Here is a 57,671-nt window from a genome sequence, read left to right as displayed (position 1 = left end):
TTGCGAGAGTAACTCGCAAGGTTTTGAGTAACTCAAAACATACCTTGCTGCTGCCACTTTTCGGCAGTAACCGAAAAGCCTTCGGGTAACTCGAAGGACACCTTGCTGATTTCTCGTGAAATCAATAATCCGTCAGCAAACGGATTTGAACAAGTGTTGTTATTTCGGCTCTCAATGCACGTTTCCCGATGCCCAAGCTGCCCAAAAGAAGAAAGGGAATAGGGCGGTGTGCAAGCCTGCACCTTATTGAGATTACAGGGAACAAAGCCGAATTTTCATCCTTTTGAGAAACAGACAATAGTGCCAATTCGGATGTCAATATGTGCCAATCACAGCCAAAACAGACATTAGACCAATAAGGAAATGCTATTTTGAGCAAATACATCCTCGCTTGTTCACAAGCTCAGCAAACCAATGATTTACAAAATCGACGATGAACAGAACAGGACAACCAAGAAAGTAATCCAATGCAGATAGGAAGCAACATAGTTTCAATGATATGCTGGTTTGCTGTCGTGCTGTTGTGCAGGTTTACAACAGCGAAACTTCAAATAAAAGTTTCATCAATGGGGCGCGGATTTAGAGGAGTAGAGTTCAGAGGAAGTAAATCGGTGGTACAATGAGTTCGCCTTTCAATGTGGCGATATCAAAGGAATAATTGAAATGAAAACATCCTGAAATTCTTTCTAATCCAAGAAAATGTGTATATTTGCAGACATAATAATCTCGAATACGTGAAATATTAATCAGACAATAAAGGTGAATAGGTGAATTATGAGAAGAAAGATATACGATAAACTGTTGGAATGGAAGAAGAACCATAAAGGTGATACCGCCCTTCTGATAGAAGGAGCCAGACGTATAGGAAAAAGCTATATCGTGGAAGAATTCGCACGTAAGGAATATGCGTCTTACATTTTGGTGGATTTCAGTAAGGTAAATCCGCAAGTGATGGAGTTTTTCAACCTTTATTTGGATGACCTCGACATGCTTTTCATGAATTTGGAGCTTTACTTCAGGCGGAAGCTTACTCCACGTCAAACGAAAGACGAAGAAGCCCGTTCTTTAGTCATATTCGATGAAGTACAGTTTTGTCCTCGTGCCCGTGCAGCCATCAAGCATTTGGTGGCGGACCGACGTTATGATTACATTGAGACGGGTTCACTGATTTCGATTAAGAAGAATGTCAAGGACATTATGCTGCCTTCCGAAGAACACGCCATCGAAATGTTTCCGATGGACTTTGAGGAATTTTTGTGGGCTATGGGAGACGAGATGCTGATGCCTTACATACAGATGCGGTTTGACAAACGTCTTCCTATGGAGGCTTTCCACCGCCGGGCAATGGATTATTTCCGGCAATACTTGATTGTCGGGGGTATGCCGCAGGCTGTCGCCAAATATGTGGAAACGCGGGATTTTGAAAAGGTAGATGAGGTGAAGCGTGACATATTGGCTCTTTATCGCAATGACATTCACAAATATGCAGACAATCAGGAAACCAAAGTTGCCGCTATTTTTGAGGAAATACCGGGACAGTTGCAGAAACATGAAAAGAAGTTTGTTTTGTCCGCCTTGCAGAGCGAAGCCCGTATGCGTGACTATTCGCAGGCTTTCTTTTGGTTAAGTGACGCCAAAATCATTAACTGCTGTTATAACTCAACGGAGCCTAGTATCGGGCTGAAACTGAATGAAGAACGCACCACGCTGAAATGCTACATGGGCGATACCGGACTGCTCATCAGCCATGCTTTCGACGAGCGGGGAATAGTAAGTGCAGACCTTTATCGGAAGCTGATGTTTGACAAGCTGGAAGTGAACGAAGGTATGCTGGTGGAGAACATCGTAGCGCAGATGCTTCGTGCGGCAGGACACAAACTTTATTTCTTCAGCAACAGTTCACGGACATCGGCAGATGACCGCATGGAGATTGATTTCCTGATAGCCAAACCTGTAACGACCAGCAGGCATAATATTTCCCCCATAGAGGTGAAGTCCGGGCAACGTTACACACTGAATTCATTGAGAAAGTGCATAGCCAAGTATGGCTCCCAGTTATCCACACCCTACGTGCTTCACGACAAGGATGTGAAAACAGAAGATGGCATTGTGTACCTACCTTTATATATGACACCGTTGCTTTGAATGATATGGGAAAACAGCTTACATACCAAGAACTGTTGGCGGCATACAACAAACTTCTTATGGAAAATGAGCTTCTTCATAAGGAGGTAGACAGACTACAGTCTTTGCTCTGCAGCAAAGGTACTCACTTGACACAACCCATTATAAAGCGACATTTGTCTTTGGAAGAAAAAGTGGATGTGTTCCGCAATCTCTTCAAAGGACGTGAGGATGTATTCGCGCGGAGATGGTACAGCCGGACAAGCGGAAAATCCGGCTACCAGCCTGTATGTCGGAACGAATGGGATAGGCAATTGTGTGACAAGAAAAGATATAAATGTACGGAATGCCCCAACAGGGCTTTCAAGCCCTTGGAGTATGAGGATATCTATCGACATCTTGAAGGGAAGAGTTCGGACGGGCAGGATGTAATCGGTGCCTATGCCATTCTTGCCGACAATACGTGTAACTTCCTGTGCGCGGATTTTGATGACAAGTCATGCGAACATGGATACAAGAAAGATGTGTTGGCGTATGTCGGGGTCTGCAAGGATTGGAATGTTCCTTGCTCCATTGAACGCTCCCGTTCCGGGAACGGCGCACATGTTTGGATGTTCTTTGAACAGCCGTTGCCTGCATCCAAGGCACGAAGGCTTGGAAATACGATATTGACGGAAGCGACAGAAAGATACGGAAGGATGGACTTCAAATCATACGACCGTTTCTTTCCTAATCAGGACAGGTTGCCTGATGGAGGATTCGGCAATTTGGTGGCGTTGCCACTGCAAGGCAAAGCCCGCAAGGAAGGGAACAGCGTGTTTGTGGACGAAAACTTCATGGCATACGAAGACCAATGGAATTATTTGCTTGAAATAAAACGGATATCCGAAGTGGCGGTTGACGCAATATTGGCAAAACATGAAACGGCTTCGGAATTGGGCGAGTTGTCTACTACCAGCGAGTCGAAACCTTGGGAGACACCTGTGCCTCAAAAGATTACTCAAAATGATTTCCCTGCCAATCCCGTCCTCATACGCTCCAATATGCTGTATATCCCCTTACAGGGATTTTCTGCAAAGGTCGTGAACCACCTAAAACGAACCGCGTCATTCAAAAATCCGGAGTTTTATGCCAGACAAGGTATGCGATTGTCCACTTACAATATTCCTCGCATCATCTCTTGTGCCGATATGGAAGACGATTACATTGCAATGCCTCGTGGATGTGAAGATGCGGTCGTTACACTTTTGGAAGATAACCAAGTAACTTATCGTATAGAAGACAAGACCTACCAAGGGAAGAATATAACTGTAGAGTTTAAAGGCAAGCTTCGTGAAGAACAGAAAGCGGCCATAACCAACTTGACTGCCCATAACAACGGAGTATTGAATGCCACCACCGCATTTGGCAAGACGGTTACGGCGATCGGTTTGATTGCTGAGCGGCAAGTAAACACGTTGATACTTGTACACACAAAAGCCTTGCTGGCCCAATGGAAATCCCGCTTGGAAGAATTCCTGCAAATAGACTTTACGGAAGATGCCCTTCTTAAGAAACGTGGTCGTAGGAAAGTCTTTTCGCCATTCGGAACATTGGATTCCAATGGAAATTCACTGCATGGAAAAGTAGACATAGCCTTGATGCAATCCTGCTTGGAAGACAGTGGGGTAAAACCTTTTGTCCGGGATTACGGAATGTTGATTGTGGACGAATGCCATCATGTGTCAGCGGTAAATTTTGAACGGATACTGAAGTATGCCAACGCTCGCTATGTCTATGGATTGACAGCCACCTCAATCCGCAAGGACGGACATCAGCCTATCATCTTCATGCAATGCGGCCCAATCCGTTATTCGGCAGACGCAAAAGCTCAAATGGCATCCCAGACATTCACACGTCTGCTTGTTCATCGCTTTACTTCTTATAGGGAGTTGACGGATGATAAGTCCACTTATGCCCGGATGGTTCAGAAAATGGCTGAAGATGAAAATAGGAACGGACTTATAATAGAGGATGTATGCGTGGCTCTGAAAGAAGGACGTTCACCAATTGTACTGACCAACCTTACCGCCCATGTCAAAACATTGGCAAACGCGTTAATACCACACTGTAAACATGTGGTTACTCTTGTCGGTTCCGAATCGGCAAAGGAGAAGCGTCAGAAAATGGAATACTTGCAAAACATGCCACTATCGGAACCGCTTGTTATAGTAGCAACCGGGAAATATGTGGGTGAGGGTTTCGACTATCCCCGGTTGGACACCTTGTTCTTGGCATTGCCTGTCTCATGGAAAGGTATCATCGCGCAATATTCCGGACGGCTGCATCGGGAATATCCGGGTAAGAAAGAAGTTCAGATTTACGATTACATCGACATTCGCGTGCCGATGTGTGATGTGATGTACAAGCGTAGATTGAGAGGATATGCATCTGTCGGTTATCAGATTAAGTCAAACGCGCCAATAGACTTGTTCAACGAAAGTCAAAGCGTTATTTTTAATGGACATACATACCAAAGTGAATTTTTCAAGGATTTACACCAGGCAAAGCGTTCGGTTGTCATTTCCGCTACAAAACTTTGGTTTGCCAAGCACTCTTCCGTACTTGAGATGCTAAAAGAACTATCGGCGCGGGGTGTGGAAGTTGTCGCTTTTATCAAAAGTAATTTGGAAAAAGAGGAAAAGCTAAAAGGCATAGGAGCAAGTATTAGGATTAATGACACATTGGCTATTGACGTTGCAATCATTGACAAATCCCTGATATGGTATGGCAATATTAACTATCTTGGTTACAACACAGATGAAAACAATGCCATACGTATTTATGATTCAGCTTTGGCAGAGAATGTTTTGGAAGTGCTTTATACGTAACGCTAAATTTTCTCTATTTTTCAGAGGAATAACTTTGGTAATAAGGGATAAAAACACTACTTTTGCAAATGAGAGAAGCGTTCTTTTGATTAGTGCAGAACATTGTAGAATATAGAAGCCCGCTGGTTTCCAAATCGTTACCTGTTAAGCTGACAATCTTTGTAAGTTCTTTGTTTTCAATGAGTAAGAAGGAATGATATGTCTTAAGCAATGAAATGTGATTCGTTTCTTGATGTTACACAAAATGGCTATATCCTTTAGGTATTTGTTTATATCTGCTGGGTCTTGAATTGGCAGTAATTTCTCTCCACCTTTGTATTTATCCAATATCAGTTTGGCGATGGGGAGTAGGGGAATGCGTGAAAGAACTCCAGTTTTTACTCTGCGTTTCTTAATCCAGATTCTACCTGTGCTGTCCTTTTCAAAATGTTCTGGAGCTAAGGTTTTGATGTCGATGTAGCTCAATCCAGTGAAACACCCAAAGAGAAACATATCTTTTGCTCTCTCCAGTCTGGGTAGGGGAGTGTCAAAGTTGATAATTTTCCGTAGTTCTTCTTCATCCAAAAAGTCTATTTCCACGGGTTCACGTTCTATCTTATAAGTGATGAACGGATTGGTAGTCATGTATGAATTAGCTACTGCAAGGTTGACAATCTTTTTAAGTAGCTTTAGGTGTTTAGTGGATGAATTTTGAGCCATTCCTTTATCTATTCTTAGGAATGAATGAAAAGACTGGATAAAGTTCAGGTTCAATTCGCGTAGGTATAAATCCTCTCTTTTGTATTTCTGCTGAACAAACTCTTTAAGTAGTCTTACTGTATAGACAGAAATCCAATAAGTAGCTTTGGAAACTCCATTGCCTACCAGCTTTTCCTGTTCTTGGTTATGCTCTTCAAAGACTTCAAACAGCGTTTTCTCTTTAAGTGATTCTACCTTATCGAAGTATGCGTCACGTAATAGTTCTGCTGTGATGATAAAACCTCTGTCTAACAATTCTGCTTCTTTCTGATAAAGTTTGGCTTTGATTGCTTTTAGATAATTGTTTAGGCTTTGAGCTTCTTCGTCTTTACCTTTTACTTGTTGCTTGGTTTTGTCCCATTTGTCGATAGGAACTTGTTTACCAGTTGATAGAGTGCATCTTTCCCCATTTACTGTAATTGTAATTTCGATAGGAGCTTTACCACTCTTTCTTGCTTTACTTTCTCTTATGGCAAAGAGAATAGAAAAAGAACTTCTTACCATAGTTTAATCATTTAAAATTACACATTAGGAAGTCCTTTTAAATATGATATATCTTTCTGTGTATTAGATAAATGAATCGAATTTTGCGACCACTTTTGAAAAAATGGAAAAATGGTCGCAAATTGGTCGCAAAATATCCTCTTTTCAGCCCATTTTCAAGGATAATCAGCCACTTATTACCCTTAAAAACAAGCCTGATTCAAGCGATATTCCGCTTCAATTTCAGCATCCATTCACAACGATTTATAAGAAGCACAACAGACGAAAAGTGATGGGATTTTATCATTTTCCCCATGCAGTACAGATAAAATAAAAATCCCCATAACTCAGAGAGTTACAGGGATTTATATGATTGAATCAAGTATAAATTACTTATTCAAAGCCAAAGCTACGTTTACAGCGCAAGCTACTGTACATCCTACCATCGGGTTGTTACCGATACCCAGGAATCCCATCATTTCTACGTGAGCAGGAACTGATGAAGAACCAGCGAACTGTGCGTCTGAGTGCATACGGCCCATAGTATCTGTCATACCGTAAGAAGCAGGACCTGCAGCCATGTTATCCGGGTGAAGTGTACGGCCTGTACCACCACCTGATGCTACTGAGAAGTAAGGCTTACCAGCAAGAACACGTTCTTTCTTGTAAGTACCTGCAACCGGATGCTGGAAACGAGTCGGGTTAGTAGAGTTACCTGTAATAGATACATCTACATTTTCGTGCCACATGATAGCTACACCTTCACGTACATCGTCTGCACCGTAGCATTTTACTTTTGCACGAGGACCGTCTGAATACGGAGTTTCTTTTACAATGTGCAATTCACCTGTGAAGTAGTCGAACTTAGTCTGAACGTAAGTAAATCCGTTGATACGAGAGATAATCATCGCAGCGTCTTTACCCAGACCGTTCAAGATGCAACGCAACGGGTTCTTACGAACTTTGTTGGCCATTTCTGCAATCTTGATAGCACCTTCTGCAGCAGCGAATGATTCGTGACCTGCCAAGAAAGCGAAGCACTGAGTTTCTTCACGGAGCAGACGAGCTGCCAGGTTACCATGACCCAAACCTACTTTACGGTCATCAGCTACTGAACCCGGAATACAGAAAGACTGCAAACCGATACCGATTGCTTCTGCAGCGTCAGCAGCATTCTTGCAACCTTTTTTCAGTGCGATGGCACAGCCTACTACGTATGCCCATTTAGCATTCTCGAAGCAGATACCCTGAGTTTCCTGACAAGTCAGATACGGATCAAGGCCGGCTGCGTCACAGATTGCGTTAGCTTCTTCAATGTCTTTGATACCGTTTTCATTCAAAGCAGCCAAAATCTGCTTGATACGACGGTCCTGACTTTCAAACTGTACTGGTCTAATCATAATCTGTATCCTCCTTATTATTCTTTACGTGGGTCAATATATTTAACTGCGCCTTGTTCGGGTTTGAAGCGTCCGTAAGTTCCGGTAACAGCTTTCAATGCTTCGTTAGCATCTACACCCTTCTTGATCTGTTCCATGAATTTACCCATGTGAACAAATTCGTAACCGATTACCTGGTTGTCTTTGTCCAAAGCCATACGAGTGATGTAACCTTCAGTCAATTCCAAGTAACGAGTACCTTTTGCTTTTGTACCATACAGAGTACCAGTCTGGCTGCGGAGTCCTTTACCCAAGTCTTCCAAGCCTGCACCGATCATCAAACCGCCTTCAGAGAAAGCTGACTGAGTACGACCGTAAACAATCTGCAGGAACAATTCACGCATTGCGGTGTTGATGGCATCGCAAACCAAGTCTGTATTCAGTGCTTCCAGAATTGTCTTACCCGGCAGGATCTCAGATGCCATAGCAGCTGAGTGAGTCATACCTGAGCAACCGATGGTTTCTACCAGACATTCTTCGATTACACCTTCTTTGACGTTCAAAGTCAGTTTACAAGCACCCTGCTGCGGAGCACACCATCCCACACCATGAGTTAAGCCTGAAATGTCTTTGATTTCTTTTGCTTGAATCCATTTTCCTTCTTCAGGAATTGGGGCCGGACCGTGGTTAGGTCCTTTAGCAACACAACACATGTGTTCAACTTCATGTGAATAAATCATATTCTTTACGTTTTATTGGTAATAAAAAATAAGTATTTCGTAAACCACGAATTATGGAATTTCTTCCTTAATCCGAACGCAAAGTTAGTCGTTTTATTTCTTTCTGCAACGTACGAAACCAAACTTTTTCCAACATTTTAATGATATTTTTTTCAGTTTGGCCTGTTTTGTAAACTCTGCTTGCCAAAATGTTTTTCCTCTTCTGAAAGAATCTTGTATCTTTGCCGCAGATACGATATGCAAGCCCTATCGTAAGTCTACATATAGATAGGTAACAATTATTAGGTATAGCATGGAAATGAATCAGATTACGGTCTCCGATGCGGATTTGCGGAAGGGGGCAGAAGAAGGAATGGATGCATTCTTGAAAGTGTTTATCGACAAATACCTGGAAGTGACGGGGGGGATGATTAACGAAAAGACCATGCCGTTGCTCAACGGCTACCAGCATACGTTGCTGGGATATCACTTTTTCCGGGAGGAAGTGATGGAAGGCGGCTTTGTACAGCTCATCCAGAATGGATACGGACCGTATATCTTTGACAATCCGTTTGCCAAGGCGATGCGTCTGTTTGGGGCAAAGGATTTCTCAAAGCTGATTTACGAAGCCAAGAAGATTTACGATGCACACCGGGCCGATCTGGAGAAAGATTGTACGGAAGACGAATTTATGGCCATGTATGAACAGTATGAGGCATTCGATGATTTGGAAGAAAAATTCATGGAAGAGGAAGAGTTGATTACGGCGCAGATTGCGGCTTACGTGGATGAGCATTTGGATTCTTTTGCAACCATTGCGTAATAAATGGTTTATTTATGTTAAATTTTCAGAGTCCGTATGCAGTGTTTTCCTCTTTTTGCATTTATCGGATAAATTGGAAAATATTTATAAACTAAAGATAAGAAGAAAAAAAGAAAGTATGAAAAAACAGAGATGGGCAGTATTTTTTGCTGCATTGTTAGCCGTGGTAGGATTTAGTTCTTGCTTGAACTCAGAAGATGATGGAGTAAGAACAATTACAGATTATGTGGAAGTGAGCACAAGTGGTTTTGGGGGAGTGTCTTTCAATTCAATGTATGGTTGGGTATGTGTGCCTAGTAAGACATTGACATCTACTCCTGAATCGAATCTGGCGTATGTGGTTTACCAATACAATAATGCAGATTTGCAAGCTATTTCAGGTACCACCTCTAGCTCAACAGATTTGCCTGTAACCTTATTGCAGGATCCGGTGTATTTGAAGAATCTGGGAAATCCGTCTTCAACTTTGCCGGAGGCAACAGAGACTGTGTCACTGTATTCTTTAGGAAGCGGAGATGGTATGGTGTGGAGAAACAACAAATATCTGATTTTGGCCCCTGCTTATATGTTGAAGGAAGGAACTAATCAGGACAATGTGAAAACCGAATTGGCCAATCATCATTTGAGTGTTTATTACGTGTCTGATGATGATAACGTATCTTCTAATACGCTGACTTTGAAATTGCGTTATCAGATTGATGGAATAGGAAGTTCTGATTCTGAATCAACAGAAACGAGTGAAAGTTGGGCAAATGATTATACTGTGAAATATACAGACTTGGTTTATGTAAGACTGGATTATCTGATTTCTCAGTATAAAGCTGCACATGGTTCTAATCCGAAAAGTGTAGCTGTGGAATATGAGTATAATAATAACAGTGCCAATCTTCCTACCATTGCTAATAAAAAGCCTCGGACTGTTACATTCAGTTTGTACGAGACAACTTCAAATCAATAAATTTATATGAGAACTGCATTGCGAAGAGCTCGAAAGGGCCTTGCAATGCAGTTTTTTTTATATCCAGAAAAAACGCCCTTGTGTTCTTCTTGAAACGTCCTTGCGTTTGATCTCAAACGCCAAAGAGTTTTGATTAAAACGCAAGGGCGTTTTGTGTGAAACGTACTTGTGTTTTCTCTCGAACGCAAAGGCATTTTGGGAGTGCCTTTAAAAGACTTGTTTTTTAAGGCACCGGACGTTTAAATTGCTTGAAAAGATAGCTTCCTCTCTCCTTAATCTCGTACTTTTTTGTAAATTTGCAATTCGTTTCATCACATCATGAAAAGAATTGGGAATGAATTATAAAGAATTGTTCAATAAAATGACATTTTTGCTTTCCTCGCCCACTCGTTTTTGGGAAAAAGAAGCAACAGAAGGGCAGGGAAACCGGATGATGTCGGAATATGTTTATCCGCTGATTGGATTGTGCGGTCTGACCGAGTTCATCGGAACATTCATCGGACGCGATATCAGTTCTGAATTCTTCCAATGGGCATTGACGCGTTGCTGTGCGGTAGCTGTGGCTTTGTTCGGCGGATTTTTTCTGGCTGCTTATCTGCTGGATAAAATCACCTGGAGATGGTTCGACAAGTATGTTTCAAAGGAAAAAATGCAGGTGTTCGTGGGCTATTCCATGACGGTCTTGTTTGTGCTCGATATCGTTAATGGATTGATATCCATTGAAATTCTGCATTGGATTCTGCAACTATATACCATAGTGGTAGTGTTTGAAGGAGCACGGAAGTTTTTAGGAATTCCGGAGCGTCGGCTGACTTCTTATACGCTGGTAGCCACTGTGCTGATATTGCTGTCTCCGGGAGTAATTGAATTTATATTTAATAGATTGTCTGTAATTTTAAATTGATGAGACCAGTTTCTAATAATATTAACATCAAGAACAAGCGGGCATCGTTCGATTATGAGTTTATCGATACGTATACCGCCGGAATTGTGCTGACCGGTACGGAAATCAAGTCCATCCGGCAAGGAAAGGCGAGCTTGGTAGATACGTTCTGCTTTTTCTCCCGCGGGGAACTGTGGGTGAAGAACATGCACATTGCCGAGTATTTTTATGGTTCTTACAACAACCATACGGCGCGTCGTGACCGTAAGTTGCTGCTGACCAAGAAGGAGTTGCGCAAGTTGCAGCGTACTTCTGAAGAACCGGGCTTTACCATTGTGCCTACCCGTATGTATATCAATGAACGCGGACTGGCCAAGGTGGTCATTGCGCTGGCCAAGGGTAAGAAACAATATGACAAACGTCAGACATTGAAAGAGAAAGAAGACCGGCGGATGATGGACCGCATGTTCAAACGCTAAACTAAACTACTAAAAGGTGTACCATGCCTATGCAGACAAAGACAATACAACAACTGGTACGGGAACGTATCCTGGTGCTCGACGGGGCGATGGGTACGATGATACAGCAATACAATTTGTCGGAAGCGGATTTCCGCGGGACTCGTTTCAAAGATGCGAAAGGACAGCTGAAAGGGAACAACGACTTGCTGTGCCTTACGCGACCGGAGGTGATAGAAGAAATTCACCGGAAATATTTGGAAGCGGGAGCCGACATTATCGAAACGAATACATTTAATGCCACTTCGGTGTCAATGGCCGACTATCATGTGGAGGCTTATTGCCGGGAAATCAACTTGGCAGCCGCCCGTCTGGCTCGTCGGATAGCCGATGAGTTTACGGCGATGAATCCGGAGAAGCCTCGTTTTGTGGCAGGTTCCGTAGGGCCGACCAACAAGACGTGCTCCATGAGTCCGGATGTGAACAATCCGGCTTTCCGGGCATTGACCTTCGACGAATTGCAGGCGGCTTATTGTGAGCAGATGGAGGCTTTGTTGGAAGGCGGGGTAGATACCTTGCTGATTGAAACTATTTTCGATACGCTGAATGCCAAGGCAGCCATTCGGGCAGCTGAACTTTCGATGGAGAAAACAGGCCGGAAGGTGCCGTTGATGCTGTCGGTTACGGTGTCGGATGTGGGTGGACGTACGTTGTCGGGACAGACACTGGATGCGTTTTTAGCTTCAGTGGAACATGCGGATATTTTCTCTGTCGGACTGAACTGTTCGTTCGGGGCCCGTCAGTTGAAGCCTTTTCTGGAAAGACTGGCTTCTCGTGCACCTTATTATATTAGTGCCTATCCGAATGCCGGACTGCCGAACACGTTGGGACAGTATGACCAGACCCCGGAAGATATGGCAGCCGAAGTGAAGGAATACATCGACGAAGGACTGGTTAACATCATCGGGGGATGTTGTGGTACCACAGAAAAATATATCGCCAAATACCAGGATTTGATTCGGGGGGTACAGCCTCGCGTACCGGTACAGCCACACAAGTATATGTGGTTGTCGGGACTGGAACTGCTGGAGGTGTCTCCTGAAATTAATTTCGTGAATGTAGGTGAACGCTGCAACGTGGCGGGTTCGCGGAAGTTCCTCCGGCTCATCAATGAAAAGAAATACGAGGAGGCCTTGTCCATTGCCCGCAAGCAGGTGGAAGACGGGGCGTTGATTCTCGATATCAATATGGACGAAGGACTGCTGGATGCGGCAGAAGAGATGACCACCTTCCTAAATTTGGTGGCTTCGGAACCGGAAATCGCTCGTGTACCTCTCATGATTGATTCGTCCAAATGGGAAGTGATTCGTGCCGGACTGAAGTGTGTGCAGGGAAAATGCGTGGTAAACTCCATTTCCTTGAAGGAAGGGGAGGATGTGTTTGTGGCCCATGCACGTGAGGTAAAACAACTCGGGGCAGCCGTCATTGTCATGGCTTTCGATGAGAAGGGACAGGCCGATACGTTCAGCCGTAAGATCGAGGTGTGCGAACGGGCTTATCATATTTTGGTTGACAAAGTCGGATTTAATCCACACGATATTATCTTTGATCCCAATGTGCTGGCCGTGGCCACGGGTATCGAAGAACATAACAATTACGCGGTCGATTTCATTCAGGCTACCGGATGGATTCGCAAGCACTTGCCGGGGGCTCATGTAAGCGGTGGGGTGAGCAACTTGTCGTTCTCTTTCCGCGGCAACAATTATATCCGTGAGGCCATGCATGCGGTGTTCCTCTATCATGCCATTCAGCAGGGTATGGACATGGGGATCGTCAATCCGGCTACTTCCGTGCTTTATACGGATATTCCGCAGGATATCCTGGAGCGGATAGAGGATGTGGTATTGAACCGTCGGCCGGATGCGGCAGAACGGCTGATTGAGACGGCGGAACGGTTGAAACGGGAAAAGGAAGGAACAGATTCGCAGGAAGGCCATGAGGCACAGTTGTTGTGGCGTAAAGATACCACGGTAGAAGAACGGTTGCAGTATGCGCTGGTGAAAGGACTTTCGGACTACCTGGAAGAGGATTTGCAGGAAGCGCTTTCCCGTTATCCGAATGCAGTGAGCATCATTGAAGGTCCGTTGATGGCGGGTATGAACCATGTGGGCGATTTGTTCGGCTCGGGTAAGATGTTCTTGCCACAGGTAGTCAAAACGGCGCGTACCATGAAGAAAGCGGTAGCCATTCTCCAGCCTTACATTGAGGCGGAAAAGCAGGAAGGGGCTCGCAGTGCCGGAAAGGTGCTGGTGGCTACGGTGAAGGGTGACGTACACGACATCGGAAAGAACATCGTATCGGTAGTTATGGCGTGCAACAATTACGAGATTATTGACTTGGGCGTGATGGTGCCGGCGGAAAAGATTGTGGAAACGGCTATCCGGGAAAAAGTGGATATTGTAGGGTTGAGCGGACTGATTACGCCTTCCCTGGAGGAAATGGTGCATGTGGTGACGGAGTTACAGCGTGCCGGATTGGACATTCCGGTAATGATTGGAGGAGCGACCACTTCGAAGTTGCATACGGCCTTGAAGATTGCCCCCGTATATCATGCGCCGGTAGTCTACATGAAAGATGCTTCGCAGAATGCGCTGGTGGCTGCTAAATTGTTGAATGCGGAACAGCGCCCGGCTTTTGTGGAGGCGTTGAATGAGGAATATCAGGCTTTGCGTGACAAGAACAAGCAGAAGGTGGTGAAGACGGTGTCACTGGAAGAAGCGAAGAAAAACAAGTTGAATCTTTGGGATTAATCATTTAATTAGGATATTATGAACGTACAGATAGAAGAAGGATGGAAAAAGGCGTTGGCCCCGGAGTTTGAAAAGGATTATTTTGTCCGGCTGACGGATTTTGTTCGACAGGAATACAAGCAGACTACGGTATATCCTCCCGGGCGACTGATTTTCAATGCGTTCAATCTTTGCCCCTTTGATAAGGTGAAGGTGGTGATTATCGGACAGGACCCGTATCACGGACCGGGACAGGCACATGGACTGTGCTTTTCAGTCAACGATGGCGTACCGTTCCCGCCTTCTTTGCAAAATATCTTCAAGGAGATTCATGACGATTTGGGTACTCCCATGCCTGCGAGCGGGAATCTGACCCGGTGGGCGGAACAGGGAGTACTGCTGTTGAACGCGACGTTGACGGTACGGGCGCATCAGGCAGGTTCCCATCAGCGGAAAGGATGGGAAGAGTTTACGGATGCGGCTATTCGGGTACTGGCGGAACAGAAAGAACATCTGGTGTTTATCTTGTGGGGGTCTTATGCCCAGAAGAAAGGAGCTTTTATTGACCGTAACAAGCATCTGGTGCTGACTTCCGTACATCCTTCGCCTTTGTCGGCTTACAACGGATTTTTTGGCAACAAGCATTTCAGCCGTACCAATGAGTATCTGGTGGCGCATGGCGAGACGCCTATCAATTGGTAGAAACTATTTGAACCGCGCTTTTCCTGAAAAAATTAATCCCCTTGCTTCTGCTCAGTGGAGTGGAAACAAGGGGATTGTGTATAAAGTGTGTGTTTGTCTCAGATGAGTTGCATGCCCAGTTTGGCGCATTCTTGGCGCATTTCTTCCGGCCAAATGCTGGCTTGGATTTCACCAATATGGCCTTTTTTCAGGTAGAGCATGCACAAGCGTGACTGTCCGATACCTCCTCCGATAGTGAGCGGCAATGTATCGTTCAGCAGACGCTGGTGGAAATAAAGTTTGGTACGCTCTTCTTTTCCGGCCAGTTCCAGCTGTTTAAGCATGGCGGCTTTGTCCACACGGATACCCATGGAAGAAATTTCGAAAGCACGCTGCAGCACGTCGTTCCATACCAGCAAGTCTCCGTTCAGTCCCGGCAGGCCGGTTTTCGGGTCGATGGTGGTGTAGTCGTCGTAGTCGGGGGCACGCAGGTCGTGCGGCTGTCCGTTGCTCAGCTTGTTGCCGATGCCGATAATGAATACGGCGCCAAATCGTTCGGTAATCAGGTTTTCCCGTTCCTTGGCGGTCTTATCGGGATACATTTGCAACAAATCTTCCGAATGGATGAAATGCACATCGTGTGGCAGGAAAGATTTGATTTGCGGATACATTTCACAAATCATATACTCCGTGCGTCGCATGGTTGCATAGATGCGGGTGACGATGTTTTTCAGGAAATCTACGGTCCGCTGTTCCGGCGTGATGACCCGTTCCCAGTCCCATTGGTCTACATACAAGGAGTGGATGTTGCCCAACTCTTCATCGGCACGAATCGCGTTCATGTCGGTATAGATACCGTAACCCGGTTCTATTTTATAATCAGCCAGGGTCAGTCGTTTCCATTTGGCCAGAGAATGAACTACCTCTGCCTGCTGGTCGCCCAAATCCTTTATCGGAAAAGTCACGGGACGTTCCGTGCCACTCAAGTCGTCGTTGATACCCATGCCCTTCAGTACGAACAACGGGGCAGTGACACGCCGTAGCCGGAGTTCAGAAGAAAGGTTCTGCTGGAAAAATTCTTTAATCTGCTTGATACCCAGTTCGGTTTGTTTCATATCAAGCAACGGCTTGTAGCCTACAGGTTTTATAAGGTAACTCATCTTTTATTTCTTTAATTGTTTGTTTTGCTTGCAAAGATAGGTGTATTTCGTAAATATGCAAGCGAAATCTAAAATAACTTATCAAAATGATTCTATTTTATTTGTATAGATAGATAAAATGAAAACGAATAAGAGGAAAATAAAAAGTGTCATTCTGGAAACTTTCTTCCGGAATGACACTTTTTAAGGTTATCAGAAACGCCTTTTTTAGCGATTCTTGTACATATGTTCGTAATAGTTCTGGTATTCTCCGCTGGTGACGTTCTTCACCCATGCCTGATGGTCCAGATACCATTTGATGGTTTTTACAATACCGTCTTCGAACTTGGTTTCAGGCGTCCAGCCCAGTTCACGGGTAATCTTTGTCGGGTCGATGGCGTAGCGCTGATCGTGCCCTAACCGGTCTTTGACGTAGGTAATCAGTGAATCGTTGATCCAGTCAATGCTGATTTGTCCGTCGGAGGTCATTTCTTTCTTTTTGAGTATGTTCCGGTATTCCGGCTGTTCGGTCATGATTTGACGGATGGTGGCGATGGTCAGTTTGACAATTTCTATGTTCTGTTTCTCGTTGTGTCCGCCTACATTATAAATTTCACCGTCCTTCCCCTTATTGATAATCATGTCGATGGCTTTACAGTGGTCTTCCACGTAGAGCCAGTCGCGTACGTTGGTACCATTTCCATATACAGGAAGTTTCTTTCCTTCCAGGATGTTCTTGATGATAAGCGGAATCAACTTTTCTGGGAAGTGGTAAGGACCGTAGTTGTTGGAGCAGCGGCTGATGGTTACCGGCATCTTGTAAGTATCCCGATAGGACATGACAATCAGGTCGGCACTGGTTTTGGAGGCACTGTACGGGCTGTGCGGGCAAAGCGGGGTTTCTTCCGTGAAATAACCTTCCGGGCCCAGTGAGCCATAGACTTCGTCGGTAGAAACTTGATGGAAACGAACTCCTTTTCGCCAGGTAGGATAGCCGTTTTCGTCTTTTCCGGTCACCCAGGCACGTCGTGCGGCATCCAACAGGTTTTGTGTGCCCAGTATGTTGGTCTGTAAGAATAATTGTGGATTTTCAATACTGCGGTCCACGTGGCTTTCGGCAGCAAAGTTGACGATATAATCAAATTTGTAATCTGCAAACAACCGGTCGGCCAGGTCATGGTCGCAGATATTTCCTTTGATGAAGAAACAGCGTTCGTTGTCGATGTCCGACGAAATGGTTTCCAGATTTCCAGCGTATGTCAAAGCGTCCAGAATGACAACCTTTATGTCATCATGCTTGGCCAAGATATATTTGATATAATTGGCACCGATGAATCCGGCAGCTCCAGTAACTAGATAAGTTTTCATATAGTTTTTTGATTTTTGCGCAAATTTCGGAAAGATTTTTGAATGCAACAAGACTTTTCAGGCTTAATCATTCAGTTCAATGACTTCCAGGTCGGAGAAGTTTCCGTCGGCTATGGAAAAACGTACCAAGGTGCGCACCTTATGAAAACCATATTTCCCGGTTGCTCCCGGATTGATATGCAGCAAGTGCAGTTTGGGGTCGTATTTGACCTTGAGAATATGAGAATGACCGCTGATAAACAGTTGCGGAGGCTGTGTGTGGAGAATCTGCCGGACGGAAGGGTCGTATTTGCCGGGGTATCCTCCGATGTGTTTCATCAGTACGTCGGCTCCTTCCAGTTGGAACCGGTTGATTTCCGGAAAACGCAGTCGCAAGTCTTGTCCGTCGATATTGCCGTATACCGCCCGGAGGGGACGGAAGGCAGCCAGGCGGTCGGCCACTTCCTGTGAACCGATGTCTCCTGCATGCCATATCTCGTCGCAGGGGTCAAAATATTTCAGGTAACGTTCGTCCCAATAACCATGGGTGTCGGACAGGAGTCCTATTCTTTTCATTTTTCTGTTGTTTTTGTCCGGCAAAGATACTACATTTGAGAAAACCTTGAAGGATTCTATGTATGGAAAGCCATTATAAATATTTCAACCGCGACATCAGCTGGCTGTCGTTCAATTACCGAGTCTTGCTCGAAGCAGACGACGACAGTCTTCCTTTATATGAAAGAATTAACTTTATTTCCATTTATTCGTCAAACCTGGAAGAGTTTTATCAGGTCCGTGTGGCAGAACACAAGGCAGTAGCTTCCGGAGGAAAGAGCGAGGACATGACGGTAGAGGAGGCGCATGACTTGATTCGACGCACTACGGAGGTGGTAAACCGTCAGCTGGAAGACCGTGTACGCATTTATGAGCAGAAGATACTTCCCGAACTGCGACGGAATCATGTCATCTTTTATCAGAGCAAGAGCGAGGTAGAGGACTTTCACAAGGAGTTTGTGCATCGTTTTTTCATGGAAGAAGTCTTTCCTTACCTCCAGCCGATGAAGATGGAACCGGAGAACGTACGTTTCTTTTTGCGTGATAAGCGGTTGTATCTGGCGGTGAAAGTCCAGAAGCCCGGAGCGGACAAGTCGGAATATTATCTCATCAAGATGCCGTATAGCAAAGTGCCCCGTTTTGTGGAACTGCCTTTCCATGACGGAAATTATTATCTGATGTTTCTGGAAGATATCATCAAAGCGAATTTGCAGGAAATGTTTGTGGGGTATGAGGTGGAATGTAGTTATTGTTGTAAGATTTCGCGCGATGCCGACGTGTTTGTGGATGATGTGCCGGCAGAGAGCATGGTGGAGAAGCTGAAGGAAAAAGTGAAAAAACGGAAGATCGGGGCTATCTGCCGTTTTGTGTACGACCGGAAAATGCCGGCGGAGTTTCTGGATGCGTTGGTGGAAGCACTGGGCATCAACCGGGAAGAACTGGTGCCGGGCGACAAGCATCTGAACTTGGAGAATCTGTCGTTCCTGCCGAACCCGAATCCGAATATTCCTCAGATAGTCAAGCCACAGCCGATGTTCCTGCCGGGTATCAATGAAAAGCATTTCATGTATCGCCGGATCGCCAAGCGCGACATGTTGCTTTATTATCCTTACCACAGTTTTGAGCATTTCATTCGTTTCTTGTACGAGGCGGTGCACGATCCGCTCTGTCGGGAAATCATGATTACACAATATCGGGTGGCGGAACATTCGGAAGTAATCAATGCGTTGATTGCGGCTGCCCGGAATGGAAAGCATGTCACGGTGTTCGTGGAACTGAAGGCCCGTTTTGATGAAGAGAATAATCTGGCGACCGCGGAGCTGATGCGGAAGGCAGGCATTGACATCATCTTCAGCATTCCGAAGCTGAAGGTACACGCCAAGGTGGCGTTGGTACTTCGGAAGAATGACAAAGGAGAGCGGTTACGAAGTTACGCGTATGTCAGTACCGGGAATTTCAATGAGAAAACGGCGAAGATTTATGCGGATATTGCCTTGTACACGTGCAACAAGCAGATTGTGGAGGATATGTGTACCCTGTTCCAAGTGTTGAGGCGGGAAGTGAAGGAGCCTCATTTCAAGCGGTTGCTGATTGCCCGGTTTAACTTGTTACCAGAACTCAAGCAATTGATACAAAAAGAAATCGATTTGGCGCGTCAAGGAAAGTCCGGACGAATCATCTTGAAGATGAACGCCCTGCAGGATACGGCCATGATTGATGAACTGTATCGGGCCAGTGAAGCCGGTGTACAGATTGACCTGATTGTACGGGGCATCTGTTGCCTGGTACCGGGAGAATCTTTCAGCCGGAACATTCGGGTAACTCGTATTGTGGATACGTTTCTGGAGCATGCTCGGGTGTGGTATTTTGGCAACGGGGGTGACCCGAAGGTGTTCATCGGTTCTCCCGACTGGATGCGCCGTAACCTGTATCGCCGCATAGAGGCGGTGACGCCTATCCTGGACGGAAGGCTTCGACAGGAACTGACCGACATGCTGCACCTGCAGTTGTCGGCCAACCGGAAAGCCTGCTGGGTGGACAATCATTTGCAGAATGTCTTTAAGCGGAAACCGGGGAATGACGATGTGCGGGCACAGTATGACTTTTATGAATACCTGAAACGCAAGCTGGCTGACGATTAATCAGCCGGCTTGTGCTTGTTTTCGGAGATGAGCAGCAGCTTGTCTCCCGGTTTCAGTTCCATTTGCCCGTTGGGGATGAGGAACTCACTGCCGCGTTTTACCAGCATGACCAGTGTGCCTTTCGGAATCTGCATGTCGGCCAGTTTGTTTTGGGTGGCCAGCATTTCCGCTGTCAGGGTGAGGTCCGTCAGGCGGGTGTCGATTTCTTCCGGCAGTTCCACGCCGAATTCATTGCCTTCCTTGGGAGCCGGCAAGTCTAAGTGCAGCAGTTTGGCCGCTTTGGTGATGGTCATTCCTTGAACTACCAGTGAGACGAGGGTGATGAAAAAGACAATGTTGAACAGCTGCTGGGAGCCTTCAATCTGGGCCAGTACGGGGTAGGTGGCAAAGATGATGGGGGTAGCTCCTCTCAGTCCGACCCATGACACAAACAGCTTGCCTTTGGCGGTAATATTCCGGAACGGGAGCAGGCAGAGGAACACGCTGAGCGGGCGTGCCACGATAATCATGAAGGCACCAATCAGCAAGGCCACCGCAGCTAAGTCGAGCATTTCGTGTGGGTTGACCAACAGTCCCAAGGTGAGGAACATGATAATCTGGAAGAGCCAGGTCAGTCCGCTCATGAACGTGTTGATTTCTTTCCGGAAAGCCAGTTTGGTGTTTCCCAAAATTACACCCATGATGTATACAGCTAAGTAGGCGTTTCCATGCAGCTGGTCGGTAATGGTAAAGGTGATGAATACCAGGCTGAGCAGCAAGATGGAGTAGAGGGAGCTGTTCGACAGATTGATACGGTTGATGAGCCATACGCTGAAACGTCCCATGGCATAACCGATAACCCCTCCGAAAAAGAACTGTACCAGCAGATCTTTCGTGATAAGCAGAAAGTCGGGATGGCTTCCGCTGGAGATGACTTGTATCAGTACGATGGTCAGCATATAGGCCATCGGGTCGTTACTGCCGCTTTCCAATTCCAGCATCGGGCGGAGATGCTGCTTCAGGTTCATGCGCTGAGAACGGAGCAGGTTGAATACCGAGGCCGAGTCGGTAGACGACATGGTAGCTGCTAATAGCAGAGAAGTCATCAGGGTAAGTTCGATATTGGTCCGGTTCCAGTCGGAAATATAAAAGATGAAGACACCCGTCAGCAGGGTGGTGAGCAGGACGCCGGCGGTCGACAAGACAATACCGGGAGTGAGTACCGGTTTGATATCGGTGTATTTGGTGTCCATACCACCGGAGAACAGAATGATACTCAATGCTATCATGCCGATGAACTGTGCATCCGAAGCGCTGTTGAACTGCAATCCCAGTCCGTCGCTTCCAAAGAGCATACCCACTACAAGAAAGAGCAAGAGGGTAGGAATTCCGAACCGGTAACCGGTTTTGCTGATGAGGATACTGGAAAAAATAAGAATCGATCCGATCATCAAAATGTTTTCTGCCGTAAAAATCATAATGCCTTAGTGATTAATAAACGAATAAAAGTGAATGTTTGTGTAAATATTAAATGCTCAAAGGTAAGAAAATGTTTTGTGGACAAGGGCTTTTCATGGAAAAATTTGTGGATTTTTTGATGAAGTTTCCTTCGGGGGATTTTTTGAGACGGCCTTGTATAAAGTGGAAATCTTCCTTACCTATTCTCTGTCCCACACTGCGGGATATAAAAACCACAGTGTGGAATATGTATTTCACAGTGTGGAATACAAAAACCAAACTGTGAAACAGAGAATCTGTAAGGGGATTTCAAGGAATAGGCCGGGCGGTTTAAAGGAATGCATGAGGGGGAGATTTTAATGGGTGAAGGCGGGCATCTTCTGTGTGGGGAATGACAGGGGTATCCAGGGTACTTGTTTATAGGCTTGTGTGATAATTTTGTAGAAATTTACCTTTGTTTTTCAAGAAAACCGTATATTTGCAATGTTTTGTTCCGTTTTGATTTCCGTTCGGCGAAATCACGGATGAAAAGGGAATCGGGTGAAAGTCCCGAACAGTCCCGCTGCTGTGAGCTCCGTATAGTGACGTTTGTCTACCCACTACTCAGCCACTGTCTTTCAATGAAAGATGGGAAGGCAAGACAAACGGGAGTAAGTCAGAAGACCTGCAAAACAAAGTCATGCTTGCATTCTCGAGGAAAGGATGGCAAGAACGTGCGTAATGTAGAATTACAATTAAAAACTTGCATGAAAAGATGGAATGAACCGGCTGTTATAGTCGGGTATCGCTTTTTTATAGCCGTGTGTTTGTGTGTCCTTACAGGCGTAGGGAGTGTTTTTGCACAGCAGGCCGATTCGGACAGCATTACGGGAAAGGTGCATCAGATTCCGGATGTGACGGTGAGCGTGCGGAAGACTCCTCCGGCGGTGAAAGCGACTTCTCCCTTGCAGGTGATGGGAAAAATGGAAATGGAGCGTCTGGGGGTACATGAGGTGGCCGATGCCGTGCGCCATTTTTCGGGAGTGACGGTGAAAGATTATGGTGGTATCGGAGGATTGAAAACGATTTCGGTCCGTAGTCTAGGAAGCCAGCATACAGGCGTAGTTTATGATGGGGTAGCTGTCAGTGACTGTCAGTCTGGTCAGGTCGACATCTCTCGCTTTTCGTTGGATAACGTGTCCCAACTGACCATGACGATAGGGCAGAGTGATGATATTTATCAGACTGCCCGTGCTTTTGCTTCTGCAGGTGTGTTGAGCATTCAGACGGCCCGGCCTGATTTTCAGGAAACATCGTATCATGTCAATGCCAATCTGAAAGCAGGGTCTTTCGGTTTGGTCAATCCTTCCATCTTATACAATCAGCGGGTGGCTGATCACACCTCGTTGTCTGTATATGGTGACTTTTTGCGGGCAGACGGCAATTATCCCTTTAAGATGTGGAATGGGAACAATCTGATTGACAGTAAGCGAAACAACAGTGACATACGGACTTACCGTGCGGAAGCTACCTTGTACACAAGTTTTACCTCCAAACAGGATTTGCAGGTAAAAGCTTATCTTTTTGATTCGGAACGTGGGTTGCCGGGCGGAGTGATTTATGATAATCTCTATGCGGCAGAACGGCTCTTTGATAAAAATTATTTCGGGCAGTTCCGATATGAGAACCGTTTTTCCGACCGTCTTAAACTTCAGGCCTTAGGTAAGTTCAATTACAGCTGGAACCGGGATTATAATGAGGAGGCTTCAGGTATCAGCGATGACCGTTACCGACAGACGGAGACTTATTTGTCTGCCACTTTGTGGGGAGACTTGGGAAAAGGATTCTCTTTGTCGTTGGCACAAGATTTTGTGTATAATTATTTGCATACGAACCTGGAAAAGTGTCAGTTCCCGCAGCGTTATACGTTGTTGACGGCCGTGGCTGCTCAATATCAACGTACTTCTCTTACGGCTACAGCTTCTTTATTGAATACCTATATTACGGAAGATGTACGTATTGGAACGGCGGCTGCAGACCGGAAACGTCTTTCTCCTGCATTCAGTGTGTCATGGAAACCGTTTGAAGAGATTGGCTTGCGTTTTCGGGCTTCCTATAAAGACATTTTCCGTACGCCGACCTTCAACGATTTGTATTATCTGATAATTGGAAACAGTCAATTGCGCCCGGAAACGACGAAACAGGGAAATGTCGGAGTGACTTGGAGCGGCTCCAGATTGGGTTTTCTGGATTTTCTCAGTGTGTCGGCCGATACTTATTACAATAAGGTGAAAGATAAGATTGTGGCAGTTCCTACTATGTTTGTGTGGAAAATGACGAATGTAGGGAAAGTGGAAACGATAGGGTTGGATGTGAATTTGTCGGCTGAGGCTCGTGTGACAGATTGGCTGAAGTGTTATTTGACCACCAACTACAGTTTTATGCAGGCGGAAGATGTGACTGACCCAAATTCCAAGACCTGGAGGAATCAGATTGTGTATACACCCCGACACTCCGGTGGGGGGAATTTCACCCTTGAAACGCCTTGGATAAATTTGTCGTACAATCTGACTTATGCATCAGAACGATATACGTTAGCGCAGAACTTGCCCAGTTATCGTATCAAACCTTATTCTGACCATGGAATCTCTTTGTCCCATAAATTCTCCTGGAAACGGCATCAGTTACGTGTGCAACTGGATGCGTTGAACCTTTCCAACAAGAATTATGAGGTGATACGCTTTTATCCTATGCCTGGCAGGAATTATAAGATTTCTATCAACTATTATTTATAAATTAAAAAACGAGAACGAATGAAAAAGAATTGGCTTTATCTGGCCTTCATGGCAATTCCTTTGGTGGGCGGTCTGACCGCATGTGATAATGAGGATATTCCTACTCCAACCACTGATCCGGAACCTACAACTACTTATGGGGCTTATATTGTAAATACAGGAAACTGGGGTGCTAATGACGGTTCAATCCAATGGTTTGATATGGCAAGCCAGACGGTAAGTAGTGATTTGTATCAGGCACAGAATGGAAAGGGCTTTGGCGATGTGCAGGATTTGTGTGTGTATGGGTCGAAAATGTATGCCATAGGAAGCACTTCTTCTAAAATTGAGATTTTAGACTTACAAGGGAAATTGATCAAAAGTATTCCGTTGAATAATGGGGAAAATCAGCCTATTCAACCACGTTATGCAACCGCTGCGGAAGGTTGTGTGTTCTTTTCTGCCTATGACGGGACGGTCTCTAAATTAGATACCTTATCACAGGAGATTACTGGAAGTGTGGAAGTGGGAGCATATCCGGAAGCTTTGACCTGTGTGGATGGGAAACTGTATGTGAATATTTCAGGATATGGTTCAGGAGATAAGGTAGCTGTGGTCGATGTAAAATCATGGACGAAGACTTCGGATATAACCGTGAAATTAAATCCTTATACTGTTTGTTTTGACGGGAAAGACGGATATGTATATGTGGTGTCTAATGGTAATTATGCAGGAGGTCCGAATTTGCCTGAAGATAAATGGATTTACCAGACTCTTCAAAGAATCAATGTACAGACCAATGAGGTAGAGGATGTATGCAATGCCACGTATGCCGCAAAGAAGGGAGATAACATTTACGTGTTGTATGCAGAATATTACCTGCCTGAAAGAAACTCTTGTTTTGTATATAATGTGAAGACGAAGGAACAAAAAGAGTTTATTGATATCAATGATGTTCCCTCTCCGGGAGGAATTGCGGTAGATCCGGTTTCGGAAGATGTATATATCATCAGCCAGCCTTATGGTTCTTTGAATGATGTATATGTGTATTCTAAAGACGGACAATTCAAGAAAAAGTTTGAGACAGGAAATGCGACTACCAATATCCGTTTCTTAGCTGAATAAATGTTATGAAACAAATTTTACTATCTGCCCATATAGTAATCATGGTCTTGCTTCTCTCTGCCTGTGGCGGAAGAAGCAAGACTTCTTCCGTTCAAGAGGGAGGGGATACGCTGAAAATGAAGTATGCCACCAACTTGTCGGTGGTGAAGTTTCCGGATTATACGCTGGTGGTTGTACGTAACCCGTGGGATACGTTGAAAATCCTGCACACTTATCTGTTGACCGATAAGACCCGGCCGGTGCCGGAGAATCTGCCGGAAGGCACTGTGGTGCGTGTGCCTTTGGAACGTGCTGTGGTCTATTCAGTAGTGCATGGAAGTGTGCTGAAAGAGCTGGGCTGTGCAGAGAGCATCAAGGGTGTCTGCAACTTAGAGTATTTTAAAATGCCGGAGGTACAGGAAGGCTATCAGAAAGGTACGGTGGTGGACTGTGGAAACGGTATGAGCCCGGACATCGAGAAAATCATCGACTTGCATCCGGATGCCATTATGCTTTCTCCGTTTGAAAACAGTGGCGGTTACGGAAGGGTAGGTAAGTTAGGCGTGCCTGTGATAGAATGTGCGGACTATATGGAAACCTCTCCGTTGGGACGGGCCGAATGGTTGCGTTTCTACGGTTTGCTGGTGGGACAGGAACAGAAAGGTGAAGTACTCTTTGCCCAGATTGAGAAAGAATATCTGTCGGTGAAGGCGTTGGCTGCCAAGGCGGTTTCTCATCCTACGGTCCTGAGCGACCTGAAATATGGTTCCGCCTGGTACATTGCCGGAGGGAAGAGTACGACGGGACGGCTGTATGCCGATGCCGGGGCAAATTATGTCTTTGCCGAATTGCCGAACAGCGGTTCGGTGCCGATGGCGTTTGAAACGGTGTTCGACAAAGGAGAGAATGCCGATTTCTGGCTGATAAAGTACAACCAGCCGAATGACAAGACTTACCGCGAGTTACAGAAAGACTATGCGTTGTATGCCCGTTTCAAGGCTTTTCGTACGCGTCAGATTTATGGATGCAACACGAATCGGATACCTTTCTATGAGGAATCGCCGTTCCATCCGGAGATTTTGCTGAAAGATATGGTAAAAATCTTCCATCCGGAATTGCTGGAGGGATATGAACCGAAATATTTTAGTAAATTAGCAGAATGATTTTCACAGGCAAAAAGAATGAGGTGGTGTTTGTCGGCCTGGGCTTCCTGATTTTACTTCTGGTGGCGGCCAATCTGTTTCTCGGTTCGGTGGATATACCGGCACGGGAAGTGGTGCGCATTTTGGGAGGCGAAGAGGCGGCAAAAGCCAGCTGGACCTACATTGTCTGGGAGTCGCGTTTTCCGCAGTGTGTGACTGCCTTGCTCTGCGGGGCGGCCCTTTCGGCTTCCGGACTGATGTTGCAGACGGTGTTCAGCAATCCGTTGGCCGATTCTTCCATTTTGGGAATCAGTTCAGGTGCCAGTCTGGGAGTGGCTCTGGTGATGCTGGCCGGAGGAGGTACCATTGCAACGGGTGTGTTTACATTGTCCGGTTTCTTCTCAGTCATTCTGGGGGCTTTCTTAGGGGCTGTGGCTGTGTTGGCCCTGATTCTTTTTCTGTCGTCTTTAATCAAAAGTAATGTCATGTTGCTCATTGCCGGTATCATGATTGGGTATATCGCTTCCTCATTGATTTCGCTGTTGAATTTCTTTGCGACGGCAGAGGGCGTGCAATCGTACATGGTGTGGGGAATGGGAAATTTCGGGGGCGTTTCCTTGGAACAGCTTCCGGCTTTTTCCTTGCTGACTTTGGCGGGGCTGGTAGTGGCTGTTCTGTTAATCAAACCGTTGAACGCTTTGCTCCTGGGGCCGCGTTATGCGGAGAATTTGGGCATCAATATCCGTCGGGTACGCAATTACTTGCTGCTGGCTACGGGACTGCTGACGGCCGTGACCACTTCTTTCTGTGGCCCGGTCGCTTTTATCGGTCTGGCTGTTCCTCACTTGGCCCGTCTGATGCTGGGTACTTCCAATCATAACTCCTTGATGCCGGTCACCTTGCTTTCCGGAGGGGCTTTGGCCTTGCTGTGCAATTTGATTTGTGTGCTTCCGGGGGAGTCGGGAGTGATACCTCTGAATGCGGTGACACCGATTCTCGGAGCTCCGGTCATTATTTATGTCATCATTAACCAACGTCGAATTCAATATTTTAACTGATGAGGCAATCGGAAATAGTGGTAGAAGGGAAGAACTTGACCCTTGGGTATCGGGTAGGAAAGAAACGGACGGAAGTGCATACCGGATTGAACTTTCAACTTTTCCGAGGGGAACTGACGTGCCTGTTAGGGGCCAATGGAGCCGGAAAATCTACCTTGCTCCGTACATTGGCAGCCGCACAGCCTCCTTTATCAGGGAATTTGTATTTGTTGAGACGTGACTTGTCGACTTATTCCGAACGGGAATTATCGAGAACCATCGGAGTGGTGCTGACCGACCGTACGCAGGCAGGAGGATTGACGGTGTATGAGCTGGTGGCATTGGGGCGTCAACCCTATACAGGCTTTTTCGGACGTTTGAATAAAGAGGACAAGCAACTGGTGGAACATGCGTTGCAGGCAGTGGAGATTGCACATAAGGCGCGTTGTTACATGGCGGAGCTTTCAGATGGGGAACGGCAGAAAGTGATGATTGCCAAGGCGCTGGTACAGGAGTGTCCCTTGATTCTTTTGGATGAGCCGACGGCTTTTTTGGATGTGGTGAGTCGGATTGAAATCATGAATCTGCTGCATCGGCTGGCAGTGGAAGAAAACAGGGCCATTCTTTTGTCCACGCATGATATAGAACAGGCATTGGTACTGGCCGACCGTCTCTGGCTGCTTTCTTCGCAAGGAGGATTGGAATGTGGAGTGACGGAAGACCTGATATTAGGCAATCGGATGGATACGTTGTTCCGTGAACGCCCTCATATCAAGTTTGATTTGATGCATGGGGGCTTTTCGCCGGAAGTGTCTGGTGAAAAATTCATTGTGTTGAAAGCGGAGAATGAAATCTTGCGTCATTGGACACAGAATGCCTTGAACCGTCATCATTATTTTTGTTTGGATGCTTCAGCTCTAAATCAGAAACTACCGTTGCTGGAAGTTCGTTCTTCCAATCTGCTTTTTTATACAGAAGTCAATGGACAGACTGTCTGTTATACGTCCTTTCAGCATTTATTGGAAAATATATAATTGCTTGAAATCAAGTTTTTTGAAAGAAATTCCTTATTTTTGCTTGTATCGATAGCAGAAAAATTATGGTGAATACAATCAAAATGGCTGGCACATCGCCGGAGTTATACAAATGTGTTGCGCCTTTGGTGATGAATCCGGAAGTCATCAAATACAATCATAACTATCCGTTTAAGACCAGTGAGTCATTTGTATGGTTTGTGGCTTTCGTACAGAAAAAAGTGGTGGGATTTTTTCCGGTGGAGATACGGAAAAAAACATGGGTCATTAATAACTATTATGTGGCAAACAATGAAGAAGATACTTTTGTGAGTTTGTTGGAAGCCGTGGTCGATGAATTTAAGGATGTAGATAAGACGTTGGAAGCTGTGGTGCAAAAAGGCCATGAGTTGTATTTCTTTGAGCAGGGGTTTGAAGTGGAACGTATTTGGAGTACTTACCTTAAACTAAAAAGAAAGGATGGAAAAAACGGAAAAGAACGTGTATGAACTGACGCAGGAACGTTTGTCGGTTCTGTTTAAGGAATTTGATAATGTGTATGTCTCTTTTTCCGGAGGGAAAGACAGCGGAGTGCTGCTCAATTTATGCATTGACTACATTCGCCGAAATAAGCTGGATCGAAAATTAGGGGTGTTTTTTATGGATTATGAGGTGCAGTATACCCATACGATTGAGTTTGTCAACCGGATTTTAGCGAAAAATAAAGATATACTTGAAGTATATCGTATCTGTGTACCTTTCAAGGTGAGGACCTGCACTTCCATGTATCAACATTACTGGCGTCCATGGGATGAAAAATATCGGGAGCTTTGGGTGCGCGATATGCCGAAGGGAGTCATGAAGGCCAGTGATTTTTCTTTCTTTCATGACAATATGTGGGATTATGAGTTCCAGCTGCGTTTTGCAGCTTGGCTGCATGAAAAGAAACATGCTGTGCGTACAGCCTGTTTGGTAGGGATTCGTACGCAGGAAAGTTATAATCGTTGGCGAACAATTTATGGAGGATTGAAGCAGCAGCTTTATCATAAATTTATTTGGAGTTCTAAGATTGCCAATGATGTGTATAACCTTTATCCCATTTATGATTGGAAAACTACAGATGTGTGGACGGCGAATGGTAAGTTTGGATGGGATTACAACCGTTTGTATGACCTTTATTATTATGCGGGGGTGAATCTGGAACGACAGCGGGTAGCCAGTCCGTTTATCGGTGAAGCGATTGAAAGCCTGCATTTATATAAGGTCATTGAGCCTGACACGTGGGGAAAGATGGTTGGACGTGTGAATGGAGTCAATTTTTCTGCACTTTATGGAGGAACACGCGCGATGGGGTATGGAGGCATTAAGTTACCGGAAGGGCATACATGGAAGTCGTTTATGGAATTTCTGCTTTCTACGCTTCCGGAAGAGACTAAAAGAGGTTATCTGAGTAAATTGCAAACCAGCATCAAGTTCTGGAGAACGAAAGGAGGCTGTCTGAGCGATGAAACCATCGCTAAGCTGGAAGCGATGAATATTCCGATAACAGTCCGGAACAAGAGCAATTATAAAACGACGAAACATCCGGTCATGATGGAATACCTTGACGACATTGATATTCCGGAGTTTCGGGAAATTCCCACTTATAAACGCATGTGTCTGTGTATTCTGCGTAATGACTATGCCTGCAAATACATGGGATTTGCGGTGAGCAAGGAAGAAAAGAAAATGAAAGATTATATTTTACAACAATATAAGAAGATATGGAATTGAAAGAAACAAAAAGTCCGGTGTACAATGTGAAAGCAGTACCGGTTGAGAAAGTATATGCCAATGATTATAATCCGAACGTGGTAGCACCTCCCGAGATGAAATTGTTGGAATTATCCATTTGGGAGGATGGATTTACCATGCCTTGTGTCTGTTATTATGACAAGGAGAATGATAAATATATTATTGTGGACGGCTTTCACCGTTATCAGGTGCTGAAAACATCCAAACGGATTTATGAGCGGGAAAAAGGAATGTTGCCGGTAGTGGTCATCGATAAGGACTTGTCGCACCGGATGGGTTCTACCATTCGCCATAACCGGGCAAGAGGTTCTCATGACATTGGACTGATGACGCATATCGTCGCAGAACTGACAAAAGCCGGTATGTCAGATAACTGGATTATGAAGAACATTGGAATGGATAAGGATGAACTTCTCCGCCTGAAACAGATTTCCGGATTGGCTTCTCTGTTTGCCGACCGTGATTTTTCCATCCCAGCTCCTCAGACTATGGAGCCGAGGGACGGGGAGGATTGAACCTTAGTATAGAAAATATCCTAATACGCCACTACAGATAATCAGGAGAATCGGATTCATCTTGTAGCGGTGTGAAGCGATGAAGGCGGCTATAAAGAGCAGGATACTGATTACGATTTGGTAAGTATCCGTTCCGAAGTTCTCTCCGTTCATCAGTACCAGTGCGGCAGCGGCCAGCAAACCCACTACTCCCGGACGAAGTCCTTTGAATACGGCTTCCACAGCTGGGTGTCGCTGATATTTCAGAAAAAAGCGGCTGATAAAAACCATGAGAATAAAGGAGGGCAACACAACGGAAAGAGTGGCCACGGTCGACCCTAAAATGCCTATGTAGTGTGAGTAACCCGCATTGACCATGGCCGTATAGCCTACATAAGTGGCGGAGTTGATTCCGATAGGGCCGGGGGTCATCTGACTGATGGCAATAATGTCGGTGAAGTCAGAAGTGCTGAGCCAGCCGTAGCGTGTCACTACTTCTCCCTGAATCATGGAAATCATGGCATAACCGCCACCGAATCCGAATAAGCCTATCTTGAAGAATGTATAGAATAGTTTCAGTAATAATAGTGCCATAGTGTTGGTTTTTATACGTTAGTTATATTTCTTCTGATAGCGTCCGTAGAGATAGCCCCCCAGTCCGCTGAGAATAATGACATAGATGGGTGAGAACCCCAAAAGCCATATCAGCAGTGCAGAAACTACTGGAATCCAAATGTTATACCGATTGATACGAGCTGACTTGGCCATTTTGAAGGTAGGGGCGGCAATCAGGGCCACTACAGCAGGACGGATTCCCTTGAAAACGTGTTCCACTGCTTCTACATGCTGGAATTGCCGGAAGAAAAGGGCAATGGCCAGGATGATGAGAAACGAGGGAAGGATGGTGCCCAATGCCATCCAGAAAGCTCCCCAGAACCCTTTGAGCTTATAGCCGATGAATATGGCTATGTTGACGGCAAAGATACCAGGAACGGTTTGGGCCAAGGCCATCAGATCCAGAAAGTCTTCTTTGCCAATCCATTTCCGTTTGTCTACCAGGTCGGCCTCAATCAGTGGAACCATGGCATAGCCTCCACCGATGGTGAAGACACCGATACGGAAAAAAATTAGGAACGATCTTAAATAAAAATTCATATCATTTGTCTTTTTAATTTTTCTTCATGTAAGTGCTGGGCGGTACACCGTAAAATTTCTTGAAGGTGTCCGTAAAGTATTTCGGATCAGCAAACCCCATTTTGTCAGATACTTCTGCTACGGTATAACGCTGGCTTTTCAGCATCAGGGCTGCTTCCTGCATGCGGATATTCCGGATGAATTCTGCCGGGGCAATACCGGTCAGGGCTTTGATTTTGTTGTAGAAACTGGTGCGGCTCATGTTGACGGAGGCGCATAATGTGTCTACATTGAAGTTCTTACCCAGTCCCTCTTTAACCAGTTCGGTTACTTTCTGAATGAATTCATCATCCAGGCTGGTAGGCAGCTCGATGTGGGTTTCGCTCTCCTCCGGCAATGCGGTAACTGCCGACCGGAAACGGTTGCGAATCATTTTCCGGTTTTCAATCAGGGTGTGGATGGTCGCCTTCAGGATATGTACGTCAAAGGGTTTCACCAGATACTGGTCGGCCTTGATTTCCAGTCCTTCCAGAATATGTTCCTTGTCGCCTAAAGCGGTGAGCAGGATGATAGGGATGTGACTGGTTTCCATGTTTCCTTTCAACCGTTGACACATTTCTCTTCCATCCATGACGGGCATCATGATGTCCGACAGAATCAGGTCGGGCTGTTTCGTTTGCACAAAGTCGATGGCCTCTTTTCCGTTTTCCACTCCTTCTGTCTGATATGTATCCGACAGGCTTTGCTGGATGAAGGCGCGCAAGGAGGCATTGTCTTCCACGACCAGTATCAATGGTTTCTTCTCATCCGTTTGTGTAGTCGGCGGTGTGTCTTGTGAAGAAGTCACCTGGTTAGTTACCTGAAGAGAGGCGACAGGGGCGGTATTGGTCTCCACTTTTTGGTCTGTGTCCTTGTACTGATAGTTTTTGCTCCGTATAGGGAAAGTTAACTGGAAGCTGGTTCCCACGTTTTCCGTACTTTGAAAAGTAATTTTTCCTTCGTGGTTTTCAATCAGGCGGTAAGTCAGCAGCATGCCGATGCCACATCCGGTATTGGTCTGATTGGCCGCATTATGTCCTCGGAACAAGTACTTGAAAAGTTTTTTCTGCTCTTCCTTGTTCATGCCAATTCCTGTATCCGAGATGGTCAGCATCCAGTTGTTTTTGTTGGCATCTGCTTTCATGGAAACCTTTCCTCCCGACGGGGTGTATTTGAGGGCATTCGACAGTAGGTTGCGCAGAATGGAGTCCATTTTGCTTACGTCAATCCAGGCCGAAAGGTGGTCAAAAGTACTCTCGTACGAAAGTTGGATGTTTTTTTGTTGGGCAAAACTTTCAAACTGATGCAAGTAGTTGCTCAGGTAATGGTTCAGTTCATGTTCGGTGACAATGGTCTGTGAGGAATAGAGTTCCTCTTTCTGGAAATTAATCAGGTTGTCGGCCAGTTCCGCCAGGTTTTCCGTGCTTTCCATGGCCAGCTGGAGGTTCTTTTTGCCGTTTTCACTCAGTTTCTCTTTTTCCATGACTTCGCCCAATGGGCCTTTGATCATGGTCAAGGGAGTACGGATGTCGTGTGCGGCATGTGTAAAGAAATTGATTTTCTCTTCCGAGGTTTTCCGCTCACGTTTGATAATTTGGTATCGGAGGAAGGCATACGCTGCCCCGGCAATCAGCAAAGCATAGAGCATGAAGGCCCAGAACGTCAGCCAGAAAGGACGTTCTACTAAAATACCGATTTCTCTTTCTTCCAGTACCTGTTGGTTGTCGAGCAGGATGGAACGTACTTTCAAGGTATAGTTCCCCGGTGAGAGATTGGTATAACGAATGGTGCCATTGTGGGTAGGAGGCGTCCACTCGTCATAGAATCCTTCCAGTTTCCAGCTGTACAGGATGCTTGAAGGATTGTCAAAGTTGATGGACGACACTTCCATCGAAAATGTGTTCTGGTCGTATTCCAGCTGGATGAAGTTGGTTTCATCCAAAATCTTCTTCAGCGGTGAGTGGGGTTCCATGGGGTGTACAGGATGGTACATGATGTTCAGGTTGGAGAACACCATGTGGCTGGAGAAGCTGGAGGGCAGTTCCAGACTGTCCGGTAAGATGATTACCCCTTCATTGCTCCCGAAGATAAGACGGCCGTCGCGTGTGTGAAGGCCGGCGGTAGAATTGAAGTTGGAGGCTAAGAGTCCTTGTTCCCGGGTCCAGTTGGTAAACGTGTGGTCTTTAGGCTTATAGAAAGATAAGCCGTTTTCTGTCCCTAAAAACAGATTTTCGTTTTTGTCGGGTACAATGCTGTAAATGTTATTGGTCAGCAATCCACTGTTGTTGGCCACACAATGGGTGATTTCTTTTGTTTGGTTGTCAATGATAAACAGGCCATTTCCGTAAGTGCCCACATACGTTTTTCGCAAGTCGGAGGTATGGTATATGGCATTCACACAGCCAATTTCTTCCTTTCCTTGATAAGGCAGGAGCCGTTTCTGTTTCTTGTCGAACACATATAATCCATGGATGCTTCCTACCCATAAAGAGTTTTCGTCTTTCTCCTGTAGGAATGTAATGGGATAGGGAGAATTGTATTCCTGTTTTTCAGCGGTGCGAGGATTGAATCCTTTCAGGCTGTAGAAACCTCCACTCCATACCACCCCCTGTTTGTCTACGATGATTCCACGGATATATTTGTCGGGCGTTTCTCTGATGGGGGATTCTCCTTGTTGATGGAAGGTAGCTTTGCCCGTTTTCTTTTCTATAAGGAAAATACCAGACATATAGCCTCCGGCCAGTATGATTCCCGGCTTTACTTCACAGAGTGACAGAAAGATATGATTCTCATAGTTGGGGAGTTCATCTGACGTGCAATAATTTTTCCATCTTTTTTCACGGGAGTTGAAGCAACTCACTCCGTTGCAGGTAGCATACCAGATATCGCCGTCTGAGTCTTCCATGATTCCGTTTACACAGTCGTTGGACAAGGTATTGGGATTGTTGGGGGCATGCTTATACCATTGGTATTGGGGATATCTTTCTGAGTAGATGGTAATGCCGATGGGATAAAGCACGTTCCATATCCGGTTGGTACGGTCCATGTAGATATCCTTGATAATGTTGCCGTTCATCTTGTTCAGACTCTCATTGTCCTCCTGAAGGAAATGAGAGAGACGCTTCTGGGGAATATTGAGTTTGTAGACACCGTCTCCGTCAGTGGCAATGAATACCTCTTCCGAATTTTCCCGGTTGGGTATAATGGTGTTTACCCCGATGTCTTTCAGATGATTTCCTAAGTCAGTCAGTTCTCCAGTGGTGGGAGTATAGATGAATAACTTGTCGAGCAAGGCATTGATAATGAGCTTTTTTGTCGGTTTGTGATAGTAAATGTAGTCAATGATATGGATGGGGGGAATATTTACCTTCTGGATGTTTTCCAGCAATCCATTATGAAAGGTAGCAGAATACAGATGCTCTTCGTTGGCAATAAAATATTTGTTTCCGTGAGCCTGTATCATGCACGTCACTTTTCCTGGAATCTTTTGGCCGATTTTATGGCTTTTCCGGTTAGTACCGTTGTAGACATACAGACTCTTTTCGGTGCAGAACCAGATATTTTTTTCTTCATCCATGTAAGTACATGTTACCGGGATGTTTTGTGTTTCAGGAAATTGCTGATGAAGGTCGAACATCAGCTGGAAAGAATCTTGTGCTTCGTCCAGACTGAAGACCAGACCGTCTTTTCCGATTTCCCACAATTGCTGGTCCTTGTCTGTTTTAAGGGTGTTCAGGTTGGGGAAACAACTGATGGTTGTTCCATTCTTGATAAGAGGATAGTGGGTGAATTGTTTTCCGTTGTAGCGGTCGATGCCCTTGTGGGTGAGAATCCATATGTAGTCGTGTTCCCCTTGTTGGAGAGAAAGCACCCGGCGACTGCTCAGTCCGTCGTCTATACCAATGTATTGGAATATCTGTGCTTTCATCTGTGTGAATGTGACAGACAACAGCAGGCAGACGATATATAGAAATTTGTGCATAATGTTTTCGTTGGGTATGAGGGACAAATTTCGTAAAAAACAATTTCTTATCAAAATAATGTGGAGGGTTTCGTCGTTGGGGAAAATAAAAAGGCATGGCTTTTAAAGCCATGCCTTGGGTTATATTACATTATAAAGACGAATCTTTATTTGTCACCGCGGATTGCAGCGATACCCGGAAGAACTTTACCTTCGATAGCTTCCAGCAAAGCACCACCACCAGTAGAGATGTAAGATACCTGGTCAGCCATACCGAACTTGTTGATGCAAGCTACAGAGTCACCACCACCGATTAGTGAGAAGGCACCTTCTTTAGTTGCTTCAGCGATTGCTTCAGCGATAGCCTTAGAACCACCGGCGAAGTTGTCGAATTCGAATACACCGGCAGGACCGTTCCACAGGATAGTCTTAGCACCCTTGATGGCCTGTTTGAATTCTTCGCGAGTCTTAGGACCTGCATCCAGACCCATCCATCCGTCAGGAATGTTCTTGTCGTCGCAAACCTGAGTGTTGGCGTCGTTAGCGAACTTGTCGGCAGCGATGCAGTCGCAACCTAATACCAAGTTTACACCTTTAGCTTTAGCTTTAGCAATGATGTCCAAAGCCAGATCCAGTTTGTCATCTTCTACCAGTGAGTTACCGATGTGACCACCCTGAGCTTTAGCGAAAGTGAATGCCATACCACCGCACAGAATCAGGTTGTCTACCTTGTCCATCAAGTTTTCGATGATACCGATCTTAGTAGAAACTTTAGAACCACCCATGATGGCAGTGAACGGACGTTTGATGTCTTTCAATACGTTGTCAACAGCTTTTACTTCTTTTTCCATCAGGTAACCCAGCATCTTGTGGTCTGCATCGAAGTAGTCAGCGATTACAGCTGTAGAAGCGTGTTTACGGTGAGCAGTACCGAATGCATCCATTACGTAGCAGTCAGCGTAAGAAGCCAAAGTCTTGGCGAATTCTTTCTGACGAGCTTTCATTTCTTTCTTTGCATCTTCGTATGCAGGATCTTCTTTTTCGATACCTACCGGTTTGCCTTCTTCTTCAGGATAGAAACGCAGGTTTTCCAGCAACAATACTTCACCCGGTTTCAAGGCAGCAGCAGCGTCCTGAGCTTTTGCGCAGTCCGGAGCAAATTTTACCGGAGTACCCAGTGCAGCAGCTACAGCGTCTACAATCTGGCTCAAAGAATATTTAGCGTTTACTTTGCCTTTTGGTTTACCCATGTGTGACATGATAATCAAAGCACCACCGTCTGCCAAGATTTTTTTCAAAGTAGGCAGTGCACCACGGATACGAGTATCGTCAGTAATTTTACCTTCTTCGTTCAAAGGTACATTGAAGTCCACACGAACGATTGCCTTTTTGCCGGCAAAGTTGAATTTGTCAATAGTCATCATAATCTCTAATATTTTTATGTTTAAAGTGTTTCTGTTGTTACAGACACCCCTTGTAAGGATGCACCGCAAAGGTAAGAAAAAAAATAAAAAAGAAAGAATAAGGGGTAGATTTTTGCATACTTAAAGGCTGTTTTGAAGGTCGTTAAAAAACGCAAGTGCGTTTGGACTGAAACACAAGTACGTTTAAACCAAAACGCAAGTGCGTTTCAGGTAAAACGTCCTTGCGTTTTGTCTCAAACGTCAAAGCGTTTTCCTTGAAACGCACTTGCGTTTTTGGGGAACTTTCAAAATGCTGATAAACAGTGATTTATTCAATGGATGGAAGATCCTCCTCGCCTTCGAACCGGAGGGAGTCTCCCAAAGCCATGTAGATGGAATCGCTGTCACTGTAATGCGGATAATAGTCGTTGCAGTCCCATGAGCGGTCCAGTTTTTCCTTTGGTTGCGGGAACTTCGCCACATAGAGCGGAGCCAGCTTGGGGTCGGCCAGCACTTTTTCCATGAAGTAACCGAATACCGGAAGGGCTGTACGGCTGCCTTGCCCCAGTTCGCCCGTGCGGAAATGGATGCTGCGGTATTCTCCGCCTACCCAGGCACCTCCCACCAGATTGGGACTGACACCCACGAACCAGGCATCGGAGTGGTTGGACGAAGTCCCGGTCTTTCCGCCGAATTCGGTGCCTTTGTCAAAGATGCGGAAGCGCCAGAGTGCCTGTGAGGTACCTCTCGGACAAGTCAGTCCACCTCTCAGCATCTGCTGCATGAGGTAGGCGCTGGCATAGGGGATGGCTTGCGTCTTTTCCGGCTTTTCTTCATAGATGACGTGCCCGTCTTTGTCTTCCACACGGGTAATGAGGATTGGACGGATGGCTTCTCCGTCGTTGACTACTGTGCCGTAAGCCGAAACGAGTTCCAGCAAGGAAACATCGGAAGCACCCAGACTCAGTGCCGGCGTTTCTTCCAGTGGGGTGCGGATACCCATTTTACGGGCAGTGGTGGCTATTTGATGGATACCTACCTCGTGGGCCACGTTGGCCGCGATGGTGTTGACCGACTGAGCAAAGGCCATTTTCAGGGACATGGTGTCGAGTGTGGCTCCTCCGTTGGCATTGTGTGGCATCCAGAGCTTCTTTTCCCCTTTTTCTTCCACTTCCCAAGGAATATTTTCATCCACCCGCAAATCGCAGGGAGATAGTCCCTGGTTCATGGCTTCTGCGTAGACAAAGAGTTTGAAGGTAGAGCCAGGCTGACGTTTGGACAATACCTTGTCATATTTCCATGACTGGAAGTTGATGTCGCCCACCCAGGCCTTGACTTCTCCAGTGTGGGGAGCAATGGCCACGAAACCGCAGTGCATGAAGCGCTCCATATAGCGGATAGAGTCCATGGTGCTGAAGGTAGTATCCTTTTGTCCCAGTTGATAGTCGAACACCTTGCAACGATGAGGCTGGTTCAGGTAATAGAAGATGGAGTCGGTCTGACTGCCGTATTTGTGCGACAGATACTGGTAAGCCGGTGTTCTTTCAGCCAAATCTTCGATAAAGTGAGGTATCTCTTCCCCGCTTCGGTCTCTCCATGGAGCTTGTGTGCCCCAGTGCGCATCGAATTTCTTCTGTACTTCCTGCATCTGTCGGTTAACGGCCTCCTCCGCATAGCGCTGCATCCGGCTGTCGACGGTGGTATAGATTTTCAGTCCGTCTCCATACAAGTCAATGTCGTTTTCCTTGCACCAGCTTTTCAGTTCGTTGGCCACAGCCTCGCGGAAGTAGAGAGCCAGTCCGGTGTTGTAACTTTCCTGTCTGAACTTCAGGATTGTGGGCAGTTGCCGGATAGAATCCAACTGATGTTTGTTCAGGAAATGGTGCTCGTACAGTTTTCCTAACACCACATTCCGGCGTGAAAGACTGTTTTTCGGGTTTATGCGCGGATTGTAGTAGGTAGTGGCTTTCAGCAATCCAATCAGGGTGGCTGCCTGTTCCACGGTCACCTTGTCGGGAGTTGTATTAAAATAGGTATGGCAGGCTGTTTTGATGCCGAATGCATTGCTTCCGAAGTCCACGGTATTGAAGTACATGGTCAGAATGTCTTCCTTGCTGTACAGCATCTCAATCTTGACGGCGGTCACCCATTCCTTTGCCTTCATGATGAGCAGTTTTACTCCGGGAATATAGCCCAACAATCCGGTGGAGTACTGTGAACGGACTTTAAATAGGTTTTTCACCAGCTGTTGGGTGATGGTGCTGGCTCCGCGGGCATCTCCGTGTGCCACGTAGTCTTTTGCAGCTGCGAAAACACCTTCAAAATCAATACCGAAATGCTTGTAGAAACGTTCGTCTTCCGTATAGACCAATGTCTTGATGAGGATGGGAGAGATGTCCTTGTATTCTACCGGCGTACGGTTTTCGGAATAGAATTTTCCGATCAGTTTCCCGTCGGCACTGTAAATTTCGGAAGCGATGTGTTGTATCGGTTCCTTGATGTTGAACATGCTCGGTGACTTTCCGAACAGCCACAGGAAGTTGAGGTCAATCATGATCAGCAGCACGATCAGCGAACAGATACCTGTCAGGATGGCCATGCCGGTGCGTCCATACCACGGCAATTTACGGAAAGTACGTACATACCATTGGATGGCTTGTTGTCCTGCCTTGAGCAGACGGCGGGACGTTTTTCGTAAGAATTGAGTAAGGTAAAGGATGTATTTTTTCATATTTCGTTGTTTAACCATGCGTCAATCAGTTTTCGGGCAATGCTTAGTTTTTTAGGTATTTCCGGCAGGTGTTCCCGGTCGTAGAAGTCGCCTGCGCTTAATTCTTCGTCCTGCAGCTTGATGGTGCCGCTTTCGTATTCTGCATAATAGCCTACCATGATGCCGCTGGGATAAGGCCAGGGCTGGCTGCCGAAATAGGTTAGGTTCTTGATGCGGATACCGGTTTCTTCCATTACTTCGCGGCGAACGCATTCCTCCAGAGTTTCTCCCGGTTCCAGGAAACCAGCCACCAGTCCTTTGAAGGTTCCCCGGAAATTGCGGGCGTGTACCAGCAGGATGCTGTCGCCTTTCTTGATGAGTACGATAACAGCCGGAGAGATACGTGGATAAATCTCCAGTCCGCAGTGGGGACAGCGTTTGGTGATGGGACCTGTCTGTTCGGTGGGGGTACCGCAGGCCGGACAGAAACGGCTTTGCTTGTCCCAAGTCAGTATTTGGGAAGCTTTTCCGGCACATTGGTATTCTTCCAGCGGGAGAATATCGTAAGAAGCTCGCAAATCAGTCGGGATGAAAGCATCCTCCTTTCCGTTCAGCTCCTCAGAGGGGAGGGCGTAGGCTTTGGCCGGGTGTCCCTGGATTTGTCCGATGGTATGTATCGTTGCATCGGCAGGAACTTTTACCGGTGGCTCTGTGGCATAGGGAATGTGAAATTGGTCACCTTCCTTTACGACCAGAAGTTTCTGGCCTTGGCAGAAGATGAACCAGCCGCACAGTTCTTTTGTATCTTGTTTCATGTTGGTGTGTACTTATTGGTTTAATCCTTTCATGGTGAGCTGGATGCGTTTCCGCTCGTGGTCGATGCTCAGTACTTTTACCCGGACGTGCTGGTGGATACGTACCACTTCGGTCGGGTCGCTGACAAAGCGGTCGGCCAGTTGGGAGATGTGTACCAGTCCGTTTTCCTTGATGCCGATGTCCACGAAACAGCCGAAGTTGGTGATGTTGGTCACGATGCCGGGCAGTTCCATGCCTTCCTGCAAATCGTCCAGCGTACGTACATTCTTGTCGAATTCAAATACTTGGATTTTCTGGCGCGGGTCTCTTCCGGGTTTGTCCAGTTCCTGAAGAATGTCGGTCAGGGTAGGAAGTCCCACGGTATCGGTGATGTATTTTTTCAAGTCAATCTTGCTGCGCAGTTCCTTGTCCTTAATCAAGTCGTTTACGCTGCAATGCAAATCCTTGGCCATCTGTTCCACGATGGGATAGCTTTCCGGATGTACGGCCGAATTGTCCAGCGGGTTCTTGGCCTGTGGAATACGGAGGAATCCGGCGCACTGTTCGTAGGCTTTGGCCCCCATTCTCGGTACCTTGAGCAGTTGTCGGCGGGATTCGAACGGACCGTTTTCTGTACGGTAGTCTACGATGTTCTGTGCCAGGGTCGGACCCAGGCCGGATACGTACGTCAGCAGGTGCTTGCTGGCCGTATTGACATTCACCCCCACCAGGTTGACGCAACTTTCCACCGTCTGGTCGAGGGCTGCCTTCAGCTTGGTCTGGTCCACATCGTGCTGATATTGGCCTACCCCGATAGACTTGGCATCAATCTTGACCAGTTCGGCCAGCGGGTCCATCAGACGGCGGCCGATGGAGACGGCGCCACGGACTGTCACATCGTAGTCCGGAAATTCTTCGCGGGCCGTTTTGGAAGCGGAATAAATGGAGGCTCCGTCTTCGCTGACCACGAACACCTGTACTTCCCGGTCGTAGCGTTGGCTGGTAACGAATTGTTCCGTTTCGCGACTGGCCGTACCGTTTCCGATGGCGATGGCCTCAATTTTATATTGTTCCACCAGCTTCACGAGTTTGCGTGCAGCCTGGGCATATTCTGATTTTGGGGGATGAGGATAAATGGCCTCGTTGTGCAGAAGGGTACCTTGTGCATCCAGACAGACTACTTTGCATCCCGTACGGAATCCAGGGTCGATGCCCATGACCCGTTTTTGTCCCAACGGGGGAGCGAGCAGCAACTGACGGAGATTCTCGGCAAATACGCGAATGGCTTCTTCGTCGGCTTTTTCCTTGCTGAGTGCCGCAAATTCCGTCTCAATGGAAGGTTTTAACAAGCGCTTATAAGCATCGGACACTGCTTCTTCCACTTGACGTCCACACTCATTGTTTGCTCGGACAAACAGTCTTTGCAAACGTTCGTTACAGCTTTCTTCGTCTTCCGGGAAAATGGAAACTTTCAACACACCTTCCGCTTCTCCGCGGCGGAGCGCCAGCAGGCGGTGGGAAGAGCATTTCTTGAGCGGTTCGCTGAAATCAAAATAGTCACGGTATTTGGCAGAGGCTTCCTCCGATTCTTTTCCTTTTACCACTTTGGCTTGGATAAGGGCCTGCCGTTGGAATTGGTTGCGCATCAGGTGACGCGAACGTTCGTCTTCGCTGACTTGTTCGGCCAGAATGTCGCGGGCCCCTTTCAGGGCATCTTCCTCATCTTTTACATCGCCTTTCACAAAAGCACGCACTTTGGTGCTGAGGTTGTTTTCTTTCTGCATCATCAGTAACAGAGCCAACGGTTCCAATCCTTTGGCACGTGCTGCTTCGGCTCTGGTCTTCCGTTTGGGCTTGAAGGGCAGGTAGATGTCCTCCAGTTCGGTGGCATTCCAGCAGGCGGTGATGCGGGCTTTCAGTTCCGGTGTCAGTTTGCCCTGTTCTTCGATGGTGGAAAGGATAGTTTCTTTCCGCTTGGACAGTTCGCACAGTTTTTCATACCGTGTCTGAATGTCTCCTATCTGTACTTCATCCAGTCCGCCGGTCGCTTCTTTGCGGTAGCGGCTGATGAAAGGAATGGTTGCTCCTCCCTGGAGCAGTTTGAGTGTATTGGCAATGCGATGTTCCGGCAGTTTTAATTCGGCGGCAATCATCCGGCTGAAATCTTCCATGAAAAAGGGGATTGAGTTGTATCGGTTACAAAAGTAGTGAAAAAATAGGAAAATATCAGCGTGGGGCGGTCTTTCGTTTTTTAGTATTTTAGGAAGTATTCTGGTGGAATATCAGGAACTTCTCGTATCTTTGCGGCAATTATGACCAATGTCAAATAAAATGAAGACCAGACCAATTCTATTTGTTATCAGCCTGATCACTTTGTGGGGCATGAGTCACATGCAACTGCGTGCGGCAGACAATCAAACAGTTACACTGAAGTTTATGGAGACCAGCGATGTGCATGGTTGTTATTTCCCTTACGATTTTATCCAAAATAAGCAGATGAAAGGCAGCTTGGCCCGTGTTTCTTCGTATGTGAAGGAGCAGCGGGAGAAGTATGGGCAGAATGTTATCTTGATGGACAATGGAGACATCCTTCAAGGACAGCCGGTGGCTTATTACTATAATTATATGGATACGACCTCGGTGCATGTATGTGCTGCTATGTTGAACTATATGCGCTACGATGTGGGTAACATGGGAAATCATGATGTGGAAACCGGACATGCCGTGTACGACCGTTGGGTCAGCCAATGTAAGTTCCCAATATTGGGAGCCAACATTATCAATGTCAAGACGGGACGTCCGTACCTGAAACCATATGAAGTGATGGAACGGGACGGGGTGAAGATTGCTATCCTCGGTATGATTACTCCGGCCATACCCTCTTGGCTGCCCGAGCAATTGTGGAGCGGATTACGTTTTGAAAGTATGACCGCTTGTGCAAAGAAATGGGTGAAAGAAATCCAGGAAAAGGAACATCCGGACATCTTGATTGGTTTGTTTCATGCGGGACCAGAAGGAAATCGCTTGGACAATGCCATAGAAAACGAATCGGCCGAGGTCGCTAAAAACGTACCGGGATTCGATGTGATATTTATGGGACACGACCATACGCGCTGGAATGAAAGAGTAGCCAATGTAAAAGGTGATTCTGTACTGTTGATAGATCCGGCCAATACCGCCAAAGTGGTTTCGGAGGTTACTTTTACGGTAAAGAAACAGAATGGGAAAGTGGTTTCCAAACAGGTAGAGGGCAAGCTGGTCCATATGGAGGACTATGCCGTAGATTCGGATTTCATGAATACATTCCAGGAACAGTATGAGACTACCATGGATTTTGTTTCGCGGAAAATCGGACGGATTGAACATACCATTTCTTCGAAGGAGGCCTTCTTTGGTCCTTCTGCTTTTATTGATCTGATTCATCAGTTGCAGCTGGATATTACCGGGGCCGATATTTCTTTCTGTGCTCCGCTGTCGGCTTATGCGGAAATCCAGAAAGGAGATATCTGTGTGAGCGATATGTTCAACTTGTACAAGTTTGAAAACATGCTTTATACCATGGTGCTTTCTGGAAAAGAGGTGAAGAACTTCCTGGAAATGTCGTACGATTTGTGGGTGAACCAGATGAAATCGGCTGATGACCATTTGTTGCTGTTGAACGAGAAAGACAATGGCTTCGGACGTTTCCGCAACCCCAGCTTCAACTTTGATTCTGCGGCAGGCATTATTTATACGGTGGATGTGACCAAACCCCGTGGCGAAAGAATAACCATCGAGCGTATGGCTGACGGAAAACCCTTTGAACCGGCTAAGCAATACAAGGTGGCAGTCAATTCTTACCGTGGAAACGGAGGAGGGGATTTGCTGACTAAGGGCGCAGGAATTCCTAAGGCAGAACTTTCCAAGCGCATTATTTTCTCTACCGACAAGGATTTGCGTTATTACTTGATGAAACGGATTGAGGAAGTGAAGGTGTTGAACCCGAAACCTTTGAACCAGTGGAAGTTTATCCCGGAGAAATGGACTGTTCCGGCGGCACAGCGTGATTACAAGCTTTTGTTCGGAACAGACAAAGACTAATATTTATAGTTAATCCATAGGGATATGTATAAAGGTCTCCGCAGGTATCTACGGACGGTGGCATGTGGACTGGCAATCTTGTTTGCCTCCTATTATGCCACCACGGCCCTGTTTGCCCATGTGCATGTGGTGAATGGGGTGATACTTGTGCACTCGCATCCTTTTACAAAATCTCACTCTCATAACGACGGCCAGACGCTGGCCCTTCATTTTCTTTCCAGTTTTTATTCCTTGGAAGCAGGACAGACGGATATTGCACTTCCGAATCTGTATTTGCTTTGTTCGTTGGATGAGAAACTGGAAATCTCGCCTGTCGTATCTTCTTATGCGGCAGGAATCTATCTCCGTGCTCCTCCCATACGATAGTTCTATTGGAGACTTGAAGAACTTAGTATGAATATTTTAGGAGCAAATTATGAAAAAATATATCAATTTGTGGATGGGAGTGGTATGCACTCTCGTCAGCTATGCGTATGCTTACGCAGATGGTCCCGTAAAAGAGGGAAATGTCATTATGGGGCATGTCATTGAAAAGGGTTCGGAGGCAGGTTTGCCTTATGCGGCCGTGTTGGTAGTGGAAAACGGTGAAGGTACCGTGACAGACGGAGAAGGTTATTTCCGTTTCAAGAATGTTCCGGAAGGAGAATATTCCGTGAAAGTACAGATAATGGGATATGCCACGCAGGTAAAAAAAGTAACGGTCAGCAAGGACTTTGTGGTCGACATGCATTTCGTGATGGAAGAAGAATCTATTATGACGGATGAGGTGGTGGTATCGGCCAACCGGAATGAAACCAGCCGGAAGGTGGCCCCAGTGGTGGTCAACGTGATGAACAACAAATTGTTTGAGATTGTGAATTCTACTGATTTGGCCAAGTCGTTGAGCTATCAGTCGGGATTGCGGGTGGAAAACAACTGTCAGAATTGCGGTTTTCCGCAGGTGCGTATCAATGGGCTGGAAGGACCTTATTCACAGATCTTGATTAACAGCCGTCCGGTAATGAGTGCGTTGTCGGGGGTGTACGGACTGGAACAGATACCGACCAATATGATTGAGCGGGTGGAAGTGGTACGTGGCGGAGGTTCTGCCTTGTTCGGAGCCAATGCCGTGGGAGGTACCATCAACATCATTACCAAAGACCCGGTACGTAATTCGTTTCAGGTGGCTTCTACGATGTCGAACCTGAACGGAAAGGTGTGGGAACAGTATATGGGGGCCAATGCCTCACTTGTTTCGTCTGACAATTCGTACGGTATTGCGCTGTATCAGTCCTACCGTAACCGTAATCCGTATGACGCGGATGGAGACGGATTCTCAGAATTGGGAAAACTCAATATGAATACTTTCGGGTTGCGGGCTTATTATCGTCCCACTCAGTTCAGCCGTATCAGTCTGGAATATCACACGACGAATGAATTCCGTCGTGGGGGTAACAAGTTTGACTTGCAGCCGCATGAAACGGACATCACGGAGCAGACCAAGCACATCATCAATAGTGGAGGCTTGACCTACGACGTGTTTTTTAACGAGTACAAACATAAGCTTTCGGTCTATGGTTCGGCTCAGCATATTGACCGTACCAGCTATTATGGTGCAGGTGGCGACCCGAATGCCTACGGAAAGACCAAGGACCTGACTGCCGTGGGAGGAGCTATGTATGTAGGCAATATGGATAACTGTCTATTTTCGCCGGCTACCTTTACGGGCGGAGTGGAATACCAGTATAATTCCTTGCACGATGTGATGACGGGTTACCAGCGTGACTTGCAACAGAATGTGAAGGTTGCCAGCGGATTTGTGCAGAATGAATGGAAATTGGACTATTTCACGATCCTGGCCGGATTCCGGTTGGACAAGCATAATTTGGTAGATAAGGTGATTTTCAGTCCCCGTATCAACACGCTTTGGAAACCTTCCGACAAGTTCCAAGGACGTCTGACCTGGTCGACAGGTTTTCGTGCTCCCCAGGCTTACGATGAAGATTTACACGTAGCGGCCGTGGGAGGTGAAGCAATGGAAATCCGTTTGGCAGAAGGGTTAAAGCCCGAGCGTTCTCAGAGTTTCAGCGGCTCGATTGATTGGACAGCCAATTTCGGACATTTCCAGTCGAACCTGCTTATAGAAGGGTTTTACACGGCGTTGAACGATGTGTTCTATTTGGAAAGCATAGGGGCGGACCCCGTTTCAGGTACTTCTGTGCAGGAACGTCGGAATGGTAGTGGGGCCCGGGTATATGGAGCCAATATTGACTATAAGATTGCGCATGGCAAAGAAGCCCAGTTGCAGTTGGGCTTCACTGTACAGCGTAGCCGTTATACGGAGGCCGTGAGATGGAGTGAGGATGAAGATGTAGCGGCTATCAAGCGTATGCCGCGCACACCCGACTATTACGGGTATTTCACTTTCAGTTCTGCACCTTTGAAGAATTTTGATTTCTCTCTTTCGGGCGTCTATACAGGCCGGATGATTGTGCCTCACTTTGCAGGTTATATAGAAAAAGACCGCTTGGAGCATACACCCGATTTTATGGATTTCAATCTGAAGTTGAACTATACCTTTGTGTTGAACGACCATCTGAAATTGCAGGTAAATGGAGGAGTACAGAACATCTTCAATGCGTTTCAGAAAGATTTGGATAAAGGCGGAAAGCGTGACTCGAAGTATTTCTATGGTCCTACGCAGCCTCGTACCTACTTTATCGGCATCAAGTTCTTCAATTGATGCACGGATAAAATAAGAGCGTCTTTTTAGCGGTGTCTTTTGTCAAGGCACCGCTTTTTTATGTTTGTACGTTGCTTTCTTGTTACAAAAATTGTGTGAAATAAGTCAAATCGCTATTTTTGTGGGAAAAATTAAAGATATATGAAAAAGACAGTATGGATTCTCACACTTGGATTGTCACTTTGCGGGCATGCTTTCGCGCAGAACTTTGACGATTATTTTGTAGACAAGACCCTTCTTTTGGATTATATATTCACGGGAAATGCCGACAAGCAGGATATTTGTTTGGATGAGTTGTCTTCGCTTCCTCAGTGGGCAGGGCGGCATACGCATTTGTCGGAGCTTCCTTTGGCGGGAAATGGTGAAATCACCATGAAGGACAAGGCGACAGGAAAAGTCATTTACCGGACTTCTTTCTCAAGCCTGTTTCAGGAATGGTTGGGTGAAAAGGAAGCCAAAGTGCTGACTCGTGGATTTGAAAATACGTTTTTGGTGCCTTATCCCAAACAGCCGGCAGAGATTACCGTGACATTGAAAGATGCGTATCAGAAACCCAGTGCCACACTGACACACGAAGTCAATCCCAAGGATATATTGATTCACCAGCGGGGTATGAGCAATCTGACTCCTCACCGTTATTTATGGAAGGGTGGTTCTTCGGAGAAGTGCATTGACGTAGCTATTATGGCAGAAGGCTACTCGGCAAAGGATGAAGCCTTGTTTTATAAGGATGCGGAAATTGCCTGTGAGTCTTTGTTCGATCATGAACCGTTCAAGAAACTGAAAGACCGCTTTAATATTGTCGCCGTGTTCAGTGAATCGAAAGACAGCGGGGTCAGCATTCCTCGAAACAACGAATGGAAGACCACGGCGGTCAGTTCGCATTTTGATACTTTCTATTCCGACCGCTACCTGACTACCCGGAGTGTAAAAGCCATCCACAACTGGCTGGCAGGTATTCCGTATGAACACATTATTATCTTGGCCAATACAGATACGTATGGAGGAGGAGGTATCTATAATTCCTATACCCTGACCACAGCCCATCACTCTATGTTCCGTCCGGTAGTCGTGCATGAGTTTGGTCACAGTTTCGGAGGTTTGGCGGACGAATATGCGTACGATGAGGCACCGAGTCCGTTGTATCCTTACAGCGTAGAACCGTGGGAACCCAATATCACGACTTTGGTACACTTTGAAGATAAATGGAAAGACATGGTGAAACCGGGAACTCCTATCCCGACGAAACCACAGACGGACGAGAAGCTGCTGTATACCAAAGTCGGAGTATATGAAGGAGGCGGTTATACGAAAAAAGGTATTTATCGTCCTACTACAGAATGTCGGATGAAAATCAATGAGGCACCAGTGTTCTGTCCAGTTTGCCAGCGTTCACTGGAACGGCTCATCCGTTTTTATACAGAATAATCACGTTAAATCTATATAGGTATGCTTCAATTTATCCCCCTGCATACGAAGGATCAGTCGTATGCGTTTGTAGAGAATCTGTGGCATGAGTCTTTCCCGGAATCGGAGCGGAGAGAGGATGAGGCTCAGCATCACAATGTAGACCACAATGCGGCTTTTACTTGTTATCTGATTGCGGAGGATACGCTTCAGATAGGTTTTATTACCGTATGGACATTGGAAGGCTTCTCTTATGTGGAGCATCTGGCCACATCTCCTTTGGTACGTAACAAGGGATATGGCCGGAGAATCATGGAAGAACTCCGGAATCAGTTTCAGGGACTCTTGATTTTAGAGGTAGAGAAGCCGGTAGACGAAATGAGTCGGCGGCGAATCGGTTTTTACGAACGTTGTGGCTTCCGGTTGTGTGAAAGGGATTATGTACAGCCTCCTTACCGGAAAGGGGGAGAGAGTCTGCCCATGTTCCTGATGTACGCAGGTACAGACGATATTGAGGCTGATTTTGAATCCATTCGGGATGAGATATACGAGAAAGTATATGGCGTAAAATCCGTATGAGGTAAAACAAAAAGAAAAAACGCGGAAACCGAATTGTGTAGAATTTCAGTTTCCGCGTTTTTTTATATGGTATAATGAGGTTATTCTTTCCAGCCGCCTCCCAAGGCTTTGTAAAGATTTACCAGTGTAATCTGTTTGTCACGTACGGCGTTGCTCAGGCTGATTTGTGCATCCAAATATCCACGCTGTGCATCCAGCAAATCCATGTAGCCGATTACTCCATTGATGTATTGCAGCTGAGCCAAGTCCAGTGTGATTTTGGACGACTGTTCCAGGCGCAGGCGAGTTTCATAGATTTCTTTCACCTTGTTATATTCAGCAATGGCATTATAGGCATCTTTGAAAGCATTCAATACGGCTTTTTCGTAAGCATATGCTGCTTGTTCGCATGCTGCTTTTTTAGCCTTCAATATCGCACGGTTCTTTCCCATGGCAAACAGTGGTTGGAGGATAGTTCCTGCCAACAGATAGTGAGGTGACTTGAAGATGTGTGAAAGTTCTTCGTTTTCTGAACCATGAGTGGCAGTCAAGGTCAGTTTGGGGAACATGTTGGTAAAGGCGATTCCCACTGCGGCATTGGCAGCAATGACAGCCTGTTCGGCCTGGCGTACATCCGGTCGGCGTTCCAGCAAGGAGGAAGGAAGGCCTACGGGAAGTGAAGTGGAATGTACCACATCTTCCGGCAGAGTAGCTCGTTTGATTTCATGAGGATATTCTCCAGCCAGGAACGTAATTTCATTTTGCTTCAACGTGATTTTCCGTTCCAAATCAGGGACAAGGGTTGCCGTACGGGCCAACTCTACCTGAGCCTGGCGGAAGGCTGTTTCCGAGGTTAATCCTCCTTCGTAACGGATGCGTGCCAGATGTAAGCTTTCCCGGCGGGCATCTACGGTTTTTTTCACGATGGAAAGTTCGTTGTCGAGGGCTACCAGTTCGAAATAAGACTGTGCCACCTGTGCGACTAGGCTCATTCGGAGGGCCCGTTGGTTTTCGATGGACCCCATAAATTCAGCCATGCTCTTGTCTTTTGCCCAACGAAGGTTTCCCCACAAATCAATTTCCCAGGTGATTCCTAACTTGATATCGTACTGGTTATCTTTTTTATAGTTGTCTCCGCCATAATCTTCTCCTTCTTCTTCCGCATAGAGCTTCAATCCTAACTGAGGAAAGAGGTTGGCATAATCAATCCGTTTCATGGCAGCCAGTTCCTTGACTCTGGCAGCTGCAATCAGCATATCCTTGTTGTAGTCCAATGTCTTTTGGATAAGTTGCTGGAGGATGGTGTCGGTATACATCTGTTCCCACGGATAGTCACCGATGGAGGTAGAGTCTACGCTGGTACTGTCGAGGGTAGCCGGTAAATCCATTTTGGGGCGGGTATATTGTTTCCCGATTTTGCAGCCCCCCATCAGAAGGGCTGCTGCGGAAATGAGTAAAAGGCGATATAATTTGTTAGTCGGTTTCATAAGCTACATTTGTAAGTTTACTTTTTCGCTTTCAATTTATGAGTGGCTTTGTAAATCATTACAAAGAAGAACGGCACGAGGAGGATACCTACGGTAACTGCCACAATCATTCCAAAGAAGACACCTGTACCGATGGCCTGTCGGCTGGCAGAGCCCGGACCGGTGGCAATTACCATCGGAAGCATACCGAGGATAAAGGCCAGTGAGGTCATCAGAATCGGACGGAAACGCAGACTGGCTGCATGGAGGGCAGATTCTACGATGTCGCGTCCCTTGTCCACTTCGTCTTTGGCAAATTCCACAATCAAGATGGCGTTCTTGGCGGCCAGACCAATCAGCATAACCAGACCAATCTGGAAATAGGTATCGTTTTCCAGCCCGCAGAGGGTAATACCTGCATAGGCTCCCAACACGGCTACCGGAAGTGAAATCAATACAGCGATGGGCACAGTCCAACTTTCATAAAGGGCAGCCAGGAACAGGAACACGAACAGGAACACCAGTGCCAGGATAAGTCCGGTTTGTCCACCTGCCTGTTTTTCCTGGTAGGAAAGTCCACTCCATTCCACTCCGATGTTTTCGGGCAGTTTTTCGCGGGCAATCTGTTCCAACAGTTCCATTACCTGTCCGGAGCTGGCTCCGTTGGCTGTAGTTCCTCGGATGACGGAAGTATTGAACATGTTGAAACGTTTGATACTTCCCGGGCCGGTTGTATAATCCGTGTTACCCAAAGCGGTCAGCGGAATCATGTTGCCGTCTGACCCGCGGACGAAGAACAGGCCGATGTTGTCGCGTTCGCGTCGGTAAGGAGCTTCTGCCTGAATGTACACACGGTAGATACGGTTGAACATGTTGAAGTCGTTCACATATACGGAACCGGTGTATGCCTTCATCGTTGAGAATACGTCTGCCATCGGCACTCCAGAGAGTTTCACTTTATCCCGGTCTACATCGAAGTAGAGTTGAGGGATCTCAGCCTGCAGAGAGGAAGAAAGTCCTGCAATTTCTTTCCGTTGTGATGCGTAATACATCAGGGTATCGGTAGCCCGTACCAGGTCGTCGTAGGTGGCGTCACCGCGGGCTTCCAGCTGCATTTCGAAACCGCCGGCCGTACCCAGACCCGGAATGACTGGAGGCGTGGAAAGATAGACCTTGCTTTCCGGATAAGTTTCCAGTTCTTTCTGTATTCTCTCCATCACTTCATCAATGGTCGTGTTGTCACGTTCCTTCCATTCTTTCAGGATGACGGTCAGCTGGCTTCGGGCCTGACTGGTTCCTACACGCGGGCTGCTACCGGTAACATTTTGTATGTATTCCACCGCCGGATCCTTCATGATGAAGTCTACGGCCCGGTCGGTTACGGCACGGGTTCTTTCCAGAGTGGCAGTTTCCGGAAGTTCCAGTTCCACGGTGAAATAACCTTGATCTTCAACCGGGAGGAAGCTGGTGGGTACCAACCGGTGGAACATATAGATGAATATCAATACCATTCCGAAGCCGACCATTACACGGCGCGGATTTTTGATGATGCGCTTGATATAAATAATGTATTTATTGTTTCCGATGGCCAGCCATTGGTTGATGAAGCGGAACACTCGGTTCTTGGGCTTGTTCGGGTCAACCGGGCGCAAAATGAGTGAACACATCACCGGACTCAACGTCAAAGCTACTACCGTAGACAGAAGCACTGAAACCACAATGGTGACCGTAAACTGGCGATAAAGCTGTCCGGTGATACCGGAAAGGAAGCTAACCGGGACGAATACTGCAGCCAGTACCAGTGAAGTGGCGATGATGGCTCCTACCAGTCCTTCCATGGCTTTCTTGGTAGCCTCATACGGACTGAGCTTTTCTTCGTCCATGATACGTTCCACGTTTTCCACCACGACGATGGCATCGTCCACCACGATACCGATGGCCAGTACCAATCCCAACAAGGTCAGGATGTTGAGCGAGAAACCGAATATCAACATGAATCCGAAGGTACCAATTAAAGAAATTGGTACGGCTACTACCGGAATCAGTGTGGCACGCCAGTTCTGCAAAGAAAGGAATACTACAACGATTACTAGGAACAAGGCCTCGAACAGCGTCTTGTACACTTCGTGTATGGATTCCGAGATATAATCGGTCATATCGAACGGGAAGTTGTATTCCATTCCTTCCGGGAAACTCTTGCTGATTTCTTTCATGGCGTCTTTCACGCTTTGAGCTACCTCCATGGCGTTGGCTCCCGGAAGCATGTAAATACCCAGAATAGCTGCGTTGCCTCCGTTGATACCACTTTCCGTGCTGTAGGAAGAGGCTTCCAGAGAAACACGGGCTACGTCACGCATACGGATAAGAGAACCGTCCGGATTGGCGCGCAGCACAATTTCCTCAAACTGGGAAGCCGATGACAAACGTCCCTGTGCTGTGATGGGCACGGTGATGTCGACTCCGTCCATGGGTTGCTGTCCGAGTACACCGGCCGCTGATTCACGGTTCTGGTCTTTCAAGGCGTTCTGTACGTCCTGCACGGTGAGTCCGAAGTTGGCCAGCTTGGCGGGGTCTACCCAGATTTGCATGGCATAGTAACGGCTACCGATGTTGGAGATACGTCCTACTCCCGGAATACGACGGAGCAAGTCGAGTACGTTCAGCGTGGCAAAGTTACTCAGATAGATTTCGTCAAACTTCGGGTCGTTGGAAGTCAAACAGAGGGTCATCAACTGGCTCGGAGCTTGCTTCTCGACAGAGATACCGTTCTGAATCACTTCGGCCGGCAAGCGCGATTCCGCCAGTTTGATACGGTTCTGGATTTCCACGGCCGCCAGGTCCGGGTCGGCAGAAATGTCGAAAGTAACTGTGGCAGAGAAACCTCCGGAGTTGGAACTGCTGGATTCCATGTAAAGCATGCCCGGTGTTCCGTTCAGTTCCTGTTCAATCGGAGTTGCTACTGCCTGTGACACGGTCACAGCACTCGCTCCCGGATAAGAAGCACTGATTTTTACCACAGGTGGCGTAATTTGCGGGTACTGATCGATAGGCAGCATCATCAGTCCGATGACACCTATAATCACGATTAATATGGAGATGACAGCCGAGAATACGGGTCTGTCAATGAAAAAGCTGACTTTCATGCGTAAATTCGTTTAGGTGGATTATTCTTCCTCTTTTTTCGCTTCGCTGTTGAGTTTGGCAGGATCTTGTACACGGACTTTCATTCCCGGAGCCAGTTTGTGGAAACCTTCGTACACAATCATTTCTCCGGCTGCCAATCCGCGTTCCACTACCACATCATTCCCGAACTCTGGACCGAGTTCGATGAAACGTCTTTCTACGGTAGAATCTTTTCGCATGACGAAGATATGAGCTCCTCCCTTTTCGATAATCAGGGCTTTCTGAGGAACTACCGTGGCATTTTCACGTACGTCGAGCAATACTTTTACTTTGGTAAACTGTCCCGGCAGCAATACATGGTCCGGGTTAGCCAGTTCGGCACGTACGGAGAAAGTACCTGTTTTCGGGTTTACCTGAGGAGCGGCAAAGTCTACCAAACCTTTGTGCTCATAGACGCTGTTGTCTGGCAAAGTGATGGTGACGGTAGGCTGCCAGGAACGGGTAGAATCCTTCTGACCGAAAGTTACGTTTCTTTCCTTGCTTTTCAGGTAGTCGAGAGCGGTCATACTGAAGTCTACGAGGATGGTATCACTCTTTACGATGGTAGCTAACAGGGATTTGCCGCTGCTGCCTACCAATGTTCCCAGGTCGACGTGACGTTCACTAATTTCTCCGGAAATGGGAGAACGTACCACCGTATAACCCAGTTCTTGCTCAGCCTGTTCTAGGTCGGCTTTACTCATTCCCACACTGGCCACCGCAGTTTCATAAGCTGCTACGGCATTGTCCAAGTCCAGCTGGCTGGCCGCGTTCTGTTCATAAAGCGGACGGATACGTTCCAGGTCACGTTTGGCTTTCTGGGCCTGTGCTTCATCCTTCTTTAACTGCGCACGCACTTTGTCGGCTTTGGCGCGATATTGGTCTTGATTGATGATGAACAATACTTGATTCCGCTTGACTGAGGTACCCTCTTCAAATAGCATTTGCTCCAGAAAACCCTCTACACGGGCACGTACTTCTACAAACTGTTGCGCGCGGACACGTCCTACGTATTCGCCGAATATTTGTACATTTTGCCGGCTAGCAGGCATAACGGAAACAACTGGGATTTCAGGGGCGGGTTTCTTTTCTCGGGTAAAAATAAAATAGAGAGATAAAATGACTGCGATGCCGATAACCATGTAAATCATTTCTTTTCTTTTTACCTTTAATTCTTTCCTAGTCAAAAAGCGTTTCATAAGTTCAATTTTTTTATAGTTTTAGATGCCATTATCTTTTGAATGGCGAACAAGATTCGTGCCAAAGATACAAAAATGTTTTATATGCTGAAAATCAGATAACTTCCTTCCGGGGCTGATAAGGAAGTATTGGGGAATTTTACGGATTATTGTGGAAAAAATCCACACTTTATGTGTGGTCATCGTTCTCTCCACAGGTGCTTGAGGGTCCAGATTGGGTAATGCCATAGCATACGTGGGCCTGCATATCGCATGACTTCTTTTATTCTCTGTTTCATTTCCGGACGGTAGCAGTGAACCGGACATTGACGGCAGGTTTTCTTCTGTTCTCCGAAAGGGCAATGCGCCAGCCGTTGGTGGGCATAGTCCAATAGTTCCTTGCAGTCCTTGCAAAGGGTAGAGTTTCCTTCTTTATGCCGGCAATAAAACCGGATCATTTGTTCTACGGTCTGTTTCTCTTCTTCTCTTCGTGAAAGTTTATTCATATAATATATGTAACTTCGATTTACAAAGGTACGAATAGAATTGATATTTTTCGTAACTTTGCGCCCGAAATAATCTGTAAACAAAATGATATTAGAGGAACATTTAGAGACGACTGTAAAGGCTCACGATCAGTTGCTGCATCGTAGAGTGGATTTATTGTTGCGTACGGGGAAATTATTGGTAGAGAGTCTGGCCGATACGAACCGTATTGTAAGAAACATGAAACGTACGGCTGCTTACCTTGGCATCCCTGAAGAGAAGCTCCATATCAATGTCAGTTTTACCATGCTGATGGTGAATGTGAGTGACGGCGATTATTCTTTCACTAAATTTCAGCGTATCGAGGGTCACGGTGTAAACATGACTGCCATTTCGGAAGTGAGCAAGCTTTCATGGCGTGCCATTGAGCAGGATTACACTTTGGACCAGTATGAAGAAGAGCTGGAAAAAATTCGTAAGAAAAAACGTAACTACACTCCTTGGCAGGTGGCTGTTGGTGCCGGTTTTGCTTGTGGCGGATTCTGTATTCAGTTCGGTTGCGACTGGATGGCGTTTTTGTATGCTTCCATTGCGGCTATATTGGGTATGCGTCTTCGTCAGATTTGCAATGAATCCGGTTTGAATCATTACATGGGTATTGCCATCTCTGCATTTGTGGCTACCATCATTGCCTGGGCTTCTACTTTGTTGCCGGCTGAATGGACGTCTACTCCCTGGCATCCGTTGTTGGCTTGTGCCTTGTTCATTGTGCCGGGTGTTCCTTTGATTAATTTTGTGGACGATATGCTCGACAATTACATCCAGGTAGGTATTGTACGGGCGGTGAACACCCTTTTGATGGTGGCGGCCATGGCGTTCGGTATCGCGTTTGCAGTGAAGCTCTGTCACATTGATAATTTCTTCCCTACCATCAGTATGGTTCCTCATCATAAATATTGGGAATATGCCATTGCAGCGGCTATTTCAGCCATGGGCTTCTCGATGATATTTAATATCCAGCGTCGCTTGTTGTGGGTGGTAGCCATTGGAGGTATCATTGCGGTTTGTACGCGTAACTTTGTCAATTTAGGACCGAGTACCAACAATATCGGTTTGGATATGGGATTGGTCATCGGTTCCTTCTCAGGTTCCGTATTGGTCAGTCTGATTGCTATTAAGGCTGTACACTGGTTCCATGTACCTAATCACGTGCTGACTATCCCTTCGGTGATTCCGATGATTCCGGGAGTGTTGATGTATCGTATGTTGTTTGGATTGATTAATATGAATGTACAATCTATCGATCAGGTTACCCCGTTGATGAAGGCCATAGAAAGTGGTGTCAATTCCGGATTGATTATTATGTGTATCGCTTTAGGAGTTGCTATTCCGAATATCTTTGGTCGTCGTTTTATTGCGGCTTCCAAGAACAAGCGCTTGGCGGAAATACTGAAAGAACGCCGTGCTCGCGGTAAGTTTATAGAATGGTAATCGGAAGAGATGCTTATTGATTGATAGGATTCGCGAGTTTACTTCATAAAAAATGAGGCCGTCTCAAAATTGAAATAAAATTTGAGATGGGCTTTTTTGTGTCTGCAAAAAAATCGGGCAAGCCCAAACTTCGCTCAGTCAGGACTTGCCCGTCTCCCTAATTTTTCGTATCTTAGGGAATCAAGCAATATATCCCAAAGATAATGTTTAAAAACTAT

41 protein-coding genes and 1 riboswitch are annotated in these 57,671 nt (G+C 46.4%); of the genes, 23 read left to right on the top strand and 18 right to left on the bottom strand.

Translation table 11 applies throughout. The features are described 5' to 3' along the window. Nucleotides 1-774 precede the first annotated feature (774 nt). Nucleotides 775-2,145 carry an ATP-binding protein gene (locus tag H6A28_RS11450; protein ID WP_072531751.1) on the top strand — a complete coding sequence of 457 codons (1,371 nt, stop codon included), beginning with the start codon at nucleotides 775-777 and terminating at the stop codon, nucleotides 2,143-2,145. Nucleotides 2,146-2,204: 59 nt separating this feature from the next. Next, nucleotides 2,205-4,994, top strand: a complete 2,790-nt coding sequence (locus tag H6A28_RS11445; protein ID WP_239465340.1) for a TOTE conflict system archaeo-eukaryotic primase domain-containing protein — start codon at nucleotides 2,205-2,207, stop codon at nucleotides 4,992-4,994. Between the two features lie 144 nt (nucleotides 4,995-5,138). Here the strand turns inward: H6A28_RS11445 and H6A28_RS11440 are convergent, their stop codons facing one another. The 3 genes from H6A28_RS11440 to H6A28_RS11430 all read right to left on the bottom strand — a co-directional run bounded on the left by H6A28_RS11440 (nucleotide 5,139) and on the right by H6A28_RS11430 (nucleotide 8,334). After that, nucleotides 5,139-6,236 carry a site-specific integrase gene (locus H6A28_RS11440; protein ID WP_204480397.1) on the bottom strand — a complete coding sequence of 366 codons (1,098 nt, stop codon included), beginning with the start codon at nucleotides 6,234-6,236 and terminating at the stop codon, nucleotides 5,139-5,141. Between the two features lie 368 nt (nucleotides 6,237-6,604). Further along, entirely contained in the window at nucleotides 6,605-7,615 is a 1,011-nt protein-coding gene (locus H6A28_RS11435; RefSeq protein ID WP_072530619.1) for a GGGtGRT protein, read from the bottom strand. Nucleotides 7,616-7,632: 17 nt separating this feature from the next. Further along, the gene (locus H6A28_RS11430; RefSeq protein WP_022354280.1) at nucleotides 7,633-8,334 is read right to left on the bottom strand and encodes an iron-sulfur cluster assembly scaffold protein; all 702 of its coding nucleotides are present in this window, start codon (nucleotides 8,332-8,334) and stop codon (nucleotides 7,633-7,635) included. A 292-nt stretch (nucleotides 8,335-8,626) separates the two neighbouring features. Between H6A28_RS11430 and H6A28_RS11425 the strand changes: the two genes are divergently transcribed. From H6A28_RS11425 to H6A28_RS11400, 6 genes are all read left to right on the top strand, one after another. Continuing rightward, nucleotides 8,627-9,136, top strand: coding sequence for a DMP19 family protein (locus tag H6A28_RS11425; protein WP_204480396.1), 510 nt, complete (start codon nucleotides 8,627-8,629; stop codon nucleotides 9,134-9,136). Between the two features lie 118 nt (nucleotides 9,137-9,254). After that, entirely contained in the window at nucleotides 9,255-10,094 is an 840-nt protein-coding gene (locus H6A28_RS11420) for a hypothetical protein (RefSeq protein WP_204480395.1), read from the top strand. Nucleotides 10,095-10,428: 334 nt separating this feature from the next. Further along, nucleotides 10,429-10,998 carry a Yip1 family protein gene (locus H6A28_RS11415; protein ID WP_204480394.1) on the top strand — a complete coding sequence of 190 codons (570 nt, stop codon included), beginning with the start codon at nucleotides 10,429-10,431 and terminating at the stop codon, nucleotides 10,996-10,998. Next, a complete protein-coding gene (gene smpB, locus H6A28_RS11410; protein ID WP_204476473.1) occupies nucleotides 10,998-11,456 on the top strand; it encodes an SsrA-binding protein in 459 nt (152 codons plus the stop codon). The genes H6A28_RS11415 and smpB overlap by 1 nt, the downstream gene beginning before the upstream one ends. Nucleotides 11,457-11,485: 29 nt before the next feature. After that, entirely contained in the window at nucleotides 11,486-14,245 is a 2,760-nt protein-coding gene (gene metH / locus H6A28_RS11405) for a methionine synthase (RefSeq protein WP_204480393.1), read from the top strand. An 18-nt stretch (nucleotides 14,246-14,263) separates the two neighbouring features. Continuing rightward, nucleotides 14,264-14,926, top strand: coding sequence for a uracil-DNA glycosylase (locus tag H6A28_RS11400; RefSeq protein WP_022354220.1), 663 nt, complete (start codon nucleotides 14,264-14,266; stop codon nucleotides 14,924-14,926). 98 nt (nucleotides 14,927-15,024) lie between these two features. On the opposite strand, the gene asnA is transcribed toward H6A28_RS11400, so the two are convergent. The 3 genes from asnA to H6A28_RS11385 form a co-directional block, all read right to left on the bottom strand. After that, on the bottom strand, nucleotides 15,025-16,065 hold the full coding sequence (gene asnA / locus H6A28_RS11395) for an aspartate--ammonia ligase (RefSeq protein ID WP_204476475.1): 1,041 nt from the start codon (nucleotides 16,063-16,065) through the stop codon (nucleotides 15,025-15,027). Between the two features lie 207 nt (nucleotides 16,066-16,272). Further along, complete coding sequence (gene rfbB, locus H6A28_RS11390; RefSeq protein WP_204480392.1) at nucleotides 16,273-17,412, bottom strand: dTDP-glucose 4,6-dehydratase; 1,140 nt, start codon at nucleotides 17,410-17,412, stop codon at nucleotides 16,273-16,275. A gap of 63 nt (nucleotides 17,413-17,475) precedes the next feature. Further along, on the bottom strand, nucleotides 17,476-17,967 hold the full coding sequence (locus tag H6A28_RS11385; RefSeq protein ID WP_204480390.1) for a metallophosphoesterase family protein: 492 nt from the start codon (nucleotides 17,965-17,967) through the stop codon (nucleotides 17,476-17,478). 62 nt (nucleotides 17,968-18,029) lie between these two features. Here H6A28_RS11385 and H6A28_RS11380 point away from each other — a divergent pair, with 62 nt between their 5' ends. Continuing rightward, on the top strand, nucleotides 18,030-20,087 hold the full coding sequence (locus tag H6A28_RS11380; protein ID WP_204480389.1) for an RNA degradosome polyphosphate kinase: 2,058 nt from the start codon (nucleotides 18,030-18,032) through the stop codon (nucleotides 20,085-20,087). Here H6A28_RS11380 and H6A28_RS11375 read toward each other — a convergent pair. Continuing rightward, complete coding sequence (locus tag H6A28_RS11375) at nucleotides 20,084-21,544, bottom strand: potassium/proton antiporter (RefSeq protein ID WP_204480387.1); 1,461 nt, start codon at nucleotides 21,542-21,544, stop codon at nucleotides 20,084-20,086. The two genes, H6A28_RS11380 and H6A28_RS11375, sit on opposite strands and share 4 nt — an antisense overlap. A gap of 453 nt (nucleotides 21,545-21,997) precedes the next feature. Next, nucleotides 21,998-22,210: riboswitch (cobalamin riboswitch) on the top strand. 60 nt (nucleotides 22,211-22,270) lie between these two features. Between H6A28_RS11375 and H6A28_RS11370 the strand changes: the two genes are divergently transcribed. The 8 genes from H6A28_RS11370 to H6A28_RS11335 all read left to right on the top strand — a co-directional run bounded on the left by H6A28_RS11370 (nucleotide 22,271) and on the right by H6A28_RS11335 (nucleotide 30,882). After that, the gene (locus H6A28_RS11370; RefSeq protein WP_204480385.1) at nucleotides 22,271-24,298 is read left to right on the top strand and encodes a TonB-dependent receptor plug domain-containing protein; all 2,028 of its coding nucleotides are present in this window, start codon (nucleotides 22,271-22,273) and stop codon (nucleotides 24,296-24,298) included. A gap of 18 nt (nucleotides 24,299-24,316) precedes the next feature. Next, complete coding sequence (locus H6A28_RS11365; RefSeq protein WP_204480383.1) at nucleotides 24,317-25,402, top strand: YncE family protein; 1,086 nt, start codon at nucleotides 24,317-24,319, stop codon at nucleotides 25,400-25,402. A gap of 5 nt (nucleotides 25,403-25,407) precedes the next feature. Further along, nucleotides 25,408-26,544 carry an ABC transporter substrate-binding protein gene (locus tag H6A28_RS11360; protein WP_204480382.1) on the top strand — a complete coding sequence of 379 codons (1,137 nt, stop codon included), beginning with the start codon at nucleotides 25,408-25,410 and terminating at the stop codon, nucleotides 26,542-26,544. Continuing rightward, nucleotides 26,541-27,581: an iron ABC transporter permease gene (locus tag H6A28_RS11355; RefSeq protein WP_204476483.1), complete on the top strand. Its 1,041-nt coding sequence runs from the start codon at nucleotides 26,541-26,543 to the stop codon at nucleotides 27,579-27,581. The genes H6A28_RS11360 and H6A28_RS11355 overlap by 4 nt, the downstream gene beginning before the upstream one ends. After that, entirely contained in the window at nucleotides 27,581-28,594 is a 1,014-nt protein-coding gene (locus H6A28_RS11350; RefSeq protein ID WP_204480371.1) for an ABC transporter ATP-binding protein, read from the top strand. The genes H6A28_RS11355 and H6A28_RS11350 overlap by 1 nt, the downstream gene beginning before the upstream one ends. A 65-nt stretch (nucleotides 28,595-28,659) precedes the next feature. After that, the gene (locus H6A28_RS11345; RefSeq protein WP_204476485.1) at nucleotides 28,660-29,082 is read left to right on the top strand and encodes a hypothetical protein; all 423 of its coding nucleotides are present in this window, start codon (nucleotides 28,660-28,662) and stop codon (nucleotides 29,080-29,082) included. Further along, nucleotides 29,054-30,346 carry a DUF3440 domain-containing protein gene (locus tag H6A28_RS11340; protein WP_204476486.1) on the top strand — a complete coding sequence of 431 codons (1,293 nt, stop codon included), beginning with the start codon at nucleotides 29,054-29,056 and terminating at the stop codon, nucleotides 30,344-30,346. The genes H6A28_RS11345 and H6A28_RS11340 overlap by 29 nt, the downstream gene beginning before the upstream one ends. Then, nucleotides 30,343-30,882: an IbrB-like domain-containing protein gene (locus tag H6A28_RS11335; protein WP_430622442.1), complete on the top strand. Its 540-nt coding sequence runs from the start codon at nucleotides 30,343-30,345 to the stop codon at nucleotides 30,880-30,882. Before H6A28_RS11340 ends, H6A28_RS11335 begins: the two co-directional genes overlap by 4 nt. A 3-nt stretch (nucleotides 30,883-30,885) precedes the next feature. Here H6A28_RS11335 and H6A28_RS11330 read toward each other — a convergent pair whose 3' ends face one another. The 7 genes from H6A28_RS11330 to H6A28_RS11300 form a co-directional block, all read right to left on the bottom strand. Then, nucleotides 30,886-31,455, bottom strand: coding sequence for a chromate transporter (locus tag H6A28_RS11330; RefSeq protein ID WP_204476488.1), 570 nt, complete (start codon nucleotides 31,453-31,455; stop codon nucleotides 30,886-30,888). An 18-nt stretch (nucleotides 31,456-31,473) separates the two neighbouring features. Beyond that, complete coding sequence (locus tag H6A28_RS11325) at nucleotides 31,474-32,016, bottom strand: chromate transporter (protein ID WP_204476489.1); 543 nt, start codon at nucleotides 32,014-32,016, stop codon at nucleotides 31,474-31,476. Between the two features lie 13 nt (nucleotides 32,017-32,029). Continuing rightward, nucleotides 32,030-36,016, bottom strand: a complete 3,987-nt coding sequence (locus H6A28_RS11320; protein WP_204480369.1) for a hybrid sensor histidine kinase/response regulator transcription factor — start codon at nucleotides 36,014-36,016, stop codon at nucleotides 32,030-32,032. A gap of 146 nt (nucleotides 36,017-36,162) precedes the next feature. Beyond that, nucleotides 36,163-37,419: a phosphoglycerate kinase gene (locus tag H6A28_RS11315; protein WP_022354201.1), complete on the bottom strand. Its 1,257-nt coding sequence runs from the start codon at nucleotides 37,417-37,419 to the stop codon at nucleotides 36,163-36,165. Nucleotides 37,420-37,726: 307 nt separating this feature from the next. After that, complete coding sequence (locus H6A28_RS11310; RefSeq protein WP_239465339.1) at nucleotides 37,727-40,129, bottom strand: transglycosylase domain-containing protein; 2,403 nt, start codon at nucleotides 40,127-40,129, stop codon at nucleotides 37,727-37,729. After that, nucleotides 40,126-40,923, bottom strand: a complete 798-nt coding sequence (gene nudC, locus H6A28_RS11305) for an NAD(+) diphosphatase (RefSeq protein ID WP_204476992.1) — start codon at nucleotides 40,921-40,923, stop codon at nucleotides 40,126-40,128. Before nudC ends, H6A28_RS11310 begins: the two co-directional genes overlap by 4 nt. A gap of 12 nt (nucleotides 40,924-40,935) precedes the next feature. Then, nucleotides 40,936-43,074 carry a Tex family protein gene (locus H6A28_RS11300; protein WP_204476990.1) on the bottom strand — a complete coding sequence of 713 codons (2,139 nt, stop codon included), beginning with the start codon at nucleotides 43,072-43,074 and terminating at the stop codon, nucleotides 40,936-40,938. 211 nt (nucleotides 43,075-43,285) lie between these two features. On the opposite strand from H6A28_RS11300, the gene H6A28_RS11295 reads away from it, so the two are divergent. The 5 genes from H6A28_RS11295 (at nucleotide 43,286) to H6A28_RS11275 (ending at nucleotide 49,691) form a co-directional block, all read left to right on the top strand. Next, entirely contained in the window at nucleotides 43,286-44,983 is a 1,698-nt protein-coding gene (locus H6A28_RS11295) for a bifunctional metallophosphatase/5'-nucleotidase (protein WP_239465341.1), read from the top strand. 24 nt (nucleotides 44,984-45,007) lie between these two features. Continuing rightward, nucleotides 45,008-45,349, top strand: coding sequence for a hypothetical protein (locus H6A28_RS11290; protein WP_204476986.1), 342 nt, complete (start codon nucleotides 45,008-45,010; stop codon nucleotides 45,347-45,349). 49 nt (nucleotides 45,350-45,398) lie between these two features. Further along, a complete protein-coding gene (locus H6A28_RS11285) occupies nucleotides 45,399-47,705 on the top strand; it encodes a TonB-dependent receptor (protein ID WP_204480357.1) in 2,307 nt (768 codons plus the stop codon). A gap of 141 nt (nucleotides 47,706-47,846) precedes the next feature. After that, a complete protein-coding gene (locus H6A28_RS11280) occupies nucleotides 47,847-49,133 on the top strand; it encodes a M64 family metallopeptidase (protein WP_204480356.1) in 1,287 nt (428 codons plus the stop codon). Nucleotides 49,134-49,154: 21 nt separating this feature from the next. Next, complete coding sequence (locus H6A28_RS11275) at nucleotides 49,155-49,691, top strand: GNAT family N-acetyltransferase (RefSeq protein ID WP_204480354.1); 537 nt, start codon at nucleotides 49,155-49,157, stop codon at nucleotides 49,689-49,691. Nucleotides 49,692-49,771: 80 nt separating this feature from the next. Here H6A28_RS11275 and H6A28_RS11270 read toward each other — a convergent pair whose 3' ends face one another. The 4 genes from H6A28_RS11270 to H6A28_RS11255 all read right to left on the bottom strand — a co-directional run bounded on the left by H6A28_RS11270 (nucleotide 49,772) and on the right by H6A28_RS11255 (nucleotide 55,982). Continuing rightward, nucleotides 49,772-51,157 (bottom strand): efflux transporter outer membrane subunit, encoded by a 1,386-nt coding sequence (locus tag H6A28_RS11270; RefSeq protein ID WP_204480352.1) that lies wholly within the window; start codon nucleotides 51,155-51,157, stop codon nucleotides 49,772-49,774. Between the two features lie 17 nt (nucleotides 51,158-51,174). Beyond that, nucleotides 51,175-54,279, bottom strand: a complete 3,105-nt coding sequence (locus H6A28_RS11265) for an efflux RND transporter permease subunit (RefSeq protein WP_204480351.1) — start codon at nucleotides 54,277-54,279, stop codon at nucleotides 51,175-51,177. Nucleotides 54,280-54,300: 21 nt separating this feature from the next. Continuing rightward, nucleotides 54,301-55,497 carry an efflux RND transporter periplasmic adaptor subunit gene (locus H6A28_RS11260; RefSeq protein ID WP_204476974.1) on the bottom strand — a complete coding sequence of 399 codons (1,197 nt, stop codon included), beginning with the start codon at nucleotides 55,495-55,497 and terminating at the stop codon, nucleotides 54,301-54,303. Between the two features lie 179 nt (nucleotides 55,498-55,676). Beyond that, a complete protein-coding gene (locus H6A28_RS11255; protein WP_204476972.1) occupies nucleotides 55,677-55,982 on the bottom strand; it encodes a nitrous oxide-stimulated promoter family protein in 306 nt (101 codons plus the stop codon). Nucleotides 55,983-56,067: 85 nt separating this feature from the next. On the opposite strand from H6A28_RS11255, the gene H6A28_RS11250 reads away from it, so the two are divergent. Further along, nucleotides 56,068-57,453: a threonine/serine ThrE exporter family protein gene (locus H6A28_RS11250; RefSeq protein WP_204476970.1), complete on the top strand. Its 1,386-nt coding sequence runs from the start codon at nucleotides 56,068-56,070 to the stop codon at nucleotides 57,451-57,453. The last annotated feature ends 218 nt before the right edge of the window (nucleotides 57,454-57,671 follow it).

The organism is Bacteroides mediterraneensis, from assembly GCF_016900355.1.
Taxonomy (GTDB): domain Bacteria; phylum Bacteroidota; class Bacteroidia; order Bacteroidales; family Bacteroidaceae; genus Phocaeicola.
This window is presented reverse-complemented; position numbering and strand designations above follow the sequence as displayed.

Bases quoted from the DNA above. Each gene is read 5' to 3' on its own strand.
- H6A28_RS11450 (WP_072531751.1), top strand. From the start codon at position 775: ATGAGAAGAAAGATATACGATAAACTGTTGGAATGGAAGAAGAACCAT.
- H6A28_RS11445 (WP_239465340.1), top strand. From the start codon at position 2,205: ATGGAAAATGAGCTTCTTCATAAGGAGGTAGACAGACTACAGTCTTTG.
- H6A28_RS11440 (WP_204480397.1), bottom strand. From the start codon at position 6,236: ATGGTAAGAAGTTCTTTTTCTATTCTCTTTGCCATAAGAGAAAGTAAA.
- H6A28_RS11435 (WP_072530619.1), bottom strand. From the start codon at position 7,615: ATGATTAGACCAGTACAGTTTGAAAGTCAGGACCGTCGTATCAAGCAG.
- H6A28_RS11430 (WP_022354280.1), bottom strand. From the start codon at position 8,334: ATGATTTATTCACATGAAGTTGAACACATGTGTTGTGTTGCTAAAGGA.
- H6A28_RS11425 (WP_204480396.1), top strand. From the start codon at position 8,627: ATGGAAATGAATCAGATTACGGTCTCCGATGCGGATTTGCGGAAGGGG.
- H6A28_RS11420 (WP_204480395.1), top strand. From the start codon at position 9,255: ATGAAAAAACAGAGATGGGCAGTATTTTTTGCTGCATTGTTAGCCGTG.
- H6A28_RS11415 (WP_204480394.1), top strand. From the start codon at position 10,429: ATGAATTATAAAGAATTGTTCAATAAAATGACATTTTTGCTTTCCTCG.
- smpB (WP_204476473.1), top strand. From the start codon at position 10,998: ATGAGACCAGTTTCTAATAATATTAACATCAAGAACAAGCGGGCATCG.
- metH (WP_204480393.1), top strand. From the start codon at position 11,486: ATGCAGACAAAGACAATACAACAACTGGTACGGGAACGTATCCTGGTG.
- H6A28_RS11400 (WP_022354220.1), top strand. From the start codon at position 14,264: ATGAACGTACAGATAGAAGAAGGATGGAAAAAGGCGTTGGCCCCGGAG.
- asnA (WP_204476475.1), bottom strand. From the start codon at position 16,065: ATGAGTTACCTTATAAAACCTGTAGGCTACAAGCCGTTGCTTGATATG.
- rfbB (WP_204480392.1), bottom strand. From the start codon at position 17,412: ATGAAAACTTATCTAGTTACTGGAGCTGCCGGATTCATCGGTGCCAAT.
- H6A28_RS11385 (WP_204480390.1), bottom strand. From the start codon at position 17,967: ATGAAAAGAATAGGACTCCTGTCCGACACCCATGGTTATTGGGACGAA.
- H6A28_RS11380 (WP_204480389.1), top strand. From the start codon at position 18,030: ATGGAAAGCCATTATAAATATTTCAACCGCGACATCAGCTGGCTGTCG.
- H6A28_RS11375 (WP_204480387.1), bottom strand. From the start codon at position 21,544: ATGATTTTTACGGCAGAAAACATTTTGATGATCGGATCGATTCTTATT.
- H6A28_RS11370 (WP_204480385.1), top strand. From the start codon at position 22,271: ATGAAAAGATGGAATGAACCGGCTGTTATAGTCGGGTATCGCTTTTTT.
- H6A28_RS11365 (WP_204480383.1), top strand. From the start codon at position 24,317: ATGAAAAAGAATTGGCTTTATCTGGCCTTCATGGCAATTCCTTTGGTG.
- H6A28_RS11360 (WP_204480382.1), top strand. From the start codon at position 25,408: ATGAAACAAATTTTACTATCTGCCCATATAGTAATCATGGTCTTGCTT.
- H6A28_RS11355 (WP_204476483.1), top strand. From the start codon at position 26,541: ATGATTTTCACAGGCAAAAAGAATGAGGTGGTGTTTGTCGGCCTGGGC.
- H6A28_RS11350 (WP_204480371.1), top strand. From the start codon at position 27,581: ATGAGGCAATCGGAAATAGTGGTAGAAGGGAAGAACTTGACCCTTGGG.
- H6A28_RS11345 (WP_204476485.1), top strand. From the start codon at position 28,660: ATGGTGAATACAATCAAAATGGCTGGCACATCGCCGGAGTTATACAAA.
- H6A28_RS11340 (WP_204476486.1), top strand. From the start codon at position 29,054: ATGGAAAAAACGGAAAAGAACGTGTATGAACTGACGCAGGAACGTTTG.
- H6A28_RS11330 (WP_204476488.1), bottom strand. From the start codon at position 31,455: ATGGCACTATTATTACTGAAACTATTCTATACATTCTTCAAGATAGGC.
- H6A28_RS11325 (WP_204476489.1), bottom strand. From the start codon at position 32,016: ATGAATTTTTATTTAAGATCGTTCCTAATTTTTTTCCGTATCGGTGTC.
- H6A28_RS11320 (WP_204480369.1), bottom strand. From the start codon at position 36,016: ATGCACAAATTTCTATATATCGTCTGCCTGCTGTTGTCTGTCACATTC.
- H6A28_RS11315 (WP_022354201.1), bottom strand. From the start codon at position 37,419: ATGATGACTATTGACAAATTCAACTTTGCCGGCAAAAAGGCAATCGTT.
- H6A28_RS11310 (WP_239465339.1), bottom strand. From the start codon at position 40,129: ATGAAAAAATACATCCTTTACCTTACTCAATTCTTACGAAAAACGTCC.
- nudC (WP_204476992.1), bottom strand. From the start codon at position 40,923: ATGAAACAAGATACAAAAGAACTGTGCGGCTGGTTCATCTTCTGCCAA.
- H6A28_RS11300 (WP_204476990.1), bottom strand. From the start codon at position 43,074: ATGGAAGATTTCAGCCGGATGATTGCCGCCGAATTAAAACTGCCGGAA.
- H6A28_RS11295 (WP_239465341.1), top strand. From the start codon at position 43,286: ATGAGTCACATGCAACTGCGTGCGGCAGACAATCAAACAGTTACACTG.
- H6A28_RS11290 (WP_204476986.1), top strand. From the start codon at position 45,008: ATGTATAAAGGTCTCCGCAGGTATCTACGGACGGTGGCATGTGGACTG.
- H6A28_RS11285 (WP_204480357.1), top strand. From the start codon at position 45,399: ATGAAAAAATATATCAATTTGTGGATGGGAGTGGTATGCACTCTCGTC.
- H6A28_RS11280 (WP_204480356.1), top strand. From the start codon at position 47,847: ATGAAAAAGACAGTATGGATTCTCACACTTGGATTGTCACTTTGCGGG.
- H6A28_RS11275 (WP_204480354.1), top strand. From the start codon at position 49,155: ATGCTTCAATTTATCCCCCTGCATACGAAGGATCAGTCGTATGCGTTT.
- H6A28_RS11270 (WP_204480352.1), bottom strand. From the start codon at position 51,157: ATGAAACCGACTAACAAATTATATCGCCTTTTACTCATTTCCGCAGCA.
- H6A28_RS11265 (WP_204480351.1), bottom strand. From the start codon at position 54,279: ATGAAAGTCAGCTTTTTCATTGACAGACCCGTATTCTCGGCTGTCATC.
- H6A28_RS11260 (WP_204476974.1), bottom strand. From the start codon at position 55,497: ATGAAACGCTTTTTGACTAGGAAAGAATTAAAGGTAAAAAGAAAAGAA.
- H6A28_RS11255 (WP_204476972.1), bottom strand. From the start codon at position 55,982: ATGAATAAACTTTCACGAAGAGAAGAAGAGAAACAGACCGTAGAACAA.
- H6A28_RS11250 (WP_204476970.1), top strand. From the start codon at position 56,068: ATGATATTAGAGGAACATTTAGAGACGACTGTAAAGGCTCACGATCAG.